This window comes from Vreelandella hamiltonii, from assembly GCF_014651795.1.
Lineage (GTDB): Bacteria > Pseudomonadota > Gammaproteobacteria > Pseudomonadales > Halomonadaceae > Vreelandella > Vreelandella hamiltonii.
In genome coordinates, this window is record NZ_BMXO01000006.1 from 1 (window position 1) to 57671 (window position 57671).

Consider the following 57671-nt stretch of genomic DNA (forward strand, 5'->3'; position numbering starts at 1 on the left):
GCAGTATATTGAGCAACAATCGAGGCCGGACTAGGGGCGCTCTCGCGCCCCTCGCTATCCATCCTCGCACTAGAAGTACGAGGTTTTTCGCGATGTTCGATAAAAATACCGCGCGCTCAAGGCATGCAAAAGAGCCAGCGCGAACGCTTCCGAAGCCAGATGCTGATACAAAGACGCCCCAGCACGTTACCGTGCCGGGGCGTCCCTGGTCGTCAGGCCGTAACCTTTACGGCTTCATCTCTTCGAAGAACTTCTTCACGCTGTCGAAGAAGCCGGTCTTCTTCGGTGAGTGGCTGTGGCTGTTGCTGCCATCGAAGCTCTCTTGCAGCTGGCGAAGCAGGTCTTTCTGCTCGTCGTTGAGATTGACGGGCGTTTCCACCACTACCCTGCACAGCAGGTCGCCGGGGGTGCCGCCACGAACGGGCTTCACGCCTTTGCCGCGCAGGCGGAAGAGCTTGCCGGTTTGGGTTTCCGGTGGGATCTTCAGCTTCACGCGTCCATCCAGCGTCGGCACTTCCAGCTCGCCTCCCAGCGCGGCGTCCACGAAATTGATCGGCACGTCGCACTGCAGATGTTTGCCGTCGCGGCGGAAGATATGGTGAGGCTTGATGGACACCTGTACGTACAGGTCGCCCGCTGGGCCGCCATTCACGCCGCTTTCGCCTTCGCCATTGAGGCGAATGCGATCACCGGTATCGACACCCGGCGGAATTTTCACCGAGAGAGTGCGGGTTTCGCGTACACGCCCTTCGCCATTACATTTGTGGCACGGCACTTTGATGTGCTGGCCGCTACCATGGCACGTGGGGCAGGTCTGCTGAACCGCAAAGAAGCCCTGCTGCATGCGTACCTGGCCATGGCCGTGGCACGTGGGGCAGGTTTCCTTGGAGGAGCCTGGCTCGGCACCGCCACCGTCACAGCGGTCACATTCGATATGGCGCGGAACGCGAATATCCACCGTGGTACCGGCCACGGCGCTTTCGAGGTCCAGCTCCAGGTTGTAGCGCAGGTCGGACCCTCGCGCGGGCGCATTGGGCCCCCGCCGACGACCACCGCCACCCCCGAAGATGTCGCCGAATACATCGCCAAAAATGTCGCCAAAATCACCGGCTCCGCCGCCGAAGCCGCCGCCACCAAAGCCACCGCCCTGGCCATCCACACCGGCATGACCAAACTGGTCATAGGCGGCGCGCTTTTCGCCGTCGCTCAAGACTTCGTAGGCTTCTGACACCTCGCGGAATTTTTCCGCTGCGGTGTTATCGTCCGGGTTTCGATCAGGGTGGAATTTTTGCGCCAGACGGCGATAGGCCTTTTTGATCTCTTTCTGATCGGCCCCTTTTTCGACACCCAGGACTTCGTAATAATCGCGCTTGGACATGGGTCCTACGCCTCCTGGTTAGCTACGCACTATTGGCGTCTCGGCCGCGGAAACAGCAACGCGGGAGTTGCCTCCCGCGTCACCGCTTTCCTTGGCAGAAAGAGGTGGGTTACTGCTTCTTCTGCTCGTCGTTGACTTCTTCGTACTCGGCGTCAACCACGTCGTCGTCCTGCTTGGCGTTGGTGCTTTCCGCGCCTTCTGCGCCTGCCTGCTGGGCAGCGTCTGCCTGCTCGGCGTACATCTTCTGCGCCAGTTGACCAGAGGCTTCGGTCAGCGCATCCAGTTTCTTCTGGATGTTGTCCTGGTCATCGGTCTTGACCGCTTCTTCCAGTTCGGCGATGGCCGTCTCGATGGCTTGTTTCTCGTCATCGGTGGCCTTGTCACCTGCTTCCTGCACGGTCTTGCGGGTGGCGTGAATCATGCCGTCCGCCTGGTTGCGCAGTTGCACCAGCGCTTCGAACTTCTTGTCTTCGTCGGCGTGGGCTTCGGCGTCGCGAACCATCTGCTCGATCTCTTCGTCCGTCAGGCCGCTGGACGCCTTGATCACGATGGACTGCTCTTTGCCCGTCGCCTTGTCCTTGGCCGACACGTTCAGGATACCGTTGGCATCCAGATCGAAAGCCACTTCGATTTGCGGTACGCCACGCGGTGCCGGCGGAATGTCGGAGAGGTCGAAACGACCCAGCGACTTGTTCTGCGACACTTGCTTGCGCTCGCCCTGCACGACGTGAATGGTCACCGCCGTCTGGTTGTCATCCGCCGTCGAGAAGGTTTGAGTCTTCTTGGTGGGGATGGTGGTGTTCTTGTCGATCAGCGGCGTCATGACGCCACCCATGGTTTCGATACCCAGGGTCAACGGCGTGACGTCCAGCAGCAGAACGTCTTTCACGTCGCCGCCCAGTACGCCACCCTGAATCGCGGCACCTACGGCGACGGCTTCATCGGGGTTGACGTCTTTACGGGCTTCTTTACCGAAGAAGTCTGCCGCTTTCTTCTGAACCATCGGCATGCGGGTCTGGCCGCCGACCAGGATCACTTCGTCGATTTCAGACGCGGACAGGCCAGCATCTTTCAGAGCCGTTTTGCATGGCTCGAGAGAGCGCTGCACCAAGTCTTCTACCAGCGACTCCAGCTTGGCACGAGTCACCTTGACGTTCAGGTGTTTCGGGCCTGTGTTGTCTGCCGTGATATACGGCAGGTTGACGTCGGTCTGCTGAGCGCTGGAAAGCTCGATCTTGGCTTTCTCGGCGGCTTCCTTCAGACGCTGCATGGCCAGGTTGTCGCCCGACAGGTTGATGCCGCTGTCGGTTTTGAACTGGTCGACCAGATAGTTGATCAGCGCCAGGTCGAAATCTTCACCGCCCAGGAAGGTGTCACCGTTGGTGGCCAGTACTTCGAACTGGGTTTCACCATCGACATCGGCGACTTCGATGATGGAGATATCGAAGGTACCGCCGCCCAGGTCGTAGACCGCGATGGTCTTGTCACCACGAGACTTGTCCATGCCGTAGGCAAGCGCTGCGGCAGTCGGCTCGTTGATGATGCGCTTGACGTCCAGACCGGCAATACGGCCCGCATCTTTGGTGGCCTGACGCTGGCTGTCGTTGAAGTAGGCCGGAACGGTGATGACCGCTTCGGTCACCGGCTCGCCAAGGTAGTCTTCGGCGGTCTTCTTCATCTTCTTCAGCACTTCGGCGCTGACCTGCGGGGGAGCCATCTTCTTGCCTTTGACTTCTACCCACGCGTCACCGTTGTCGGCTTCGGCAATCTTGTACGGCACCATCTTGATGTCTTTTTGCACGACGTCGTCCTTGAAACGACGACCGATCAGACGCTTGATGGCGTAAAGGGTGTTTTCCGGGTTGGTCACGGCTTGGCGCTTGGCCGCCTGACCGACCAGCGTTTCGCCGTCATCGGTGTAGGCAATGATGGAAGGCGTGGTACGACCGCCTTCGGCGTTTTCAATGACTTTAGCGCTGTCACCATCGAGCACGGCTACACAAGAGTTAGTGGTGCCCAGGTCGATACCAATAATGCGTCCCATAGCAAAAACCTCGAATTCGATTGAAACAAAAAACTAGTGGTTTACGCCGTCAAAACTGTTTAAGGCGTTTGCGATCATTCTCGCGGGTTGCCCTTTATTTGGGGGCCGGCTGGCGCATTTCAAGGGCTTTTTTCTGCAATGCGTCATCGGATTAACCGGCTTTCTGGCTGACCACCACCATCGCGGGACGCACCAGACGGCCATTCAGGGAGTAGCCCTTCTGCATGACGTCCATTACCGTGTTGGGCTCCAGCTCGGGATTGGGCACCATGGCCATGGCTTCATGCATCTGCGGGTCGAAGGGTTCGCCCTGGGGCTCGATACTTTCGACGCCAAACTTGGCCAGCACGCCCAGCTGCATCTTCAGAGTCATGGAGACGCCTTCACGATGCACGTCGGAAGCGTCTTCCTGCATGCTTTCCAGGGCTTTCTCCAGGCTGTCCACGACGGGCAGCAGTTCCTTGACGAACTTCTCCAGCGCAAACTTGCGCGCCTTTTCGGCCTCTTGCTCGGCGCGACGGCGCACGTTCTGTGCTTCAGCGGCGGCACGCAGGGCCTGGTCCTTGGCCTGGGCCAGGCTCTGCTCCAGCTCTTCTACCTGGGCGGCCAGCACGTCGGCTTCAGGGTTGCCTACGCTGCCATCGAGCACTGCTTCGTCTTCGATCAGCCCTTCCAGCTCGCCTTCTACCAGGCACTCTTCTGCCGTTGGCTCCGTGACTTCGGCTTCCTGCTCCTGACGCGCCAGCTCTTCATCCAACGGGGTTTGCGGTTCTTTAGCCATGCCTTGCTCCTGAAATACGTAGCGGTGCCGTTGGCGGCCACCTGAGTTGATTCGCGGGATTTAGACCACGGATGAAAGCTATATGGGGGCCATCAAAGCCATCTCAAGAGGGGCATTGAAGTGAGTTATCGACTACTGTATAAAACAACAATTATTGGATAAGCATCCAGCACTCGGAATGCACCGCCTCAGGAGGCCTCATGCTGACACAGCTAGCGATCCAGGATTACGCGATTGTTGACCGCCTTGAACTCGACCTCAGCCGTGGCATGACCGCCATCACGGGGGAAACCGGGGCGGGTAAATCCATCTTGCTGGGCGCGCTGGGGCTCTGCCTGGGCGAGCGTGCCGACGCAGGCAGCGTGCGCCACGGCTGCGAGCGCACCGACCTTTCCGCCCGCTTCGACATTCAACACCTGCCCGCCGCCATCGAGTGGCTGCAGGCCCGGGAACTGCCTACCGACGAGTGCCTGTTACGCCGCGTCGTTACCGCCAGCGGGCGCTCCAAAGCATGGATCAACGGCCACCCGGCCACCATTGCCGACCTGAAATCCCTGGGCGAGCAGCTGATTCAAATCCATGGCCAGCACGCCCACCAGGCGCTCATGCGTGAAGAAACCCACTTGGCGCTGCTGGATGACTACGCCGGGCTTCGTGAGCGCAGCCAGCAGCTGGCCGAGACTTACCGTGAATGGCGCAATGCCCGTCGTCGGTTGAAAAAGCTCAGTGAAGAGGGCAGCGAGGTAGAGGCCAAGCGCCAGCTGTTGCGCTATCAGGTGGAAGAGCTCGACCAGCTGGGCCTCGCCGAAGGCGAACTGCAAACCCTGGAAGAAGAGCAGCACACGCTGGCCCACGCGGAAGAGACCCTGCGAGAAACCCAGTTTGCCGCCGACTGCTGTGAAAGCGATGAGGGCGGTGCGCTGTCGTTGCTGAACCAGGCCTACGCACACTTGAGCGCCCTGCCCGGCAGCGACAAGGGTACGCTGGCCAACACCCTGGCCATGCTCAGCGATGCACGCATTCAGGTAGAAGAAGCCGCCAGCGAGCTGCAGCGTCTGGCCAGCACCACCGAACTGGACCCCGAGCGCCTGGCCTGGGTCGAGGAGCGCATGGGCGACGTGCACCGCATTGCGCGCAAGCACCATGTCGCCCCGGAGGAAATCTGCGCTCTGCATGCCCAGCTACGCCAGGAAGTGGCGCAACTGGAAGCCAGCGATGATGACCTGGAGGCCCTGAGCAGCCAGGTGGCCGACTACCGCGAGCGCTACCGCAGCGATGCCAAGCTGCTCAGTGACGCTCGCCAAAAGGCGGCGGTGCGGCTGGGCAAGGAAGTTCAGCAGCAGCTGGCCTTCCTGGCCATGGGCAAGGCGCGTTTCGATGTCGACGTTACCCCTCGCGACACGCCCACCCCAGAAGGGCTGGATCACGTACAGTTCCTGATCAGTGCCAACCCTGGCCAGCCTGCGCGCCCGCTGGCGAAAGTGGCATCCGGCGGTGAACTGTCGCGTATCAGTTTGGCCATTCAGGTCGTGGCGGCCTCGCACTCCACCATTCCCAGCCTGGTCTTCGATGAAGTGGACGTGGGTATTTCCGGTGCGACGGCCGAAATCGTCGGCCAGCTGCTGCGCAAGCTGGGCGAAAACGGCCAGGTGATGACCGTGACCCACCTGCCGCAGGTGGCCGCCCAGGCGCATCAGCATCTGCATATCGAAAAACGCGCCAAACGCGATACCACCTTGACCCACATGGCACTGCTGGACGAGCGAGGCCGCATCAGCGAGCTGGCCCGCATGCTGGGCGGGGTTACGCTTTCCGACCAGACCCTGGCCCATGCCCGCGAGATGCTGCACGCCAGCCAGCGCCCTCCTCACTAAGCTCAACCAAACTCAACCAAACCCACGCCAAGCCTTTGCCCTTCGCCGGGCGAAGGCAGCGCTCGGCCATCACGCGACCTACAAAAACGCCCCTGAGGCGCCAGATGAACTGCTCTGGCACCCCAAGGGCGTTTTCATGTGGCAGCGGACTACTTGCGGTTCGTGGGGCCACTGTCCTGGCGCGTGACGTCCGACCCACGGGGGCGTACGTACAGCACCAGAGCGTGGTCCACTAGCTCGTAGCCGTGCTCTTCGGCGATCTCTTGCTGGCGACGCTCGATGATGTCATCGACGAACTCGATGATTTCACCGCTTTCCAGACACACCATGTGGTCATGGTGGTCTTCTTGGGTCATCTCGAAGACCGCATGGCCACCGTCGAAATTGTGACGAATCACAAGGCCTGCCGACTCGAACTGAGTCAGCACGCGGTAGACGGTCGCCAGACCAACATCCTCGCCCGCATCAATCAGTGTTTTATACACTTCTTCTGCGCTAAGGTGGTGTTGGCCCGAAGCATTTTCGAGAATCTGCAGGATCTTGACGCGCGGCAGGGTCACTTTCAGCCCGGCTTTGCGTAGTTCATGGTTCTGATCGGCCATGGTTGCTCTTCGCAGTAACAGGTTAGGTCGGGTATCATCGACCGAAACCACGATAGTGAAGAACAGGCTCAAATGCAAAAATTGACTCGTATCATTACTCTTTCCGTTGCCCTGACCGTCGTTAGCGGCTGCAGTTACGTCGGCGTGTACAAGCGCGACATCCCCCAGGGCAACCTGGTCACCCAGGAGATGGTCAGCCAGCTCCAGCCGGGCATGACCCAGGAACAGGTCACCTATGTGATGGGCAGGCCGCTGCTGGAAGCCCCCTTCGATGCCCGCCAGTGGGACTACGTATACCGCCTCGATAAAGCGTACGGGGGCGTGGAACAGCGTCGCGTCACGCTCACCTTCGATAACGCTGGCCGACTGGTGAACGTCGAGCAGCAAGGCGACCTGTCTAGCGACCTGCCGGTCAGCTCTGACCGCGGCATGGGGCCTGCCGTCGAAGGCACTGACCCAATGGACAGCATGCAGCCAACCCAGCAGGCCCCCACGCCTGAGACCGCCCCCGACCCCCAGCCAGTACCGATTGCCCAGTAACGGCTACTGGCCGCTGGCCTGACGTTTGGCCCGCTCCAGGCGGGCCGCTTTGGGGTCGATCTGCAGCGGCCGGTAGACTTCTACACGGTCGCCTTCGCGCAGCGGCTCCTTATCGGGGTGGCGCAACGCCTTGCCGAAGATGCCCAGCGGCGCCTGCTCGAAGGTCTCGGCGGGCAGCTCCTGAAACAGGCTGGGCAGGTCGGCCAGGGCAACGGCTGCTCTGGCAGTGGTGCCGCTGGGTACCTTCAGCGCGACGATACGCTGCTTGTGAGGCAGCGCGAAGGCTACCTCGACAGCAATGTCATCAACGGCCATACAGTTCGTTGGCGCGCTTGGTGAAGGCATCGACCAGTTGCCCGGCAATCTGCTGGAACAGTTTGCCAAATGCCATGCTCAGCAACCGATTGGCGAATACGAACTCCATTTCCAGGCTGACCTTGCAAGCATCATCCCCCATGGGGATGAACAGCCAGCGGCCTTTGAGCTGCTTGAAGGGCCCTTTGACCAGCGAAAGCTCGATCCGCTCTGGTGCGTGCAGGTCGTTGCGCGTAGTGATGGTTTGCTCGACCCCCGCACGACCCAGAGTCATTTCTCCGACCAGGTGCTGATCGTCCTTTTCCAGCAGACGCGCGCGGCGGCATCCCGGCAGGAACTCGGGATAGCGTTCGAAGTCATTGACCAGATCGAACATTTGCTGGGGGGTATGGCGCACCAAAGCGGTACGATTGACGGTTGGCATTGACCTCTCCGCTGACTTCACAGTGCCCAAAGCGTATCATGGGAAACATAGTTACAGACCTTGAATGGTATCACGCCTCCCCGCATAACGAAGGGGGTGCGAACGACAGATCAACGATGAGGTTCCATGGCCACTAAGAAAGGTAACAGCAAGGGCCCCGGCAGCAGCGTGATAGCCCAGAACAAGAAGGCGCGGTTTGAGTACCATATCGACGAAACCTTCGAAGCGGGCCTGGCACTGGCAGGCTGGGAAGTCAAAAGCATGCGCGCCGGAAAAGCGCAGCTCACCGACACCTATATTTTGATTCGCAACGGCGAAGCATACCTGCTGGGCAGCCATATCACGCCACTGAACACGGCCAGCACCCATGAAATAGCCGACCCCACCCGCACCCGGAAACTGCTGTTGCACCGCAAGGAGATCGCCAAGATCTTTTCGGTCACGCAGGACAAGGGCCACACCTGTGTACCGCTCAAGCTGTACTGGAAGCGCAACAAGGTGAAGTGCGAGCTGGCGCTGGTGACGGGCAAGAAGATCCATGACAAGCGCGCCACCGAGAAGGACCGCGACTGGAATCGCCAGAAAGGCCGAATTATGCGGGAACATAACAAGGCATAACTGGTCAATTGGGCACGAGCACGTTAGAATGCGGCTCTGAACAAGGGGGCGACATGGTTTCGACGCCGGTGACAAACCCTGCGGTGCATGCCGAGAGCGTGATGTATCTCGTAAATACCACATCACGAAAAATAGTCGCAAACGACGAAAACTACGCTCAAGGCGCGCTGGCAGCTTAAACCCTGCTAGCTTCTTGTCTGGCCCCAAAGTGATGTGCCTATTCATCGCAGCGGGGATATGAGCTAAAGCTGATAGGACCGCGGTTGGTGGTGTCTTCTCGCCAACCGTCAAACTTTAGAAGGCTCGCGTAGCTGAATCCTGATCGTCGGAGTCAGACACGTTAAAGCAAATGACGAAATCTAAGCATGTAGAGCCAATGGGCGCGTGCTGGCGGACGCGGGTTCAATTCCCGCCGCCTCCACCAGACACCCCTTCGAATCAAGCACCCTCGGGTGCTTTTTTCGTTTCTGGGCGCGGTGAAAGCGCCCAGAAACCATGGCGTTACGACACCAGCAGCCACTCGATCAGCCGGTGGTAGACCGGGATGCCCAGCATCACGTTGAGCGGGAACGTGATGCCCAGCGAGGCCAGCATGGCAAGGCCGATGTTGGCTTCAGGGATGGCGGCCCGCATGGCGGCCGGGGCCGCGATGTACGAGGCGCTGGCGGCCAGGGCCGCGAGAATCACCACCGAACCAATCGGCAGGCCAACCAGCGCTCCCACGGCAATCCCCATCAGCGACAACACCATGGGCGTGACCAGCGCAAAGGTCACCAATCGCCAGTGATGCCAGGGCATGGGACGCAGCGTTTGGGCGGCAGTCAGGCCCATCTCGAGCAGGAACAGGGCCAACACGCCCTTGAAGGCACCGGTAAACAGATTGGTGACCTCTTCGCCCTGGAAGGGGCCGTAAAGCGCACCGATGACGACACCGCCCGCCAGCAGGATGACCCCACGGTTCGTGAGCGTTTCATGCCACAGTTTGCTGGTACTTTCCTTGACGGCTGCACCATGGTAGCGCCGGTACAGGGCAATGGCGATCATGATGGCGGGTAGCTCCATGGCCACCAGATAGAGGGTGACCTCGCTGCCCACGGCCAACTGGCGCGCCTCCACGTACGCCAGCGCCACGGCGAAGGTACCTGCGCTCACCGAACCGTAGTGGGCGGCAATGCTGGCACTGTCCGCCGGAGATAGGCGTACCAACCGCCTGAGTACGGGCATCAACATCAAGGGAATGACCGCAGACAGCAGCGCTACGCCCATCAGTTCGGGCACCAGCCCCCAGTGCAGGTTGCCATGCAGCGCCATGCCCCCCTTGAGGCCAATGGTCAGCATCAGCAACAGGCTCAGCGTATCGTAGGTGGCCTTGGGAACCTGAAGGTCGGACTTGACCGCGCCAGCCAACAGTCCAAGTAGAAAAAACATGACCACTATATCGGGCATCGCCGCTGCTCCATCGGATGAAAGTGGCCGCATTTTGCGATGTACACGGCAAGACAACTAATCATATATTGAATGCTCGGCATAGATGATTTTCTATACCCTGAATTTGACCTTCGATTTGACCTTCGTATAAAGGCTGTCTTCGTGAATATCCGCCATTTAACCTTTCGTCTGTTGCAAGTGTACGTCGCCGTGGTGCGCCATGGCTCGATCAGCGAGGCCGCCCGGCAGCTGCACCTGACACAACCCACCGTGTCGCAGCAGTTGAAGCGGCTGAGCGAGGCCATTGGCAGCCCGCTGCTGGAACACCACGCTCAAGGGCTGACCATGACCGCCACGGGCCAGGCGCTGTATCAGGCCAGCCGTGACGTATTGGGGCGCTTCGATGATTTCGCGGACCAGCTCAGCGATTTGCAATATGGCAGCAAGGGGCGCTTCAGCATTGCCTTGGTGAACACGGCGCAATACGTGCTGCCGCGCCTGCTGGGCCCGTTCAGCCACGCGTTCCCCGAGGTGGACGTCACCGTCAATATCGGCAATCGGCGGCAGGTCCTGGCTCGCTTCGAGCGGCGCGAAGACGACTTGTATATCTTCAGCCACCCCCCTGCCCTGGCCCACGCCGTGGCGGCCCGCTTCATGCGCAACCCGCTGGTGGCCATTGCTGCCGCCCATCATCCGCTGGCCAGCCAGCCAAACGTGACCATGGAGCAACTGCTCGGCGAGCGCCTGCTGCTCCGCGAGCCCGGCTCGGCATCGCGCATGCTGCTGGAAAGCTGGCTACAGGAGCATGGCCTGACCATGCGCAAGACCCTGCAAATGGCCAGTAACGAAGCCATTCGCGTGGGCGTGGCCGCCGACATGGGGGTAGCGGTATTGTCGGAGCACGTGCTGCCCAACGAGCACTCCGAACTGGCCGTACTTTCCATCACTGGCTTGCCCATCGAAAGCCATTGGCAGTTCATCGTGCGCAACGACCAGCGCTTGCCCCCCACTGCTCAGCGCTTTCTACACTACGTGCATGAGCATTTAAGCCAATGGATCGAGCCACGCTTCGTCTGCAATGAACTAGAACTTTTACTGGAGGCTTACCCCACCTTTCCAGTAAAGGATTGAGGCGCTCGGCCAGGACTTTGCAGCGCGCCTCAATCCCGCTATGTTGACAACATGAGGCCCGATACCAGGTCAGGCCATTGAACAAGGAAGCGACACCATGCTGTATGGGCTGAGCCTGCTGGCAGGGATTGGATTACTGTTTCTGGGCGGTGAAGCGCTCATCCGTGGAGCCGTTGCCAGCGCACAGCGCATGGGCGTCTCTCCGTTATTGACCGGACTGGTAGTGGTGGGGTTTGGTACCTCCGCGCCCGAGCTGGTGGTATCGGTGGACGCAGCGCTTCGTCAACAGCCGGATATTGCCGTGGGCAATATCGTGGGCAGCAACATCGGCAACATCTTGCTGATTCTGGGCTTGTGCGCCGCCATCTGCCCCATGACCGTACAACCATTGGCACTGCGCCGGGATGGCGTCGTCGTCGTGGCGGCCAGCGTGCTGTTCATCGTGCTCTCATGGGGGGGAGCCTTGGGGGTATGGCAGGCCTTGCTGCTGCTGGCCTCATTGGCCGCTTACCTGGTGTGGGCCTATCGTACCGAGCGCAATGTGCCGCAACCTGCCGGTGAAATGCACAGCGCTGAAGCCGAAGAAGTGTCGGCGGTCCCCACGTCTACCGGCATGATCATCACGGCGCTGGTCGTCGGGCTAGGCATGCTGATTGGCGGCTCGCAGCTGCTGCTATACGGCGCCATCGGGCTGGCGCAGGCCGTGGGCATTTCGCAAGCGGTGATTGGCTTGACCATTGTCGCGGTGGGCACCTCACTACCGGAAATGGCGGTATCGGTCATTGCAGCCCTGCGCCGTCATGCCGACGTTGCCGTTGGCAACATCCTGGGCAGCAATATCTTTAACGTGCTGGGCATACTGGGCATTTCCGCCCTGCTGCAACCCCTGCCCATCGCCGCGCGCGTCGGTCAGTTCGACCAGTGGGTCATGCTGGGTTCGGCAAGCCTGCTGCTGCTGTTCCTGTATACCGGCATGCGCCTTTCACGCGGAGAAGGGGCGGCGCTGCTGGCGGGATATGGCGCTTATATTGCCCTGAGCTTCACGGTCTTCTAACGCAACGCTTCCGGTAGTTCGACGTCGGCTTCGTCATAGTAGCGCAGCGCACCGGGGTGCAGGTCCACCGGCAGGTGGGCCAGCAGTTCAGCGGTCACACTGCCCCACCAGGGTGATGTCTCCGTCAACGCGGCCTGCTGCTCCCAGAATGTCTTGGTCAACCGGTAGGCCACGTCTTCGTCCATGTGCACCGTGGCAAGCGCGAAGACTGGCGACGACGTGGTCACTACTCGCTTGTCGATGCCTGGGTAAGTACCGCCGGGAATGATCTGGCGTACGGCCCCTGTGCGCTCGACCTGCTCATCGGTCAAGCTGATCAGCGTGATGGGCACCAGCGACGCTGTCTCCATCACGTTGGGAGTCGGAAACGAGCTGGCCGTGACGTAGGCATCGATACGTCCATCCCGCAGGGCCTCGGACGCATTGGTGATCGAAGCATCGGCCAGGCGCACCTTGCCCGCCAGACCAAACAGTTCGAAGTAGCGCGCTGCTTCGCCCGAGCTGAAGGTGCCGCGCCCCAACAGTACGTGTTTGCCCTCCAGGGCTTCGATGGGTGCCGTGCCTCGGTCACCGGCCATCACGAAGTGCATGGTCAACGGGGGCACCGGAAACAGGCCCCGGATGGCCGCAAAGTGTTCCGGGTCGCGGCCTGCAAAGGGGCCTTGCCCTTCCAGCGCCTCTGCTATCAGGGCAGGCGGTGCGGTAAACACATACAGCCCTTGGCGGTGCATGACCTCCATGATGTTTTGCACCGACCCCTGGCTCTCTTCGGAGCTCAGTAGCAGCGCACCAGCGCTGCCTGCTTGTATGGCCTGCGCCAGCTCTCCGCCCATCTGATGGTAAGCGGTACCCGCTAGGGCAGATTTGTAGGTGACTCGAACAGGGGGCTCGGCCAGCGCAGTGGAAGATAACAGCGCGACAGCCGCGAACGCCAGGCCAGCCAGACGAGAAAGAGGGCAAAGATGAGCGCGCATGAAAGTTCCTTGGCAGGTCTGGGGTGCCTTGTCAGGCCTCGTTTTTATAGGCGCATTGTAGACGTGACTGGCCACCCCCTGCGAGCGCCCTTCAACTTGACATCAACGGTAGGAATGCTCAGGATAAATTTTTATTCTCAATTGAACGTTCAAAAAAAATCCCAGGTAATGGTTTGGATGATTTTCACGGTGCCTGACACGGATAGTGTCATGAAACCCGTGTAACCTATGTGCCATTGCCACCTTCATGAGATGGCTGCACAACAGCCCTGACACTCTATGCCCCAACTCACCTTGCAAGGCACCGCCTACGACATCGATGCCATTTTGTTCGACAAGGATGGCACGCTGCTCAATTTCGGCGACCTCTGGATTGGCTGGTTCGACCAACTGATCACGACCCTTAACCAAGGCCTTCCCGAGGCACAAGCACTATCGCACCGAGCACTCTACCCCAAGGTAGGCATCGATCCTGAGCAGCGCCTGTGGGACCCCACCGGCCCGTTGACCATTGGCTCATTGGACGAGATTGCCACCATCGTCTCGCTTAGCCTGTTCGAGTCGGGGATCGCCTGGAACGACGCTACCCAGCTTTCCCACGATGCCATCGCCCGCCTGGCCGACACGCTGGACTGGCCCAGCTGCGTGACCCCCGTGAAGGGCCTGGTGAATTTCGTGCAGCAGGCACGACAGGCAGGCATTTCTCTGGCCGTGGTCACCTCCGATGACGCCCACAACGCGCATTTGCATTTAAAGCTGCTCTCGCTGGCCGATGCGTTCTCTGTCGTGTTGGGGCATGATCAAGTGGCGCGCGGCAAGCCCTACCCGGAGATGGCGCTACTCGCCTGCGAACAGCTGGGCACGGCACCGCAACGCACGCTGATCATCGGCGACTCCAATGGCGACATGGCCATGGGTCAGGCCGCCGGTCTGCTGGCCGGTATCGGTATCTGCGCCGCTCCTCATCTGGACGGCTCCCATCTCACCCACGCGGATCACGTGATTCGTGACTATGACGAGTTGACTATCGCACGGCCTCATCATTAATCCATCAAGGGAACACACCATGCATCCAACACTCGAGTCTCTCACCCAGCAAGCAAAACGCGGCCAGCTGTCGCGCCGCGACTTCATGCGTCGCGCCATGGCTCTGGGCATTGCCGCGCCCTTTGCTGGCTCGCTGCTCTCCAGCCAGGTATTGGCCAGCACGGGCACTCCTCAACGCGGCGGTATTCTGCGCGCCGGCATGCAAGGAGGGGAGTCGACCGACAGCCTTGACCCAGCCAGCTGGACCAGCCAGGTACAGCACTCCTTCGGGCAGTCCTGGGGGGAAGCCTTGACCAATGTTTCACCAGAAGGCGAGCTGGTACCCCGCCTTGCGGAAAGCATTGACTCTTCTTCGGATGCCAAAACCTGGGTCTTCAAGCTGCGCCGCGGCGTGCTGTTCCACGATGGCCAGGAGATGACCGCCGACGACGTCGTGGCCACGCTGGAACGCCATTCGGACGAGAGTTCGCAGTCCGGTGCGCTGGGCATCATGCGCGGCATCGAGTCGATTCGCGCCACGGACACCTACGAAGTCACCATCGTCACGCTGGAGCCCAATGCCGACCTGCCGTTTTTGCTTTCCGATTACCACCTGATGATTCAGCCGGGCGGTGGCAAGCAGGACCCGGCCGCAGGCATCGGCACCGGCCCCTACAAAGTGGTGGAGTTCCAGCCCGGCGTACGGCAGATCGCCGAGCGTTTCGATGGTTACTGGAACCCGGACGAGTACGGCTTCGCCGACCAGATCGAGATCACCATCATCAACGACCCGACGGCGCGCATCTCGGCGCTGCAGAGCGGTCAGGTGCACATGATCAACCGGGTCGAGCCGCGGGTGGTGGACATGGTGCAGCGCCTGCCCAACATCGTGATCAACAACACTTCCGGGCGTGCTCAGTATGTCTTCCCCATGCACTGCGATACGGCACCGTTCGATAACAACGACCTGCGACTGGCCCTGAAGTACGCCATCAACCGCGAAGACATGGTCGAGCGTATCCTGCGCGGGTATGGCAGCGTGGGTAACGATTTCCCCATCAACGCCGCTTACCCGCTGTTTCCCGACAGCATTCCCCAACGGGAATTCGACCCCGAGCGGGCCAGCTATCACTACAAGAAATCCGGCCACGACAGCCCCATCGTGCTGCGCACCTCCGACGTGGCCTTTCCCGGTGCCGTGGATGCCGCACAGCTGTTTCAGCAGAGCTGCGCCCAGGCGGGCATCAACATGGAAGTCCGCCGCGAGCCCAGCGACGGCTACTGGTCGGAAGTGTGGAACAAGCAGCCCTTCTGCGCCTCCTACTGGAGCGGTCGCCCCACCCAGGACCAGATGTACTCCACGGCGTACATTTCCAGCGCCGACTGGAACGACACCCGCTTTTTCCGCGAGGATTTCGATGCCCTGGCCCGCGAAGCACGCGGCGAGCTGGATACAGACCGCCGCAGCGAGCTGTACCACGACATGGCCATGATCGTCCGCGATGAAGGTGGATTGATTCTGCCCATGTTCAATGATTACATCGAGGCCACCCTGGACAACGTGGGGGGCTGGTCAGCCAACCCGATGGGCGAGATGATGGCAGGCTTTGCACTCTCGAAGTGCTGGCTGACGTCATAATCCGGAAGGCTGCCATGAACTCTTTTGTCTTGAAACTGATTGCCCAGCGCCTGGCGCTGGGTCTCTTGCTTCTGCTGGCCGTGTCGGTGCTGATTTTCGCGGGCACCGAAATGCTGCCCGGCGACGTGGCCCAGTCGATCCTGGGTCAAAGCGCCACGCCCCAGGCCGTCGACAACCTGCGCCGGGAACTGGGCCTCGACCAGCCCGCCTGGTCACGCTACATCGATTGGCTGGGCGGCATTCTGCAAGGCGATCTGGGCACGGCCCTGTCCAACCGTCAGGATATCGCCCAGTCTCTTTGGGGCCGCGCAGGCAACACGCTGTTCCTGGCCTTCTGGACGGCGATCGTTGCAGTGCCGCTGGCCATCCTGCTGGGGCTGGTCGCCGTGCGCTACCAGAGCCGCTGGCCGGACCGGGTGATTTCCGGCTCCACGCTGACCGCCATTTCCCTGCCGGAATTCTTTATCGGCTACCTGCTGATCTACCTGTTCGCCGTCCAGCTCAACTGGTTTCCCAGCGTCTCCACGGTGCATGGCGGCATGAGCCTGGGGGAACGTCTGCACGCCATCGCACTGCCTGCGGCCACGTTAACGCTGGTGATTCTGGCCCACATGATGCGCATGACTCGGGCCGCCATTCTCAACGTCATGCAGTCGCCCTATATCGAAACCGCCGAACTCAAGGGGCTGGGCTCGTTTCGCATCATTGCCCGCCACGCGTTTCCCAACGCCATCGCGCCGGTGGTCAACGTGGTGATGCTGAACCTCGCCTTCCTGATCGTCGGCGTGGTGGTGGTCGAAGTGATTTTTGTCTACCCAGGCATGGGGCAGTACTTGATCGACCACGTCTCGAAGCGCGATGTCCCGGTGGTCCAGGCGGTGGGGCTGATCTTTGCGGCGGTGTACATCGGGCTCAATATGCTGGCCGACATCATTGCCATCTTGACCAACCCACGCCTGCGTCATCCCAAATGACCGGCTGCTTGCCAGGCCACAGTGACCAGACAGGAACGTAATACCATGCCGAAACCCTTAACGCTGCTGAAGCGAATGCCCGTGACCGCGCTGGTCGGGCTGCTGCTGACCTTCAGCTTCTTGATCATGGCAATCTTCGCCCCTTGGCTGGCGCCCTACAGCATGTCCGAGAGCGTCGGCGACATGTGGATGGGCCCGTCTGCCGAGTTTTTGCTGGGCACCGACAATCTGGGCCGCGACTTGCTCTCGCGGCTGATCTACGGTGCCCGTACGACCATTACCATTGCCGCCCTGGCCACGGCGCTGGCCTTTTCGATTGGCTCGGTGCTGGGCATTCTGGCGGCCGTCTATGGCGGCTGGATAGACCAGCTGATTTCCCGAGGGGTCGATATCGTGATGTCGATTCCCACGCTGATCTTCGCGCTGGTGATCCTGTCGGTCATGCCCAGCACCCTTCTCATGTTGATTCTGATCATGGGGGTGCTGGACTCCACGCGCGTGTTTCGTATCTCCCGCGCCGTGGCGGTCAATATCAACGTGATGGATTACGTGGAAGCCGCACGGCTACGCGGTGAAGGCAAACGCTGGATCGTCTTTCGCGAGATTCTCCCCAATGCGCTGACGCCCCTGGTGGCCGAGCTGGGCCTGCGGTTCATTTTTGCCGTGCTGTTCTTGTCGTCGCTGTCGTTTCTGGGCCTGGGGGTACAGCCTCCGGAAGCCGACTGGGGCAGCATGGTGCGCGAAAACCGACAGGGCATCGTGTTCGGCGTTCCCGCCGCCCTGATTCCCGCCGCCGCCATTGCCGTGCTGGCGATTTCGGTCAATCTGGTGGCCGACTGGATCCTGCGCCACACCACTGATCTGAAAGGAGGCCGCAGTGGCTGATACGCTGTTAACGATTCGCAACCTGACCATCGATGCCACGGCCTACCCTCCCGGCGAGCCGCCCCAGGAGATCAACATCGTCAAAGGGGTCGACCTGACGCTGGAGCGCGGCAAGGTGCTGGGGCTGATCGGCGAATCCGGGGCAGGCAAGTCCACCATCGGACTCTCGCCGGCTGGCTATGGCCGGGGCGGCATACGCCTGGGCGGCGAAGTCTGGGTCAACGGCCGCAACATTCTCGACGGCTCGCCCAAGGCGCTGCGCCAGCTGCGCGGCAAAGAGGTGTGCTACGTGGCCCAGTCGGCCGCCGCCGCGTTCAACCCTGCCCATACGCTGATGGAACAGGTCATCGAGACCACCCTGCTCCACGGCCTGGCCAGCCGTAAGGAAGCCGAAGCGCGCGCCGTGGAGCTGTTCCGCCAGCTGGGCCTTCCTGACCCGGAACACTTTGGCAGCCGCTACCCGCATCAGGTCTCCGGCGGCCAGCTGCAGCGGGCCATGACGGCCATGGCGCTGTGCCCCGAGCCCGACCTGATCATTTTCGATGAGCCGACCACTGCACTGGATGTGACGACCCAGATCGACGTTCTGGCCGCCATCAAGCATGCCATCAGCAAGACGGGAGTGGGCGCGCTGTATATCACCCACGACCTGGCCGTGGTGGCCCAAGTGGCGGACGACATCATGGTGCTGCGTCACGGCGCCATGGTGGAGTACGGCCCGACGCGACAGATCATCGAGGCCCCTCAAGAGCCCTACACCCAGGCGCTGGTCTCGGTGCGCTCTATCGATCATGCGGCCAAGACGCCGGAAGACACGCTGGTTCTGGCCATCGAGCAGGTCAGCGCCGCCTACAGCAACAGTGCAGGCAACGTGCTTCACGAAGTCAGCATGGCGGTCAGCCCTGGCCAGACGCTGGCCATCGTCGGGGAGTCCGGGTCGGGCAAATCGACCCTGGCCCGGGTGATCACCGGCCTGCTGCCGCCCAACCAGGGGCAGGTCAGCTTCCAGTCCCGGGCCCTGCCCAACACCCTGGGCGAGCGCGACAAGGAGACGCTGCGTGAACTGCAGATGATCTACCAGATGGCCGATGTGGCCATGAACCCACGCCACACGGTGGAAACCATCATTGGCCGCCCGCTGACGTTCTATTTCGGCCTGAAAGGCAAGGCGCGACGCCAACGGGTCATCGAGCTGCTCGATGAGATCGAACTGGGAGAAAGCTTCATCGACCGCTACCCCGCCGAGCTGTCCGGGGGGCAGAAACAGCGGGTCTGTATTGCCCGCGCCCTGGCGGCCAAGCCCAAGCTGATCATCTGCGACGAAGTGACCAGTGCGCTCGACCCGCTGGTGGCCGACGGCATTCTGAAGCTGCTGCTGCGTCTGCAGAAAAGAGAGAACGTGGCGTATCTGTTCATCACCCACGACCTGGCCACCGTAAAAGCCATCGCCGACAGTATCGCGGTGATGCACCAGGGCAAGGTCGTCCGCTATGGACAGCGTGATGACGTGCTCGCCCCGCCCTTCGACGACTACACCCAGACGCTGCTGGCGTCGGTGCCGCAAATGAAGCTGGGGTGGCTGGAAGAGGCCATGGCGACCCGCTAGCGAGCGTTTTCCCGCTCATTGGCGACTAAAGCAGTGGGCGGGACCCAACAGCCGTTACTCATGACACTGTTATGAGTACTTTACTATTAGCGAAACGGATAATTTCAAAAAAAAGACGTAATCGCTTACGTCATGTCGCTTTTCATTCGGTTTTATTCCGTATTGCAATGCAATATAGGTTGTTAAACTGGCGTGGCTTATTAACCCCTTTCTTCTCATCATTATAAGGATAAACACGCCATGTTGACGTTGCATCATGACCCTGGCCAGCCTCGATGGACTCGTGGCTGGCTTTTTTTGTTAGCGGCTTTACTACTGCTGGCAAGCCCGGCCGCCTTTGCGGTCACGGGCGAGATCGACTTGACCAGTTCTGCCATTGGCTTTTTTGCCGTGGCCATCTTCGTGCTGGCCTATGCGCTGGTCATGGCCGAAGAAAAGATCCACATGCGCAAGTCCAAGCCCGTGCTGGTGGCAGCGGGGGTGATATGGGGACTCATTGGCTGGGTGTACGTCCAGAACGGCATGTCGGAAACGTCGGAATATGCGTTTCGGGTGACGCTGCTGGAGTTCACCGAGCTAATGCTGTTCCTGCTGGTCGCCATGACCTATATCAACGCCATGGAAGAGCGCCGAGTCTTTGATGCACTGCGTTCATGGATGCTGCGTAAAGGCTTCAATTACCGCACGCTATTCTGGTTGACCGGGGGTTTGGCTTTTATGCTTTCCCCGATTGCCGACAACTTGACCACGGCACTTTTGATGTGTGCCGTTATTACTAAAGTGGCAGAAGGCGATAAACGCTTTATCAATCTCGCGTGTATCAATATCGTGGTGGCTGCCAATGCGGGCGGTGCTTTTAGTCCTTTTGGCGATATCACGACACTCATGGTCTGGCAGGCCGGTTTGATCCAGTTTCAGGAATTTTTCATCCTGTTCATTCCGTCGCTGGTCAACTTCCTGATCCCTGCCGTCATCATGAGCATGTTCATCAAGAACCAGAAACCCAACAGTGTCTATGAGGACGTGCAGCTCAAGCGCGGTGCACGCCGCATCATTGCGCTGTTCCTGCTGACCATCACCACCGCCGTCGCCTGCCATACGCTGCTGCACCTGCCCCCGGTACTGGGCATGATGACGGGCTTGGGCTATCTGCAGTTCTTTGGCTACTACCTGCGCCAAAGCCTGCCCCGTTCGCTGGAGCGCAAGCGCGAACGCTACAGCCGCCTGGGCGACAACAAAAAGCTTGAGCAACTGGGCGGCGTGGTGCCCTTCGACGTCTTCAACCGCGTGGCCCGCGCCGAGTGGGACACACTGCTGTTCTTCTACGGGGTGGTCATGTGCGTGGGCGGCTTGGGCTTCATGGGTTACCTGGGGCTACTCTCGGACGCGCTGTACACCAACTGGGACGCTACCTGGGCCAATATTGCGCTGGGTGTCGTGTCAGCCGTGGTGGATAACATTCCGGTGATGTTCGCGGTACTGACCATGCAGCCGGACATGTCCCACGGGCACTGGCTGTTGATCACACTGACCGCCGGGGTCGGGGGTAGCCTGCTGTCGATTGGCTCGGCGGCAGGCGTGGCCGTCATGGGCCAGGCACGCGGCTACTATACCTTCATGGGGCACCTGCGCTGGGCGCCGGTCATCTTGCTGGGCTACATTGCCAGCATCATCGTACACCTGTGGCTCAACGCAGGCAGCTTTTCGGTATACGGCTGAGCACTGACGGCCTGCCCACCGTTCTGGCAACGCCCACCCTTCATGGGGTAGGCGTTTTGCTGTGGTGGGCGTTTCACTGGGGTAAGCGTTTTGAGACGAAGGCTTGCGCGTGCTCGGCTAATAGGACTCGAACAGATACTCGATCGGTGTAGGACGACCAAACAGGTAGCCTTGATAACGGTAGCAGCCGTGCCCTTTCAGCCAGTCCAGCTGCTCCTTTTTCTCCACACCTTCAGCGACCACGGTCAGCCCGAGGCTGACCGCCAGAAGGATCGTGGTATCGACGATGGCGGCATCGGTCTTGTCGGTCAACAGCTCACGAATGAAAGACTGATCGATCTTCAGCTCATCCAGAGGCAAACGTTTCAAGTAGCTCAGGGAGGAGTAGCCGGTGCCGAAATCATCCAGCGCAAAGCGAATCCCCTGGGCCCTCAATTTGAGCATGGTGTTGCGCACTCGCGTGGGCTCTCGCATCAGCAGGCTTTCCGTTACTTCCAGCACCAGCCGCCCCGGCGGCGCCTGGGTTTCGGCCAGCAGGGCTTCCACGTTGCGCACGAACTCCGGCTGCTGGAACTGCACCGAGCTGACGTTCACAGAGACGGTCAGCGACGCGTAGGAAGGCTGATTCGACCACTTGGCCAATTGCTCGCATGCACATCGCAAGACCCAGTAGCCAATGGGCACGATCAAGCCATTTTCTTCGGCCAGCGGAATGAACGTGCCTGGCGACACCCAGCCGCGCTGGGGGTGGTACCAGCGCAACAGCGCTTCCACGCCGGTCGTCACTCCCTGATGATCCACCTGTACCTGATAATGCAGCGCCAGTTCCTGACGCTGCAACGCCTGGTGCAGATCACCTTCCAGGCTCGCCCGCTCCAATACGCTGGTCTGCATGTCCACATTGAAGAAACGCAGCGTATTGCCCCCGGATGATTTGGCCTGCTGCAGCGCCATGTCGGCCTGTTGCAACACCCCGTTCATGGGGTTGCCAGCGCCATCGAAAAGGGCGATCCCCACGCTGGCCGTGATCGGTAGCGCTCGGTCATTGCGCAACTGCGAAATGGTGTCCAGCAACTGCCGAGCCACGCGCTCGACGTAGGAAGCAGCCTCATGCTGCTGCTCGCCAAGCCGATTGATCAGAATCACGAACTCATCGCTGCTGAAGCGTGCCAAGATCGCATCCTGAGTCAACCGCTGCTGCAGGTTTTCCGCCACGTTGACGAGCAGCTGGTCGCCGCTGTCGTGGCCCTGTATGTCGTTGACCAGACGGAAATTGTCGAGGTCCACGATCAGCAGGGCGCTGTAGCCCCCAGAGGTACTGTGGGTGGCTTCGGCCAGTGATTCGAGCAGCAGGCGACGGTTGGGCAAACCGGTCAAGGCGTCATAAAACGCCAGATGGTGGGTACGCGACTGCATCTCCAGGTAATCGGTCAGCTCGGTGGAAATACCGCACAGGCTGGGCGCTTCTCCCGGAGACATGACCAGCGGCATTTTGACCGACAGGAAGGTACGCACACGCTCTTCCCCCTGGAGCACGTTATGCTCTTCGACCGTCGTTTTCTTGCCTGTCGCCAGCACCTGACGGTCTACCTCGGCCATTTCTGCTGCGCTGGCCGCATCGAAAAAGGCATCGTCCCCCTGGCCGACGATCTGATCGACCGGCCGAGCAAACAGGTCACAGATCTGATGGTTCACATAGCGGTATTTGAGGTCAGGGGTCTTGATGTAGATATAGGCATCCACGCTATCCAGAATACTGGTCAGCATATGCTCGTGAGTAGAGAGCTGCTGCCGGTTGAGGCTCTCCCGACGCCGCAGCAGGACATTGCCCGCCAGCGCTATCACCAATACCACGATCAACACGCCACCCAGCCACCATAGCCAACGTGGCGCCAAGGGTGCAGGCAGGCTGTGGGCGCGCCAAGCGCTCAGTGTCTCGTAGTACGTCGACGCAGCGTCGTTTTTCCACTCCACCAGGGTGGCGTCGATGCGCTCGAGAATGTGGCTGTCCAGGCTAGGCGAAGCGGCATAAAAGAGCCGTGAAGGCTGGAAAATGATCGGCGTTTCACGCAAACCATAGTCATTGGCGCGCCAGTCGCCAAACAGATGATTGGAGGCCACCAGATCGGCATCCCCCAGCGCCACTGCCTGAAAACCCGCCGCGAAACTATCCACCGGCAGCCACATCACGTCGATGTCGAAGCGCTGCGTCACGGTCAACAGATAGCTCTGCTGGATGGAGCCCTCCACCACCGCAACACGCTGTTGTTCGAGGTCCAGAATGGCCTCGACGCGGCTGTCGCTGGGCTGATAGAGCTGTGACCAACTGTGCATGACGGGCTCGGCATGAAAGGCGAAGCGCTGGGCACGCTCTTCGCTCCACGCCAAGTCCGGCAACAGGTCGATGGCATCCTGCTCCAGCAGCGTCAGGCACTGTTGAAAATCACACGGGACGCTTTCCAGCTGCCACTGCTCTTTCAAGGCCATTGCCGAGAGCAGCTCACCCAGCACACCACGCAATTGCCCCTGGTCGTCCGTAAACAGTTTAGGCGGGTTGTGATAAACCCCGACACGCAGCATTTCTGCGGCCACCGCTGGAGATGCCATACCGAACAGCACCACCATCAGAAAACCTTGGTAAACGGCCTGTCTAGCACGCCCATCGACGTTGCGCAGCATGGCAGCGGTCACTCACCGGGCATGGTCAGTGGCCCTGCGCGTTCCACGACCCGTTGCCAGGCCGGGTCCTGCTGAATACGTGCCACGAAGGCGGTAATCGCCGGAAAGGCATCCAGTGACTGGGTGGCGGCCACGGCCTGCATGGGAAAGCTCATTTGAACGTCCGCACCGCTCGGGAACTCACCGGCAAAATTGCCGTGGGCCTTCAAGTGCGACTCGATCATGCCAAGATGTTGTTTCAACTGTGGTTGCAGGAAGCGTTTTTGAACAGTGCCGCTAATACCCTGGGCAATGGGCCTGACGAACCAGGGCGATTGTTTAGGAATTTGACTAAATACCAATCCCATCACCAACAGCGGCATTAAAGAGCCTTCGGCATAATGCATCCAGTAACGATAATTAACCCACTCGTTACTGTTCTCCGCCGAGGGCTGGAAACGTTCTTTTCCGTATCGGTTGACCAGATAATCGATGATTGCCCCCGACTCGGCGACGGTCAGTTCGCCATCGGTAATCACGGGTGACTTGCCCAACGGGTGCACTTTTTTAAGGGCGTCAGGGGCTTGCTGTGTTTTCGGATCGCGCTGATAGACCTCGATGTCATACTCCAGCTCGAGAGCCTCCAACAGCCACAAAATTCGGTGAGAACGTGATTTTTCCAGGTGATGTACGCGGATCATGACTACTCCATAAGGCGATTTGGTACTCAGCGTTTAGGCTGATACCAGCATCCATTGACTGCACGCGTTAGCTTGATGATTCCAGCTTAGCACTATTGCAGCGTTGAACCCCATAGAGACATCCGCGCACTGAGAATATTTAGCACGTCTTTGCGAAAAACGTCTTCCAGAACATTTTAGACAAATCTTAAGCAACTGTTTTTAATTATAATAATCACTAAAAATAGTGACCATAAGAATCGTCACGAGTCATGTCCTGTACTGTTGCCACATACGGTGAATCATATCCATCGGTGACCATTTACCCTGCAGCCAAGGCGCCAGCAACCGCGTTGAAAGCGGAATAAATACAAACACCATCACAGGCGTCAGCACCAGCGTACTGAGCAACACGCGTGGAATCAGCGCCCACTCGGCCAGCAGGCCACCAAACAGCCAGTGAAACAGCAATGAGACAGGAAAAAATGCCAGCCAGACGGCGACGGCTTGTTTCCAACGCGGGGGCGCAGCGCCATTGGGGGCCACGTTGAACCAGCTATCCAGACCGGTAGCGCGGTGCTCGTGAGGTGCATCGTAGAGCCCTTTGCCGCGCTGCAGCCAGGCATAGCGCGAAGCGGAGTGCTCCCAGGAAGCGAGTCGCTCTGCGCTTTCGAAACGGAAAATGATCTGATATTCGTCATCGTCCTGGGGCGGTGCCAGCACCCCTGAGCCCAGATAGCCCGGAAAGTCGGCAGCCAGCTCACGGCCTTCGTTGAGCCAACGGATGAAGTTCTGATAGCGGCCATTGGCCACGCGACGCGCCACCATCAAGGTGACAGGTGAGGTAGACATGGGTGATCTCCTGATAAGTAGGCAACCACTGCCGGGTAGGCGGGTTGCAGGCATTCAGGTGGGTACGCCTGAAGCACACGGCTACATTATAGAGAGAAAACCCCACGGGCACAGCTAGGCATGCGGTGCCAGAGGCACAATATCGTGGAATTTACCCTGATCGGTAAAGAACAGTCGAAACACGCCATTCACGCCGTCACGTCCCACTACGCGGCGCAATGCAGTGGCCGGGAAGATCACCCAGCGGCCATCCACGCTGCGCGCGCGCACGTTGTCGTACTGCCCTTCGTAATGGGCTAGGCATTCGGCTGCCGTCAAATGGATCATCACGTCAATGGAAGGCATGGCGTTGCGTAATCGAGTAGTGTCGCTGATACTGCATCATACTGGATACGATCATCATATCGGTAACTGCTCATGGATCTTTCATCACTCGGCGCTTCCTACAGCGCAACGCTCTGGCCTTCGCCGACCCTGCCCAACGCACGGGTCACTGCCGAACCCCAAGCCCAGCGCACAGGCGATGCCGACGAGGAAGCTGCCAGCGATGAAACGGCCTCGGCAACGGCGGGCCCCACCCGCCCCGACGGCACCCCGCTGGAACCCGAAGAGATCCAGCAGCTGGAGCAGCTCAAACAGACCGATCGCGCGGTGCGCCAGCATGAAATGGCACACCAAACCGTTGGCGGGCCTTATACGGGAGGCGCCACCTACGAGTACGAAATCGGCCCTGATGGGCAGCGCTACGCGGTCGCGGGTGAAGTGTCCATCGACTATGGTCCGGTGCCTGGGGATCCCCAGGCCACCATCGAAAAAATGCAGACCGTGATTGCCGCAGCCCTTGCCCCCGCCGACCCCTCTCCCAAGGACCTGCAGGTGGCCGCCCAAGCGCGTCAGTACCTGCTGGAAGCCCGCCTGGAAGCTGCCCGAGAGCAAAGCGAGATGAATCAGGCCCGAGGGAGCGAGCCCAGTGACCCGACCGAGCCCATGTCCCCATCCTCCGAACAAGCCGCCTGAGCCACCCGCCTCACTGCAGGCGGCTCAAACCATGCCAGTCATCGCGTAGCGGCCACTGCTCAAGCCAGCCCGGCAGCGCTTCGGGCGGCATCGGCCGAGCGATACCATAGCCCTGGGCCAGCTCACAGCCCAATACCATCAGCGCCCTGGCATGTTCGAGGGTTTCGACCCCTTCGGCCAGCATCGGCCGCTGGAAGCGATTGGCCATGTAGATGACGCTTTCGACGATCGCCATGTCATCGTGATCCACCAGCATGTCACGCACGAAACTCTGATCGATCTTGATCAAGTTGACCGGCAGTTGACGCAGATGGGTCAGCGATGAGAATCCGGTGCCAAAATCATCGATCGCAAAGCTGACGCCCAGTGCTTGGCAGTGCGCCATGGTTTTCAGCGCGGCGGTCACATCATGCATGGCCGCGCTTTCCAGCACTTCGAGTTTCAGCAACGCAGGCGAGACGGCAGGATAGCGTGCCAATAGCGCTGCCAGACGCTGGCTGAACTGGCTGGTCAGCAGGTGTGCGGGGCTGATGTTGACGTTGATGGGCAGGACGATGTTGGCCACTTGCCAGCTCGCCAACTGGCGCAGTGCCTGCTCGATCACCCATTCACCCAAGTCGATTTCCAGCGGTGTAGCATCGATGGCGGGCAGGAACTGCCCCGGCGACAGCAGCCCGCGTTCGGGATGTTGCCAGCGGATCAATGCCTCCACGCCGACGACCTGACCACTGCGCATGTCCACCTGGGGCTGATAGTGCAGTCGCAGCTCATCGTGGGTCAGGGCATCCATAAAACGCTGGCGCTGCTCATGGCGGACTTGCAGCAAACGGTCGTGATGAGGGTCGAAAAAGTGATAGGTATCGCGCCCGCGCTGCTTGGCGCGATACATGGCCTGGTTGGCGTGGCGCAACAGCACATCCCCCTGCACATGATCATGGGGGTAACGGGTGATGCCCAGGCTCGCGGTCAAGTAAACGGTTTGCCCTTCGATCATCAGCGGCTGACGAATGGAGGCCAGCAGCTTCTCGAAAAACACGTCATCGACCCCATGATGCAGCAGCAAGACGAACTCGTCGCCCCCAATGCGGGCCAGCACGTCATCACCGAACAGCAAGTGGCTGAGGCGCTGCGCAAATGCCGACAACAGCTCGTCCCCCACCGGAAGACCAAGACGCTCGTTGATGAGTTGAAAGTGGTCGATATCCAGTGAGCATACCGCCAGCGTCTGCTGCTGGTTTTCCGCGTGCTGAATCGACTCCTGAATCAGTTGCGTCAACAGCTGCAGGTTGGGCAAACCGGTCAAGGCATCGAAATAGACTTCGCGGTTGAGGTGCCGCGCATGGGCAGGAATGGCCGACAGGTCTGCCAGCACCATGACATGGTGGTCCACCCGACCCTGGGTGTCGCGGACGCGATTGATCGACATCATGCCAGGATAGAACTGACCATCATGGCTGCGGTAGCTGACCTGGCTTTTACTGCGATCACGTAGCTGCAGCTCTTCACGCATCAAGCTTACGCTGCGGTGGTCGTCCAGCGGCAGGATACTGAACGCTTCCGGAGTCTTGCCGCGCACGTCCTCAAGCGCCAGACCCGTTAGCTCACTGAACGCCGGGTTCACCTCCATCACGCGGTTATCGGCATTGGTGATGATGATGGCTTCATTGGCATAGCGAAAGGCCGACTGGCTGGGCGAGGCAACATCTTGAGTATCCAGGGTCGACATTGCCACACGCCACGCCGACGCCTGAGCGCCGGAAGCCATGGCGGGGTGAGGCAAAGACTGCTCCTTTGGGTCGTTCAAGGGCGGGCACATGCGTCTCTGCTCTCCTCGTCTAAACAGCGTGAATGTCGTGACTTTTAGACATATTAACACCCTATTGACCGGTATGGTGCTGGCAGCAACAGCGCTCTATCAACGCGCGTTAGAGCACAAAAAAGGGAGCCGGCGGCTCCCTGTGAAGGCATGCGTGCGATATTGTGACTCAGGCGTAGCGCAACGAGGGCAACTGCGACGCATCGCTATCGCTCACCAAAAAGCGGCTGACCAGCACCGACATCTCTTCGGCCTGATCGTCCAGTGAGCGGCTGGCCGTGGCCACCTGCTCGACCAGCGAGGCATTCTGCTGGGTGACGTCTTCCAACTGGGCCATGGCGTGGCTGATCTGCTCGACGCCAGCCGATTGCTCATGGCTGGCCGTAGCGATCTCATCCACTAGGACTGCCACCTGCTGAACCCGGGCGGCGATCTGCTCAAGCGTCTCGCTGGTGTCCACCACCAAGCGCTCGCCTTCGCCGATACGCTCCACGTTATTGCCAACCAAGCGACGAATCCGGCTGGCCTCTTCAGAACTACGACTGGCCAGCTTGCGTACTTCGTCGGCCACCACGGCAAAGCCACGCCCATGCTCACCCGCCCGTGCCGCCTCGACCGAGGCATTGAGCGCCAACAGGTTGGTCTGGAAGGCAATATTGTCGATGGCTGCCACCATGGAGGTCACCTGCTCATTCGCCTGGTGAATCTGCTGCATGGCCTCCCGCGCCTGCAGTGCCACCTGAGTGGCCTCCTGGGCCTGATTCGCCACCTCACCGGTCATGCGCTGGGCCTGATGAGCGTTATCGGCGTTCTGACGCACGGTCGCGGTCATTTGCTCCATGCTCGACGCGGTTTCTACCAGCGAGGCAGACTGCTCTTCGGTGCGCTGAGCCAAATCCTGGTTGCCCTGAGCGATTTCGTTACTGGCCACCGAGACCGACTGCGCCGAGCGCTTCATTTCCCCGACCAGCCGTTCGGTTTGTGCAGAGGCTTCATTGATGGCGGTATACAGCTGAGAGAGCTCATCGCTACCGGGCACGGGCAGTCGTTGAGTCAAGTCATCGCCACGCCCGGCAATACTGATCAGCGCCTGCTGTAACGGTAGCGTCATGGTCCGCACTACCCACAGCGCGAGTCCGATGGCGGTGAGCGATGCCAGCAGTGCCACCGCCATATACTGCCACAGCGCCTGCTGTGCCGAGCCTTTTCGCCCAGCCGTTTCCTCGACGATGGCCGCCGCTACTTGATCCTCGAGCGCCTTGAGACGAGCGATCTTGGTGGTTTGCCAGTCGAACCACTCTTCCGGGTCAACGTTGTAATCGCTGTTTTGCTGCAGCGCCAGTTCGCGACGGGCCAGCACCCGCTCGATCTCAGGACCGCTGAGTGCAACACTCAGTGCCTGGCGCTGGGCGTCATCCGACAGCACGTAAACACTCTCCATAAACGCCCTTTCTTCACCGATCAACGACAGCAAACGATGCTGCGTCGCAGGGGGCATGGCGTCTGCAGCAAAGACATTGGACAGCAGCGCACGCTCGATTCCCGCCAAGTCCTTGGCTTCCAAAAGGTTGTAATAGACGGCCAGTTGGCGGGCGATACCCCCTTCTTCGGTGAGCTGGGCCAATTCGCCGACGAGCGCCATCAATGCGTTATTGAGCCCGGTATAGTGGGCCAGCGCATCGGCAGTCGCGATATCCAGTTGATCGATCTGTTGACGCACCCGCGCCTGCTGCTGCCAGCGTTGCTCGATATCTTCCAACTGGCGAGTGAGCCCGGAGCCCAGCAGCGTTTGATCCAGCGTCTGGCGCTGCTCAAGGAAGGTCTCGGCGGCGGTATCGGTGGTCGGCCGCTGCTGGGCCAGCCGGTTCCCAAAGCTGGCCCCTTGGCTACCTAAAAAACCGGCGCTCATGCCGCGTTCCGACTGCATCTGGTGTACCCATTGGCCCGCCTGCTGGGCCAATGCCGTGAGGGTCTGGAGGCGTTCGAGCTCATGAACGATACTTTTTCGCTCTAGCGCTCCGCTGGCACCCAGCCAGCCCAGTGCCAACAAGGGAAGCAACAGCACCAGAGCAAACTTGTAGCGCATGGGCAGTCGGTGGAGTAGATCTTTCATGGCAGTGCTTAGCCTCGATATAGCATTCAGGGAGGTAAGCGGCGTGCTCGGTGTTGTTCGTGTGCCAACGCACTTTATGGATAAAGCTCACCGCATTTTGCCGCAACGCTCACGCTGTGTTAAGCGTCGCCTAGCAAAACCCAGCGAGTGTATAGCGCCCCCAACAAAAAACCTTGACGTGGATCAGGCTCGCTCTTCAGGGGGCCAGTGAAGCCGCGCCCAGAAAACGCTGCTGCCAGTAGTCGATATCCAGTGGAACGCTGACCACGGCACGGCCACTGCCCGGGGCATGGATCATCTGGCGATTACCGCCATAAATGCCCACGTGGGTGGCCTTGCTGCCCTCGCCAAAGAACAGCAGATCGCCTGGGCGGGGGGCATCGACACGAGGCAGAGCGCGGTACTGGCCGTCCGCCGTGCGGGGCACACGCAGCCCGGCAGCGCGGTAGGTCATTTCGACCAGGCCAGAGCAGTCCAGACCATCCGGTGAGTTGCCGCCAAAGCGGTAAGGAATACCGATGGATTGCTGGGCGTAAGAGAGAATCAGCGCACGCTCCAGTGACATGCCCCCTTGCACGGGCGGCTTTGCAGGGGGAGCCACGTCCTTGCTGGCACAACCGGCCAGCACTAACAGCAGGGCCAGAGACAGGAGGGAATAAACACGGGCAAACGGCATGGGGCACTCCTGAGAAGCCTCGATAGGGTGTCTCTATCATGGCCCAGGTCACGCGTGCCCGCTAGCCGCCTATACGGGAGAGCATCCGAAAGGACTTATAAGGCAACGCATCTCAGCGCCCGATCCACTCCACGAAGGTCGTTTCGCCCAGCGCATGGCGCTCGTGGCGTAGTCGACTCATGGCGGCGTAAGGCAGGTCCATCACCAGCCCGTGGGTCAGCGGCTGGGCAATCACCTGACGCAGCAGCGCATTGCAGACGAACAGATGCGCCACCACCAGCACGTGCTTGCCCGGCGGGCGGCTCAGCAGACGCTGCCACGCTTCACTCACCCGGGCATCCAGCGCCGCCAGGCTTTCCCCTTCCGGCGGCGCTGCCGTGGTGGGATCGTGCCAGAAGGCGTTCATCAGCGCGTGCCCCTCCTCAGCAAACACCTGGTCATGGGTCTTGCCTTCCCAGCGTCCCAGATAGAGCTCGGCCAGGTCATCGTCCACCTGCACGGGCAGGTCGAACTCCTCCCCCAACCACAAGGCAAACTCATGGCAGCGCGCCAGGGGGGAACTGACGATGGCATCGAACGGCGGCCTGCCATCGACCGTGTGACGCATCACGGCCGCCGTGGCCTGCTGCCAACCGGTTTCGCTGAGGGGGTGGTCGGTGCTGCCGCGCAGCATGCGGCCACCCAGTGGCTCACCGTGGCGCATCAGGTCGATGGTCATGATGTCGGCATCAGGAAAGCGCATGGTATCTCCCGGTCAGATGATGGCGTGGCGCACGCGGGCAGAGACCCACTCGGACACCAGCACGGTGGCAAAGATCAGCACGAAGATGACGCTGACCTGATTCCAGGCCAGGCTGTTGATCGAGGCGTTGAGCTGCAGCCCGATGCCGCCTGCGCCCACCAGCCCCAGCACCGTGGACTCACGAATGTTGATATCCCAGCGGTACACGCTGATACCGGCGAACGCGGGCATCACTTGGGGCAACACGCCGTAGTTCATGACCTGCAGGCGGCTGGCCCCGGTGGCGCTGATGGCCTCGACGGGCGTGGGGTGGATCTCTTCGATGGCTTCATAGAGCAGCTTGCCCACGAACCCAATGGAGCGTAGCGCAATGGCAATGATGCCCGCCAGCACGCCGGGGCCGAGAATGGTCACCAGCAGCATCGCCCAGATCAGCGAGTTGATGGAGCGTGACGAAACGATGATGGTCAACGCCAGGCTGCGTACCAGCGGGTGGGGCGTCGTGTTGCGAGCCGCCAGAAAAGCCACCGGAAACGCCATGACGATGCCCAGCGCGGTGCCTAGCGTGGCGATGTTGAGGGTGTCCCACATGGGCTTCCAGAGGACACTGGCATACTCCCACCGGGGCGGCATCATGCGGTTGATCAGGTCACTGCCCTGGCGGCCAGCATCTTCCACGAACACCCACATGGTGTTGTCGGAGATCACTTTCCAGCAGAGCAGGAAAAGGCAGATACCTGCCAGCCAGGCCACATACTGGAGCCACTGGGCGCGGGTGGTGCGCCGCTGCCACTGCGGCACGCCTTGGGGGGAACTCGAAACGGGCATGGAAATTTCCTTTACGGGTTAAGGCATCGCAGCGCTACTGGGTCCAGCGGCGCACATGGCTGGAGGCGTATTCACTCATCAGCACGATGGCAATGATGATCAGCAGGATCGCCGCCGAGGTGCCGTATTCGTAACGGCTCAGCGAGGTGTTCAGCGTGGCGCCAATGCCCCCCGCACCGACGATGCCGATCACCGACGATTCACGGAAATTGATGTCCAGACGGTACATGGAGAGCCCGATCAAGCGCGGCATCACCTGCGGCTGCACCGCATGGTTCATGGTTTGCCACCAGCTTGCCCCCGTGGCACGCACGGCTTCGACCTGTTTCCAGTCCAGGTCCTCGATATCTTCTGCCAACAGCTTGGCCATGAAACCGATGGTGGCGAAGGCCAGCGTCAGCATGCCCGCAAACGGCCCGAAGCCGAACATCACCACGAACAGAATGGCGATGATGATCTCCTGAAACGTCCGCGAGATGGCAATGATGGCGCGGCACAGGGTATAGATGGGCAGCGGAGCAATGTTGCGTGCCGCGCCCAACCCTACCGGAATCGCCAGCAAGACGCCGATCACGGTGGAGGTCAGCGTCATGGTCAGGCTTTCCATCAGCCCGGCGATGATGTCGTTCTGGCGGCTGAGGAAATCGGGCTGCAAAAAGGCCCCTAGAAAGTTGAGCGCTCGACCGGAGCCTTCCGCCACCCGCGCCCAGTTGACCTGCACCGACGACAGCGCCAGCACCAGATACACCACCACACCGATGGCCAGGCCCCAGCGCAGCCGTGGGTTTTCGATCAGCGGCAAACGCCGCCACTGACCCTGGCGCGCAGCTTGCTGGCGCGCCGTGGCGTCTGCCGTGCTCATAGCGCGCCTCCACTGGCAACCTGGGTGAGCGGCCGCGCGTCATGGTGTGCTTTGGCTGCCGACGTGGGCGCTGCCGATGTGGGCGCAAGGGCTACCTGCGATGGCTCATCTTCTTCGTCGGCGGGCTCGGGCGTGGTGTCCCAGTCCTCTTCCCCATAGATGGTGGTGAGGATCTCGCTGGTGAGTTCGCTGGGCTTGCCGTCGAAGACGATTTGTCCGGCACTCAGGCCCACGATGCGGTCGGCAAACTGCTGCGCCAGAGCCACGTCATGAATGTTGATGATGGCCGCCAGCTCGCGCTCGGCGCACAGCTCGCGAATCAGACGCATGATCTGGCGCGAGGTTATGGGGTCCAGACTGGCGGTGGGTTCATCCACCAGCAATAACTTGGGGCTTTGCAGCAGTGCGCGGGCGATGCCGACACGCTGGCGCTGGCCACCCGACAGCGCATCGGCGCGCTTGTCGATGGCATGGGGCAAGCCCACCCGCTCCAACAGACGAAACGCTTCCGCAACGGCTTCCTGGGGGTAGCGGCGCAAGAAGCTGCGCCAGAAGCCGACATAGCCCAGTTGGCCCGACAGCACGTTTTCCATGACGGTCAGCCGGTCCACCAAGGCGTATTCCTGAAAAATCATGCCCATGGAGCGACGTGCGTGACGCAGGCGGCTGCCCGACAGTTTGGTCAGTTCGGTCTCTTCCAGGCGGATACTGCCCTGGCTGGGTTCCACCAGACGATTGACGCAGCGGATCAGGGTACTTTTGCCTGCACCCGATGGCCCAATCAGCGCCATCACCTGGCCTTTGGGCAGCGATAGGTGAATATCGGTCAGCGCGCGGTCGCCCGTCGGGTAACGCTTGCCAACGCCAGTGAGTGTCAACATGGGGAATGCCTCGTTTGCTTGTCGCTCAAAACGTTCAACTGACTCGACCCCATAACGCGTCGGCCAGAAGGTTGCCCTCCTGGCCGACAGGGTCACGCAGCGCTGGAATCAATCGCAGTCGTAAGTGACGCCATTGGCATCGGCAATGGTACGGATGACCGACCAGTGCTCTTCATAGCTGATGGGAATGAACTGCGCTTCGCCAGAGTTCTCGAACTCCGCCTGCAGGGCGGTGCCTTCCCAGTCGTAGCTGAAGAACGCATCCTGAATCTGCTGCTGCAGTTCGGGCGTCAGGTTGTGGGCGGTGCCGTACGCCGTGGTGGGGAAGGTTTCGGAGGTGTAGATCACCTCGTAATCACCCTCGTTGATGACACCTCGTGACAGCATGCGATGGGCAACGGAGTTGGCAATGGCCGCCGCATCGTAATCCTTGTTGATGACGCCCAGGATGGAGTTGTCGTGGGAGCCGGAGAAAGCCGTCTCGAAGTCATCACCGGCTTCCAGACCGTACTCGGAGCGCAGCAGCGCGGACGGTGCGCGGAAGCCCGAGTTGGACGTTTCGGAAGTGAAGGCCAACTGACGACCCTGCAGGTCTTCCATGCCGTCGATACCGCTACCGGGGTAGGTGATGATCTCCATTTCGTAACCGTAGCTGCCATCTTCGGCCGCCATGATGGCGAAGGGACGGAAGCCACCACAGTTGACCGCCACCGGTACGCCACCGGTGTTGAAGCCAGCCACGTGCAGACGGCCAGCGCGCAGCGCTTCCTGCTGGGCAGCATTCGACTGCACCGGGAAGAACTGAACACGTTTACCCGTCGCTTCGCTCAGGTGATCCAGGAAACCCGCCCATACGTCGGCGTAGACCGCCGGGTCTTCAACCGGCGTGTAAGCAAAGACCAGCGTGTCCGGATCGACCAACCGAGACTCATCGCTGGGGATATCGGCCACCATGTCGCCATCGTTGTCCACGTAGCGTGAGGAGAGGTCGGCAGCCGCATTCATCGCACTGAAAGCGAAGGCACTGGCAACGGCAGCACTGATCAGGGTGCGCGAGAGTGACACGGTAGAGAGACGAGAGGATTGCATGGATCACCTAACGGGGTAGTAAGAGGTGGATGTATCCTGACGCCCCAAGATGACAGCGGCGGGTCTGGCGGGTGACAACTTCGTGACGTCTACATGACACCCGCGTGAACGACCTGCCGCTCTGGCGGCTCACTGCTCCACGCAACAGCCACGCCGTTCCACGAACAGGCTGTTCCCGGCAATCTTCTTCGCCTGGTGCTTGAGTTCGGAGAGTTGGCTGGCAATGTCCAGGGCCTTGCAGTGGCCCGGGTCACTGATGGGCTTGACGGCTACCGACACGCTGACGAAAGGGAAAAAGCTGACGCCTCCCTGACGGCTTTCGATGGAAAGCCCGCCTCTCTGGCGGTCCTCTTCTTCGTAGAAACTCGGGGCCATGACCTCGAAGGAGGCCAGAATCTGCTGGCACACGCTCTCCCAGTGCTCCAGCGGTAACAGCATCATGAAGTCGTCGCCACCGATATGCCCGATGAAGCCCCCCGCGCTTTCCACCTGAGCCTGCAACAGCCGCGACAGCGAGATGATCACATGGTCTCCGCGGGCATAACCGTAGGCATCGTTGAACGCCTTGAAGTTATCCAGATCCACGTAGGCAGCGGCAAAGCCATTGCCCTGGCTCAGATAGGCCGTGAGGGTTTCATTGATCAGGATGTTACCGGGCAGCCCGGTGAGCGGATTGGCATGGCGCGCCTGACGCACCTGGATGGCGGTGATCTCGCGCAGCAAATCGACGATATTGCCCATACCCAGATACTGCCCTTCGCCATCGACGATGACGAAGTCCTCCTGTTCGATGTCGCGGCTGTCGGTCAGCTGCTGGCTCAGCGTTTCCAGGGGCATGTCGGCGGCAGCCACCAGCATCTTGCGATCGGCGATGTCCAGCACGCAGCGCTTGGCGTACAGCGAATGGCTATAAGGGTTGGTGAACAGCGTCAGGAACCCGTTGCGCCGCACCACGGCAATGGGCACGCCCTGTTCGATCACGGCCACGCAGCGCAGATGCGGCGTTTCACGAAACCGTTCCGCCAACGTGGGCACTGACACACTGGGCGCCACGGCCTCCACGCTGCGCAGGATGGTATGCGCCGTACGCCCGGCGGGAGTTTTCAATTGCGTGGTGGCGGGCAGCAGCGTATTGAGCTGAACAGGCGGCTGAACGCTGGGACGTGCGAAGTAGAACCCCTGCAACAGCGCCAATCCACGGTCCAGTTCCCACAGGCACAGGTGCTCTGCCGCGGTTTCGACCCCTTCTGCGATGAGCTGGCAGTCGAGGCTTTTGGCCACGTCCAGTATCGAGCGCAGAAACTCCCGCTTGGCGGGCTCCTGATCGATGCCGGAAATGAAGTGGCGGTCCAGCTTGACGAAATCCGGGCGCAGCTCCGCCCAGTGGCGCAGGCTGGAGTGACCGGCCCCCAGGTCATCCAGGGCTACCTGAAACCCCATGTCGCGGTAGTGGGCCACCGCCTGGCGCATCAGGTCGTAATCGTGGATGGGCACGTGCTCGGTCAGCTCGATCACCACCCGCTCCGGCGGCAGGCCACTCTCCTGAATGAAGCCCAGCGTCAGCCCCTCGCGGAAATCACGCTCGACGATGGTCAGCGGCATGACGTTGAGGAACAGCAGCCCAGGGAGTGCGAGTTCGGCAAAGCGGCGAATGGCGAGCCGTCGGCAAAGCAGGTCCAGCTCCACCAGCAGACCTGCCTGGGTCGCCACGTCGAACAGCCTTAGCGGTGAATGCAACGGAGAGGTGCTGGGGCCACGGATCAGCGCTTCGTAGCCATAAATGGCCTGCTGATTGGCATCGACAATGGGCTGAAAAAGTACGTGCAGCTCTTCTGCCGCGATAATCTGGTGAAGCCACTGGGTTTCTTGTGCGGTCATGTGCCTGCTGCCCTGTCAAACGTCTACGATCCCTATGACTTGTCAACTCCATCAGGAAGGTGCCAGGGCAGCAAGCGTGCGTCATTTACATGACATTTTCATGACGAACCATCGGTTGGCCCCTTCATGCCGGGGATGTTCGGCGGCGGAAACACCGCGTCGCCACCGCGGGCATCCAACTGACGAATATCGGTGGGACGACCGTTCTCGTCGAGACTGACCAGGCCTATCCCGCTGGCATTCCATAGCCGCTCGCCAGCGCTAGCCTGCTCAGGGTCCCGAGGGTAGATGCTGAGCTTGCGCCGCTGGGTAAACCAGTTGAGCGGCGACAGCGGCGCGTATAGCCAACGATTGAGCCGGTCGAAGGTATCCAGCAGCCGCCGTGGGAAGGTGTTTTTCACGCCGCTGGAAGTGATCTGCCACAGATGCGGGGCCTGCTCCTGCCCGCGTACGACGATGTCGTAGGCAAAGGAGTAGTGCACGTCCCCCGACAGGATCACGTAGTTGCCGGGTGTCTTGGAGTGCCGCCAGATGTGCAGCAGCACGCTGGCGGCACCGCGATGGGCCATCCAGTTTTCGGCATCCACCATCAACGGTTTGCCGGCCAGGGTAAACAGCTTTTGAATGCCCTCGATCAGCTTGACCCCGAACATCGGGGCAGGCGAGACGATCACCGCGCTGGGGGTGCCCAACAGCGCCTGCTGCATCTCCATGAGCGCCTCCCAGTCCATCAGCCCGGAGGGCCGTTTGGGGTTGCGCTCACTGCGCCAGCGGCGCGTACGGGTATCGAGCACGATCAGCGCGGGGGCGCCTGGCACCTGAAACTCCCACCCTTGAAAGCGCAGAAGCCGCTCGATCACGCTGTCCTGGGCCTGGGGGTTCAAGGTGCCCGACCCATCGAACAACGTGCCGACCTGATGCAGCAGCGGGTTGAGTTTGTCCGGGGCATTGCCCCACCCTTGGCAAAGCAGGTAGGCCACCAGCGCATTGCCAATGATGCGCTTGGAGAACGGATGCCCATAAGCACAGCGCTCCCAATCGGCGGTCAGGTTCCAGTCATCGGTAACGTCGTGATCGTCGAAGATCATCAGGCTGGGCACGTGGGCCATCAGCCGCGCGCACTGGGGCAGCCCTGCCACGAAGGCATCGATGACCGCCTGTTCGGTACGGTACGCTTCGGCCTCCTGCTCGGCCAGCTCGGGCGGCGTGGGCGCAATGATCTGCCAGGGAGTCGGCGACCAGACCAGGCAATACATGGCCAGCATTTCGGCAAGGGTCATCAGGTGGTTCTGGGCGTGCGCCGAGGTGAACACCGGCTTTTTCACCCCGCCGAAGAAACGCTCGCGCAGGGCCGCGTTGCTGGTGACATCCGGCAGCAGCGACTCGCGATGATAATAGGTTTCGGGAGCCGCATAGAGCGCCTGACTATCGTTCACCGTGGCGCCTTCCAACTGTTCATCGGCCAGCCCCAGCCGGGCGATGAGTGCATGCACGGCGCGCAGGGTGGGGCCTGCCACGTCATCCACGTAGACCTGGTCACCGGTCATCAATAGCCAGGCTGGCCACTCGCCAGGGGCTTCCTGGCGCTCGGCCAGCCAGGCATCGGCACGCACCAGACCATCGGGGCTGTCGTGGTGGGGCTTGCGGCAGGAGCCGTGCATCAGGCGGTGGTGACGCGATGCCAGCACAAAGGCCGGGTAGGCCTGCCCGGCGTGACATAACCACGGTGCCCACTCGGGAAGGCGCTGCCATGCGCTCTGGCGGCTCTGTACCTGCAAGTCGTAGGCGATGCGTGTATCGGTGGGCAGTGCCCTGGGCAAGCTCAGGTCGATGCAGTACAGGTAGGCCCGCTCGCCGATGGCCACGCATTGGTGATCCTGGCGAGACAGTGGGTAGGTTTGCTGGTCGGGGGTGTCCGGAAACAGAACCAGCTGGAGAGCCAGCGGTCGCGTGGCCACCAGCCACATCACCAGGCGTGACGGCGACAAGCGACGCAGCAGCGGCCCCACCAGTACGTCAGGCAGTGTTTCGGTGACGTCGATCATCGTTGCTCCTTCAGGCCCGCGCGGCCAGCACGGGTAGTTCGATCACCACCTCCAGCCCGCCCTGTTCGGCGCGCTGCAGGCGCATCTGCCCACCATACAGGGCCACCAGATCGGCCACGATGGCCAGCCCCAGCCCACTCCCGGAACGCTGCTCATCCAAGCGTTTGCCGCGCTGCACGGCCTCCTGGCACTCCTCGGCGGTCATGCCGGGGCCGTCATCGCTCACCGTCAGCCTCAATACGCCTTGCTGCGCCTGAAAGCTCACATGCACCGTCTGGCTGGCCCAGCGCAGGGCATTATCGAGCAAATTGCCCACCATCTCCTGCAGGTCCTGGTCGTCCAGGTGTACCCGCATCTGGCTATCCACGGTCTGCGTCAGGGTGATGTGCCGCCGCTGGGCAAGACGCGCCAATCCGCTCATCAGCGGCGCCAGGGTGGCCTGCAGGTCAATGGCGGCGAAGCGCCCGCTGTCCCCGGCCGCCGAGGCCCGGGCCAGGTGGTGACGCACCGCATTGTCGATTCGCGAAAGCTCTACGTCCCAGGTGGCTCGGCTGTCGCTGGGCAGCTGCTTCACCAGCAGACGCATGACGCTGAGCGGCGTCTTGAGGGCGTGGGCCAGATTACCCGCCGTATAGCGTCCGCGCTCGATCAGCCGCTGGTCGCGCGCCAATACGGCGTTCATGGAGCTGGCCAGGGTGGCCAGCTCTTGCGGCAGTCGGGTATCCAATTGCTCGGCACGGCCCTGCTCCACGTCGCGCAGGTTGGCATTCATGCGCCGTAACGGCGCCAACCCCCAACGCACCTGGAGCGCCAGCACCCCCAGCAACACCGCGCCAAGCCCCAGCAGGCCTAGCCACAGCATGCGCTGGAAGGCCTGGATTTCAGCCACCAGGGCATCGTCACGGGCGGCCACGCTGACGTGCAGCGGCGATTCCAAAGGCGCCAGATAGATATCCCGCTCCACCACTCGCAACTGCTGCCCTCTAGGCCCTGGCAAGGTCCGTGCAGACACCTGTTCGCTGTGGGTCACGGACAGCCGCTGATCCCATAGCGAGCGCGACGCCACCGTGTGCTGCTCGCTGTCGGTGATCTGCCAATACCAGCCTGAAAACACGTATTCGAAGCGGGGGTCGCCCAAGGCACGTTCATAGCGCAGCTGTTGGCTCAGTGGGTCGTAGGCAACACCGGCAATGATCACGTTGAGCGTCGCTTCGAGACGCTCGTCGAACGCGTTCACGGCGGCGCTACGATAATGATGGGCCAGCAGCCCACCCGCCACCGGCAGGGCCAATAGCACGATCAGCAGCGCTGCCAGCAGCAAGCGCAGGTGGATGGAGCGGCTGGCCCAGCGTTGACGCCAATGCAGCCCGGCAGCGCTCATGGCGTGTCGGGCTCATCGGCCAGCAGGCGATACCCCTGGCCGCGCAGGGTGGCGATACGCCAGGCACCCAGCTTGCGCCGCAGGCGGCTGACCTGCACGTCGATGACGTTGGAGTCGGGCTCGTGGTCACGGTCATAGACGTGCTCCGAGAGCTCACTGCGGCTTACTACCCGCGGCGCGGCATGCATGAGATAACTCAGCAGACGGGTTTCCTGGGCGGTCAGGCTGACGGGCCTGCCTGCCAGGGTAACGTGCTGGGTGTGGGTATCCAGGCTCAGCTCGCCTACCCGTAGCACCGGGTGGGCGTGGCCATGGGTGCGTCGCGCCAGGGCGCGCAGCCGAAACAGCACTTCGGCGGGCTCGAAGGGTTTGGTCACGTAGTCGTCGGCCCCGGCAGTAAACCCCGCGGCCTTGTCGGCCCAACGCTCGCGAGCGGTCAAGATCAGCACCGGCAGGTCGATGCCATCCTCCCGCCAGGAGGAGAGCCAGCGGGTGCCATCGCCATCCGGCAGGCCGATGTCCAGGATCACCGTATCGTAGGCTTCCGTACGCACCAGAAAGTCGGCTTCCTGACCATTTTCGGCTCGCTCGACGATCCAATCGCCTTCACGCAGGGCCTGGCTCAGCTCACGGGCAAGCGCCTGGTCATCCTCTACCAGCAAACACTTCATCACGCTATCCTTTCATGGGTTACGCTGCATCTCGCGAATGCGGACACCTTCGATCTTCATCAACTGGCCGCTGTGACCATCGAATTCGAACTCGACCACCTGCCCCTGGGGCCCCAGCATCTTGATCTCATACTCCACCAGCCCGTCGTCCCGGTCGATCTCGATTTCCAGAATATCGCCAATGTAACGCTCTTCGAGCCAGTCGAGTATCGTTTCCAGCGGCACCACATCGCCGCGCCCCACTTCACCGTGCAGCGCTTGCCAGGGCTGGTCGCCAATGGCGTTACCCATCCAGGCAAGCGCCAACGCGCAAGCCATCACCCGAAGGCGGGGCCAGGTGCGTAAGGAGCGTAGGAAAGCGGTCATGGTTTTCATGATGCCAGCATGCCAAAGTCAACATGAACGGTAGATGAACGACTTTGTCAGCTTCCGGTAAGACCCCGGCTGCTATAACTGTCTCGTCGCTTCAACTGACATATCGTGAAAAAAGGAGCTTGTGATGAACGCCATGAAAAAAATGCTGATGATTCCTGCCTCTGCCCTGCTGCTGAGCGCAGCTGCCAGCACCGTGTATGCCGATACCCAGCCGGTGGATCGCATCGACGACATTCTGACCTACGCCAGCGATTATGGTTTTACGCACTATGAAGAGATCAGCGTCAAGAGCCGTGGGCGCGCCGAAGTCGAAGGCTGGCTGGACGATGAGTGGTATGCCGATATCGAGTTCTCGCTGGATAACGGCGATACCCTGAAAGAAGAGCGCAAGCGTCTGATCACCGGCGCCTGGGGCATGACCGAAGACGATGTACGTCAGGCGCTCAATATCGCCAGCCAAGAAGGCATGACGGAGTTCGAGGAGATCGAGATCAACAAGAGCGGCAGCATCGACATCGAAGGGCGCGACCAGAATGGCCGCGAACTGGACATCAAGATGCGTCAAGGTTCGTTCCAGATCACCGAGATCGACCGCGACTGATACGCGCGAGCAACCTTGCATGGCGGGCCTTGGTGGCCCGCCTTTTTCATGCCATCGTCATGGCGTCATGATGCCATCGACACCGTGGACTAGCGGCAGTCCTGGCAGTTGCCGCGGGCCATGATGGCCTCGGCAATCCGCTCGATGCCCTGACAGTACGCCGCGTGACGAAACGACACCTGCTCTTGCTCGGCCCGCTTCAGTACCTGGCTTGCCTCGCGCTCCAGCAGGGTATCCAGCCGCTCGTTGACCCGCTCTTCACTCCACTTTTCACCGGCACGATTCTGCAACCACTCGAAGTAGCTGACCACGACTCCGCCGGTATTGACCAGTACGTCGGGCAGCACGTCCACGTCGCGTTTTTCGAGTGCCCGGTCGGCGTCGCTGGTCAGCGGGCCGTTGGCGATCTCCAGGATGGCGCCTGCCTGCACTTCGGCCACGTTGTCGCCATGCACCTGATTCTCCAGCGCGGCCAGGGCCAGCACATCCACCTCCAGCGCCAGCAGCTGCTCGCCACTCAGGGCTTTCCCCTGCTGACTCTTCGACAGCTTGCCGTGGGACTGCTTGTCTTTTTTCAGCGCTTCGATGTCCAGACCGTCCGCCGCATAGCGGCCTCCGCTGGAGTCGGAAACCGCGACCACGCGGTACCCTTCGGCACTGGCCAAACGGGCAAAGTGGTACGCGGCGTTGCCGAAGCCCTGCACCGCCACGGTGGTCTCTTCCGGCGCCCGCTCGCGCTGCGCCGCCCACAGGTCGAGCACCTTGAGCGCGCCACGGCCAGTGGCTTCCACCCGGCCTGGCGAGCCTCCTAGCGGCAGCGGTTTGCCAGTGATGGCGGCTGGCGCCTGGGCGCGCAGGATGTGCTCGTACTCATCGATCATCCAGCCCATCACCGTGGCATCGGTATTCACGTCCGGTGCGGGTATGTCGCGGTCGGGCCCCATGATGTCGGCGATGGCGCGGATATAGCCTCGCGCCAGCCGCTCTCGCTCCAGCGACGACAGCGACTTGGCATCCACCTGAACGCCGCCCTTGCCGCCGCCGTAAGGCAGGTTGACCACCGCGCACTTCACCGCCATCCAGAAGCTCAGCGTGGTGACTTCATGCTGGTTCACGTCCGGGTGGAAGCGAACCCCGCCCTTGGCAGGCCCCAGGCTGGTGTCGTACTGCACGCGCCAGGCAGGAAACGCCTTCAGGCTGCCATCATCCATGCGCACCGGCACGCTGACCTGCAAGGAGAGGCTGGGTTGCATCAATCGCGCCTGGGCATCCGGGTGAATCTTCAGCGCCTCGAACACGGCCACCAGCCGCGAACGGGCATCTTCAAACAGGGCAGCCCCGGTATCGGGGGTCAGCTGCTGTGGCGTTTTCGCGGCTGCGGGGGAAGATGACGTGGCGGACTTGTTCGGCTGGCGTTTCTTCGACTTTCCTTTGCCCATCATGCTGCTCCTGTCGGGTGAATGCTGTCGCTATCGGCCATACTGACTCTCGATGGCCACTTCAGTCAGCGTAGCAGTTCCTGCCGCGTTGGCGGCCAGACTTGCGAAATGCCCGGTTTTTCCCACACTTGGACAAGCTACCCACAGGAAGACGGGGCAATACTCGCCATTCGCAAGGACGCACAAGGAGAAGCATTCGTGAACCACGTCATCCGCCAAGCGCTGCTTTGGGTCACTCTCTACATGGTGCTGGCGTTACTGCCGGTGAGCTGGCTGCTGGTGTCGCCGCCAGCTCCACGCAGCGCCTTGGCCGAGGCAGGCGTATTGCTGGGTGCGCTGGCGCTGAGTATCATGGCGCTGCAAGCGCTGATTTCAGGCCGTCACGGCTTTGGCAATCGCGCAGGGTTCGACAACGTGCTGCAGTTTCATCGCCAGCTGGGGATCGGTGCCCTGCTGCTGGTACTGGCGCACCCCACGCTGACATTCATCGCCGAACCCAGCCTGCTGCACTATCTCGACCCCCGCGAGGACACCCTCCGCGCCCTGGCCCTGATGGCTCTGCTGCTGGCCAGCCTGACCCTGGTGGTCACCTCGCTATGGCGCAAGCGGCTGGGGTTGAGTTACGAGACATGGCGACTGCTGCATGGCGGCCTGACCGCTTTCGTGGTCATGGGCGGGCTGGGGCATGCGCTGATGGCTCAGCGCTACACCCAAGGCGTCGTCACCTCGGGCGTCTTTGCCCTGCTGCTCCTGCTGCCGCTAGGGCTGCTGGTGGAAACTCGCCTGCTGCGGCCGTGGCGACTGCGCCGCCATGCCTGGCGCGTGGTGGATAACCAGCTGGAGCGAGGCAACACCACGACGCTGACGCTGGAGGCAGATGGCCAGCACCAGCTGGACTTCCAGCCCGGGCAGTTTTTCTGGATCACCCTGGGGGATACTCCTTTTGCCTTGCAGCAGCACCCTTTTTCCATCGTTTCCAGCGCATCACAGCCGGGCAGGGTGGCTTTCAGTGCCAAGCGGCTGGGGGACTTCACCCGTACGCTGCCCAAGGTCAAGGCCAACACACGAGCGTTCATCGAAGGGCCATACGGCGCCTTCATTCCCAATCCCGATAACCCCCATGGCATCGTGATGCTGGCGGGCGGTATCGGTATCACCCCGTTCATCAGCATGCTGCGCAGCTTTCGTGATACAGGCAAGGCGCCCCCGATCTGGCTGATCTATGCCAACCCGACCTGGCAGGAAGCCACCTTCCGTGAGCACCTGGAAACGCTCAGCAAAGCGCTGCCCCTGACAGTGGTTCACGTGCTGTCCGACCCGCACGAAGGGTGGCAGGGCGAAACCGGCTATGTGGATGAGGCGCTGATCAAACGTGTCTTGCCGGACCTGGACCCGCGGACCGACTGTTACATTTGCGGCCCAGACCCGATGATGGATAGCGCCGAACGCGGGCTGATTGCCCACGGCATCCCGCCGACGCACATTTTTTCCGATCGCTTCGACATCGTCTGAGAGAGGTTCGCATGCTGCACCACTACGCCCGCCACCTGGGCACTGCCACGCTGGTCGTGTTGATTGCCCTGACGCTGCTGGCCTTCTGGCTACGTTGATGGCATGAGCGACGGCTGCCTGGAAGGCGTCTGGCCCCACTCGCCGCAGCGGCTGCTGCGCGACATGCTGTGGCTGCTGGCAACCCCGGACCTGGTGACGCTGGCCGAGCATCTGGCTGGCCGCCCCACCCCCGCCGAGATGGGCCTGGCCAGCGCCGCACAGCGTCACGCCTGGCTGGCCCGCCATGCGGACCATTTTCGGCAGGATGAGTCTTCAGCCGTGCCTCGACAGACGGCTGCTCGACCGACACGTCGTGTACCGCCTCAGCGCATGGGGCATTACCATGAACGGCTGTGGCATCTGCTGCTGGACAGCGCGCCCAACACTCGCCTGCTGGGCCACAACGTGCGCATTACCCAGCGCCGCCTGACGCTGGGCGAGCTGGATATTCTTTACCGTACTCGGCAGAACCCGGCGCCCATGCACCTGGAGGTGGCCATCAAGTTTTATCTGGGGTTGCCCGAAGGGCCTGGAGAGCAGACGAGCCAGAGCCGTTGGGTCGGCCCCGGAGGGTTGGATAGTCTGGCGCTGAAGTGCCAGCACCTGCGCCAGCATCAGCTGCCGCTGTCGTGTACGCCACCTGCGCGACACTTGCTGCGCCACTGGCTCGCCCCCCGTGACAGCGGCGAAACCCTGCCCGCCTTGCAGCCCCGAGTGGCCATGCCCGGCGTCTTGTTCTACCCGTGGCACGCAACGCTGCCACCGCCGGACGGGGCAACGCCTGACCACCGGCGCGGGCTGTGGTGCTACAGGAAGGATTGGCCAGCATTGGCAGAGAGCTACGCCGACGCACCCAGCATGGCCTGGCTGGAAAAGCCTCACTGGCTGGCGCCGCCGCTGCCGGAAGCCTTCGATGCGCTGGCGCTACAAACGGCCAGCGTGATGCCGCTGATCGACCGCTACGGGCCTCAGCAGGTGATGCTCAGCCACCCGGCTCACCCCCCGTTGCGGGTGATGATCGTGCCGGACGGCTGGCCACAGCAAATACCGCTGCCGCCTTACACCACCACCAGATTATCGCGATGAATCAGCTCGTGGGACTCCACATAGCCAAGGATGGCCTCGATCTGGTGGCTGGGCTGGCCCGCCAGCTGGCGTGCCTCATCGGCACCGTAGTTGACCAGCCCCTTGGCGACCCGTGCGCCCTGTTCGTCCACACACAGCACCATGTCGCCGCGTCTGAAGCTGCCCTGTACGTCCCGCACGCCCACGGCCAGCAGGCTGGAGCCTTTGCCGCGCAGCACGTTGACCGCACCGGCATCCAGCACCAGCGTACCGCGTACCTGTAGCTGCCCTGCCAGCCAGCGCTTGCGGGCCGCCATGGGCGCCTGGTCCGGGCGCAGCAGCGTGCCCAGCGGTTCGCCCTGCACGATACGGGTGATCACCTCAGGCTGACGGCCGCTGGCGATCACCGTTACCGCGCCGGAACGCGCCGCCAGCTGCGCGGCACGCACCTTGGTGCTCATGCCCCCTCGGCCCAGCGCACCGCCGCTGCCTGCTACGGCGGCCAGCCGTGGGTCATCGGCACGGCCTTCGGCAATCAATCGAGCGTCAGGATGATGGCGCGGGTCGGCATCGAACAGGCCCTCCTGATCGGTGAGCAGCAGCAGCGCATCGGCTTCGAGCAGGTTGGCCACCAGCGCGCCCAAGGTGTCGTTATCGCCAAAGCGGATCTCGTCGGTGACGACGGTATCGTTTTCGTTGATCACCGGCACTACGCGCATCTCGACCAGGGTGCGCAGCGCCGACAGTGCGTTCAGGTAGCGCTTGCGGTTGGAGAGGTCGTCGTGGGTGAGCAGAATTTGCGCGGTGAGCATGCCGTGGCGAGCAAAGTGCTGCTCGTAACACTGGGTGAGCCCGTTCTGCCCCACGGCCGCCGCCGCCTGCAGTTCATGCACGGCGCTGGGGCGTGCCTGCCACCCCAGGCGTACCATGCCTGCCGCCACGGCTCCCGAAGAGACCAGCACCACTTCGATACCCTGCTGGTGCAGGGCAGCAATTTGATCCACCCAGCCGCCAATGGCCGCTTCATCCAGCCCGCGACCATCGTTGGTGAGCAGCGCGCTGCCAATCTTGACCACTATCCGGCGGGCGCTACTCAGCGCCTCACGGCCCGGCAACTGCTCGTTGTGTTCCACGTCGCGACTCTCCCACGCCATTGCGCTCACGCGATTCATCCTGGTCGGCACGCCTGCCGTTTACGGGGCGTACTCTACTTCGACATCGTAATCATCGTCGTCGAAATCGTCATCGTCTTCTTCGTCATCGCGCTTGCGGCGACGGCCAAGGCGCGCTTCGGTACGGGCCACCGACTCCTCTTCCATGCGGCGCCGCATCTCCTGCTCGCGGGCATGGGCCTCTTCGTCTTCGTTTTCCAGACGCTGCTGCTCGGTGAGCCAGCGGTACGCCGCCTGCACCAGCTTGTCGGTGCCTTCGCTGCTGATCGCCGAAATACGGAACACCGGGCCTTCCCAGTTCAACGCATCGATGATCGCCTGGGCCCGCGCTTCGCGCTCCTCTTCCGGCAGCAGGTCGAACTTGTTCAGCACCAGCCAGCGCGGCCGCTCGGAGAGCGCCGGTGAGAACTGGCCCAGCTCGTGCACGATGGCCTGGGCAGCGTCGACCGGATCGGACTCGTCGAACGGCGCCACATCGACCACGTGGAACAGCAGCCGCGTACGGGTCAGGTGCTTCAGAAAACGCAGCCCCAGGCCTGCGCCGTCGGAGGCGCCTTCGATCAGCCCCGGTACATCGGCCATCACGAAGTGCTCGTGCATGCCCAGCTTCACCACGCCCAGGTTCGGCACCAGGGTGGTGAAGGGGTAGTTGGCCACCTTCGGCTTGGCCGCCGACACCGAACGAATCAGCGTCGACTTGCCGGCATTGGGCATGCCCAGCAGGCCCACATCCGCCATCACCTTCATTTCCAGGCGCAAATTGCGGCGGTCGCCTTCGGTACCCGGCGTGGTGCGGCGCGGTGCGCGGTTGGTGGAGGATTTGAAGTGGATGTTACCCAGGCCACGACGACCACCGGCCGCCACCAGCACGACCTGCCCGATCTCGGTCACATCGGCGATCACTTCGAGGGTGTCCTCGTCGATCACGGTGGTGCCCACCGGCACCTTGACGTGCAGGTCTTCACCGGCCTTGCCGCTCATCTGGCGACCCATGCCGCCCTGGCCGTTCTCGGCCTTGTAGAAGCGCTGAAACTTGAAATCGATCAAGGTATTCAGCGAATCGTCACCAATCAGATAAACGCTGCCCCCGTAGCCACCATCACCACCGTCCGGGCCACCCTTGGGCACATATTTCTCGCGGCGAAAGCTCAGACAGCCATTGCCGCCTTTACCTGCCTCAACAATGATCGAGGCTTCATCGACGAACTGCATTGGATTCTCCCGGCCGCTTCCGCCGCCCTGACTGCATCACCCTGTTCCCGGTACGGGCAAAAGGGCTTGAAAAGACAAAAAAGCCCCGCCATGGCGGGGCTTTTCTTTCGTCATCTTCGCACTGCGCAACCTAAGTTGCTTAGGCAGAAACGATGCTGACGAATTTACGGTTTTTCGGACCTTTGGTCTCGAACTTGACGACACCGTCGTTCAGAGCGAACAGCGTGTGGTCACGGCCCAGGCCAACGCCAGTACCGGCGTGGAAGCGCGTGCCGCGCTGACGCACGATGATGTTACCGGCGGTTGCCGCTTGGCCACCGTACAGTTTCACACCCAGGCGTTTGGATTCGGAATCGCGACCGTTACGCGTGGAGCCGGCTGCCTTTTTATGTGCCATTGCAAAATCCTCCTAAAGGGAAGTGACTGCTTACGCAGAAATTCCGGTAATTTTGACTTCAGTGAACCACTGGCGGTGGCCCTGACGCTTCATGTGGTGCTTCCGGCGGCGGAACTTGATGATGGTGACTTTGTCGCCACGGCCGTGGGAAACGATTTCGGCGGAAACTTTGGCACCGCTGATGAAAGGTGCGCCAATGTTCACGTCGTCGCCGTCTGCAACCAGCAGCACTTCATCGAATTCAATCGTTTCGCCGGTCGCGACTTCGATTTTTTCGAGCTTGAGGGTCTGACCTTCTTGAACGCGGTACTGTTTGCCACCGCTTTTGATAACTGCGTACATGTCGCTCTCCGGACTTGTCGTTAATGCCAGTTACGCCCCGCGTAACCAACGCTCATCGCCTTCCGCTCTTATCGACCTGCTGCGAGTGGCGCCTCTTTTGGCAGCCATCTGACAGGGAGCATGATGAGTGGGTCGCGGATTATAACGACTATCGCGCTTTACCACAAGGCCACCGGGGCTTGTCAATCACCCCGCCGCCCGCCCGGCGCCGCTATGCCTTGACGCCTCACAGGCAGCCCCATAGCATGACCCCCACTCTCTTACCTGCCGCGATGAACGGAACCCATGACAGCCAACGTCTCCTCAACCCCGCCTGCCAGCCCTTCGCCTTCACCGCTGCACGCCGTGGTGGCCGACGATTTTGAGGCCGTCAACCGCACCATTGTGACGCAGTTGAATTCTCGCGTGCCGCTGGTGGAAACCATCGGCCAGTACATCATCGAAAGCGGCGGCAAACGCCTGCGCCCGCTGCTGGTACTGCTGGCAGCGCGCTCGCTGGGCTACGAGGGCGACAAGCACATCACCCTCGCCACGCTGATCGAGTTCATGCACACCTCGACCCTGCTGCATGACGACGTGGTGGACGAGTCGCACATGCGCCGTGGCAAGAAAACCGCCAACGACGCCTGGGGCAATGCGCCCTCGGTGCTGGTAGGCGATTTCCTCTACTCCCGCTCGTTCCAGATGATGGTCGATGTCGGCTCCATGCGCATCATGGCGATCCTCTCCGGCGCGACCTGTGTCATCGCAGAAGGCGAAGTCCTCCAGTTGACCAACATCGGCAACCCGAGCATCTCGGAAGCCGACTACTTCGAGACCATTCAGGGCAAAACCGCCATGCTGTTCGAAGCCGCTTCCCACAGCGGCGCGGTGCTGGCCGATGCCACCCCGGAGCAGGAGCGCGCGCTGCAGTACTACGGCCGCTATCTCGGCCTGGCCTTCCAGCTCATCGACGACCTGCTGGACTACCAGGGCGACGCCGACGCCATGGGCAAGAACGTCGGCGACGATCTGGCCGAGGGCAAACCGACCCTGCCGCTGATCCACGCCATGGAGCGCGGCACCCCCGAACAAGCCAAGCTGATCCGCCAGGTGATTCGCAAAGGCGGCCTGGAACAACTGGACGAAGTGCTGGAGATCATTCACGCCACCGGCGCTCTCACCTACACCCGCGACCGCGCCGTCGAGATGGCCGACAAGGCCCTGGCCGAGCTGAACGCGCTGCCCGAGAGCCCCTTCCGCGACAGCATGGCCCAGCTGGCCCGCCTCGCCGTGGAGCGTCAGGCCTGATCGGCACCCGACAAGCGCAAAAGGGGCTTGAAAAAAGCCCCTGAACTACGTATGATGCGTCCCGTTGTTAAGCACGCCTTGGCAACCTTCGGAATATAGCTCAGCTTGGTAGAGCGCTGCCTTCGGGAGGCAGAGGTCGTAGGTTCGAATCCTGCTATTCCGACCAAGAATTCAACGAAAACGGCCACTTAGCTCTTAGAGCAAGTGGCCGTTTTTGTATGCGTTGGTTCTAGGTTCCATATAGGTTCCAAGGATCACGAACTACGGCTACGACATATTTGCTGAGCTGTTTCATGATAAGTCAGCCTGCCACTCGAATCACTAGGCGATAGGCATACCTAGAGTGAACAGCCTTCTGACTGTAAAACGATTGAGGTAGCAGCTTGGAATAGATCAGGGATCCAACAGATTCCTCTCATTGAAGGCATCCCGATGGCACAACCTTCTTGAAGCCGTAGGCCGCGCTCAATATCTCTAACTCTCCGGTTGTACCCGATAGCGCAGTAAATAATCCAGTGAACAGGCACAGGCCTATTTCGAACCAGGAGCAGAATGTAGCCAACGACAAGGTCCTTTGCACTAGCGAGATGTGCAGAAACACAAAATTTCCATCTAGAGTTTTATTTTATAGACGGACAGTCTATATTTCTTTGCATGAACCAATCATCCTCCATCAAGCGGCGTGGTCGCCCTCCTAAGCATCCACATCATCACGTGGATACGCGTGCTGCGTTGATTAGAAGCGGGACCGAAGTGCTGACGGAGCAAGGGTTTGCCAATGCGGGCATCGATGGCATCCTCAAGCGCGTCGGCGTTCCCAAGGGGTCTTTCTATTACTACTTCTCCAGTAAAGAGGCATTTGGTTACGCCGTTTTAGAGCATTACGGCGCCTACTTTGCCAAAAAATTGGATCGTCATTTGCTCAACGACACGCTACCGCCGTTGTTTCGTATCAAAGCTTTCGTAGCAGATGCTAAGGAAGGCATGCAACGTCACAATTTTCAGCGCGGCTGTTTGGTCGGCAACTTAGGGCAGGAAGTGAATGGTCTTCCCGAAGGCTATCGTGCATGCCTGCAAGCGATACTGACCGACTGGCAACAACGAATTGCGGTGTGTTTACGTGAAGCCCAACGACTGGGCGACATCATTTCTTCAGCAGATTGCGATCGACTCGCTGAGGCCTTTTGGATTGGCTGGGAAGGGGCTGTCATGCGTGCGCGACTTGACGCGCAAATACGCCCAATGGATACCTTTCTTGATACGTTCTTAGACGGAATATCTCCGTAATTTTTTTATCATTTAATAGACGACCGTCTACAAAAGAGGTGCAACATGTTCAAAGCAGTGCTGATCGATAAGGCAGAGGGTAAGCAGCAGGCAACCATTACCTCGCTAGACGAAGCATCGTTACCTGAAGGCGATGTGACCGTCAGCGTGCAGTGCAGCACGCTTAACTACAAAGACGCCTTGGCCATTACCGGCAAAGGGCCTGTGGTGAAGCAATTTCCTATGGTGCCCGGCATTGATCTATCAGGGGTCGTCGAGCATTCCGCCTCGCCTGACTTCAAACCAGGGGATACGGTGCTGCTGAACGGCTGGGGCGTAGGCGAAAAGCATTGGGGAGGATTGGCCGAGAAGGCGCGCTTAGACAGCCGCTGGCTTATTCCACAGCCGTCAGCGTTTACGCCTTATCAGTCGATGGCTATTGGCACGGCGGGCTATACCGCCATGCTAGCGGTCATGGCACTAGAAGAGCGCGGTGTTAGGCCTGACCAAGGAGAAATTTTGGTTACCGGTGCGAGCGGCGGCGTGGGCAGCTACGCGATTACGCTGCTGGCTCGCTTAGGCTATCGCGTCGTTGCCTCTACGGGGCGTCACGAGGAAGCGCCCTACCTTGTCGAGCTGGGGGCTGAGAATGTGATAGACCGTCGTGAGCTCTCCGAACCCGGACGCCCATTGACCAAAGAGCGGTGGGCAGGAGCCATTGACTCTGTGGGCAGCCATACCCTCGCCAATGTGTTGGCCTCCACCAAGTATGGTGGCACCGTGGCATGCTGTGGGCTTGCACAGGGGATGGACTTACCCACCAGCGTTGCCCCCTTTATTTTACGCGGTATCACGCTCGCGGGTATCGATAGCGTCATGAGGCCGCTGGCCCACCGTGTCGAGGCTTGGCGTCGCTTAGGAGAGCTACTGAGCCCTCTTCAATTGGAAGCAATTACTCGACCCATCGACCTAACGCAATCCATTAGCGTCGCGGAAGACTTGCTTGCAGGTAAGATCAGGGGAAGAGTGGTCGTCAACGTGGCGTGACCTCATAACGTGGGTGGGGGCCGCAAGGCGCTTCAATGAGCGACCTGCGGCTCCGCCGATCCTGAGAGATACAGCGTTATTATTTGTTAGTCTATCTGCCCTCTCAGCTTCGACACAGCACCAGTGATACTGCTAGATATCGACATCTCCCTCGACTCTGTTACGTCCGCATTGCTTTGCGCGATAACTCGCCGCGTCAGCGCGATTAAGTACATCGTCGATCGACGTATCCTCTGGGCGGAAATGGCTCACCCCGATACTGGCGGTGACTTGCCATTGACGATCCTCCGCTTCGATAAAGCTAGCGGCAATACTGGCACGTAGAGATTCGGCGATAGTGAGGGCACGTGCAGGCGTACAGCCCGGCAGTAACACGGCAAATTCATCTCCCCCTTGGCGAGCGGCATAGTCACTGCTGCGAATCTCACTCTGTACGATATTCGCGATGTATTGAAGCATTTGATCGCCTAGCGCATGACCGCCTTGATCGTTCACAGGCTTAAAACGATCTAAATCAAACAGCATGACGGCGGTCGGTTTGTCATGTGACTGCCACTGCATCAGCAATTCTTCGAGATGCCTCGTCAAACCGCGACGATTCAGTAGACGAGTGAGAGGATCGTGCTCTGCTTCCCAACGCTTTTGTGCATAGTCGTGGTGGTGCTGAGTGATATCGCGTACCGTACCTACTGTCCCGATAAATTGATCATCCACACGGACAGCCGCTGTTTGCACATCTAACCAGTACACCTCATGACCGGCGCCCAAGAAACGAAACTGGCGCGCAAAATCTGTTTGTTTAACGAGGCTACGTAACCAAGCGGTTCTTACCTCTGGGCGGTCGTCATGATGAATACGGTCGCTCCAATCTTGTAAGCTGTGGGGCGTTTGCTCACCCAAAATCTCGTGCAGCGCGTCATTGATAAAGGTCAGTTGACCGCGGGGGTTCGTCACGAACGTGCCTTGAGGCGACGCAGATAACGTTCCCCTGAGCAAGGCTTCCCGTTCCGCCAAATCGTGCAAGCTTGCTTGGCGTGCCGCTTCGGTCCGGTTAATCACATCAATAACACGGCGCAGCTCTTTCATCGTGGTGGGGATAGTCAGCACAGAGCGGTGCCCGTCTTGTAGCTCTTGAATCTGACGGGCGAGATGCGCCAGGGGGCGTAATGCTAACCAAATCACTCCCCACACCAAGGGTAAAATCAGTACGAGCACGCCCCAAACGTAGGTAGTAATTTGCTTCATGCCCGCAACAAGCGGGGCTTCAGCTTGGGCTTGCGGCAAATGCACGCCCACGATCCAGTTCGCTGGCCATATTTGTCGATAGGCGACCAGTTGGGATTCGCCAGCCAAAGACCGCCCCACACTCTCGCCTTCCCAACCATCTAACGCCTGCTCTAAGTCAGGTGAAATGGTGTCAGGTAGGGTGACTATGGCTTCTTGTTGATTAGGGGCGTAAATACGCTGACCCGTTGCCGTCGTTATCGTGACATAGCCATCGTCACCCAAGCGGAGCTGATCAAAGCCGTTGAACAGACGACTTTCCTTTAGATCGACCAAGCCACCTAAAAAGCCTGTGTAACGACCCGTGTCATCATGAAGGGGGACCAGCATCAGTACCAACGGAGTATTAGTAATCCGTCCAACCAAAGGAGCGCTGACATAAGGCGTTTTGAATGCATGCATAAATCGAGCATATTCACGATCCGCAAAGTTGTTACCGCTCCCCCCTCTATCGGCAGGCCATTCATCAACGACATCGCTGCTTAGATTAAACACCAGCAGCGCTTCAAAGAGAGGCTCCATCGTGTACGCGTGCTGATCAATCAAGGTTCCCTGCCTGGGAAGCGACATCCTCTCGGCCAACCGTTCCAGTTCGCTGAAGCGCTCATTCACCTGGCGCGTGATGGAGTGGCTAATGAGCTCTGCCTCGTAACGCAGGTGCTGGTGGTTGGTTTCATTTACCAGGAGCTTGCCCGCCTGCCAGCCAAACGTGAGTACGATCAGGCAAAGCAAACTCCACAGCACCACGGCCCCCACAACCAAGCGTCCACGTAATGTCGCAAAGGGGAACGTGATCATGCGCAGGAGCGAGCGCTGCACTCGACGACTTGGGGCGATGGTGTTACTCGATATCGATGTCATAAACGGTACCTAGCAGGCGAAGGTTCAACGCAATCGCGTATCGCCTATCTCTTATGAAGAAGTCTAGCCATCATAACAGTTGAAAAAGTGCTGAATTAGCTGACGTTTCAAAATGAGGCAGGCTTGCTCCGGCATTATCCGATGGGGATGGCGCCACATTTACGATTGAGCACTAAAATATGATGACAACAGGGCTGGGTAAGGTGCGTAGTAGACCAAACGAATTTACAGATGAAGAAACGACAGCACGCGCTAAACCATAGATGTCTAATTTGATGCGGCGCAAAATTTCGACTAAGTTAATCCATGTTATGGCATGGAGCCTCTAGACAAGGATGTCACCCCCCATGGAAGGCCTAATTCCCTCTAATTTGTTCCTTTTCATTGGCTCCGGCAGGGGCCTTTTTTCTGGTTCTTCGTCGTTTCATGTGGATTTAGCCTGATCGAACAGGCGGCCCACCGGGCTGCCAATCAGGTAGATCATGGCGATGAAGTTGGCCTCGTTCCGGTAACCCCGTGCGCGTGAGCGAGCCGCCTGGAACAGGCCGTTCATGCCTTCCAGTCGTGCGTTCGTCAGTCCCGAGATCCAGCGCCTCACCACCTGCTCGGCATGCCGCTCCAGGGTCGCCAGGGCCTTTCCCATCGGCTTCAGCAGCGGCTTCTCCGAGACCGCCGCCTTCATGGCCTTGAGATAATGCGTGATGCGCCACCGGGCCGCTCGCGGCGTCGGCGCCTTCTGGATCCAGCGCAGCTTCTCCTTGATCACCCAGGCATCGGACGTGGCGCTCTGGTCAGCTACCAGCTCTTGGAGCGCCGCTAGGGTTCTCGTTGTCCAGGCTCTTCAGCAGGGCCCAGCGCAGTGACTTGGGGTGTCCCTGCTCCCGGCGCTCCTTCTTGCGCACCTCGTCCAACCGGTTGGTGAAGGTCTGCACGATATGAAACCAGTCGACCGTGACCTCAGCCCTGGGAAGGTGCTCGGCCACGCCGCTGAGGAAGGCTTGTGACATGTCGCACACGACCTCGACCACGTTGTCCGGGTCGCCGCCATGGGCCGCCAGGAAGGCGCTGAAGGCCTCGATGGCCTCCTTGCCGTGGCCGGGAACGGCAAAGATCACCGGTTCCTGTTTGCGCTGCATGTCGAGAAATACCGTGACGTAACGCTGGCCGCGCCGGGAGGCGGTTTCGTCGACGCCGACGGTGGCTACGTTGCACAGATTCAGCTCCCCCAGCATGCGGCCGACGTAGTGCTGCACGATGCGCCACAGCCGCTTATCGGAGATCTCCAGCTGTCGGGAGACGGCCAACACCGGCATCTCCTTGACCAGTGACATGGCCGCCTGCTCGAACAGCAGGGTGAAGTCACTGCCCGGCCGCGCCCAGGGCACCTCGATGCGCTTGACGCCATGCTCGGGACACTTGGTGCGAGGCACGCGGGCGTGCAGGTAGCAGTGATGCTGGAAGAAATTCAGGTGCCGCCAGGTCTTGTCGGCGAAATCGTGAGCCGGACAGGCCTGGCCGCACTCAGGACAGGGGTAGAGGCTGCCTCGCTCGGCCTCGACGTAGAGGTCCAGACGGTGGGGCGATACGGAGGTATCCAGGTGCTGGTCCTTGAGAATCCAGGGCGCTTCCAGGCCCAGGCCGAGGGTCAGAATCTGGGTGCCGTCCATGTCGTACCTCCTATCGTCGTGGAGGTCATATCCTGGCCCAGCTCAGGGGGGAAATCCACACCCAACGACGAAGAGCCTTTTTTCTTGTATACAGTAGTACCGCAAATGCTAACGGAACAAGTTAGGCTTAGCTCATAAACATGAGATAGGGCTTCAGATAAGCAATGTACTGGGCATAGAGAGACCACGACGCTAAGCCTCGCCCCACCCAGCCAAGAAGTGTGTAGATATTGTGTTGGTTCATTGGTGGATTCACTGAGTGGGCTGGTGTCTGGAAGCTGATACAGCTTGGTTCATACCGTTACTGTCATGCACTGTCACACCCATTGAACCAGCCATGGAACGCAGCATATAGCGAGCTAGCGTTGCCGATAGCATCTTCTGATTCCGCTCGAACACTTCTCTGCACATTTCTGACCGCAGGCCTGCACACCACTGAGAATGCAAACGCTGCAGCAGTTCAGCGGCTTCCTGACAAGTTAAGGGAGCACTGGCTTCAAACGTGCTCGTAAACAGCTGAAGATAACTGGCTCGAAGTATCCCCTTAGTATCCAGGTAATGACCAAGATGACCGTACTGCTGCTCTAAGCACTTCCAGCCTGCATTACGATAGACAGCGATCTGGTACAACACATCGCCATAAGCAGCCTCAGCCACATTGCCGTGCTCGTACTGTTCAATTAACCGATCCAGAGACGCCAGCAGCGGAGGTAAGTGAGCCAAAAAGCCCAGAGTGGTCTGCCATTGCTGTCGTAACTCATACAGCTGCTCGACAGGTATAGCATGTGATCGTAAACGGATTGCAGCCGCGTCCAAACGTTGATGCTCACGCTGCATGAGAACCAAGCTGATCACAAGGTAAGACGGGGTGGAAGTCATACTGTCTTCCGGCAGAGACAAA

General features: G+C 60.6%; 50 protein-coding genes, 1 tRNA gene, 1 other RNA gene and 1 pseudogene (1 of these 53 running past the window's edge). 20 read left to right on the forward strand and 33 right to left on the reverse strand.

Features of this window, described 5'->3' with window-relative positions:
• Nucleotides 1–226: 226 nt before the first annotated feature.
• The 3 genes from dnaJ to grpE all read right to left on the reverse strand — a co-directional run bounded on the left by dnaJ (nt 227) and on the right by grpE (nt 4203).
• Nucleotides 227–1378, reverse strand: a complete 1152-nt coding sequence (dnaJ, locus tag IE061_RS07810) for a molecular chaperone DnaJ (protein ID WP_193461355.1) — start codon at nt 1376–1378, stop codon at nt 227–229.
• Nucleotides 1379–1487: 109 nt separating this feature from the next.
• Entirely contained in the window at nt 1488–3422 is a 1935-nt protein-coding gene (gene dnaK, locus IE061_RS07815) for a molecular chaperone DnaK (RefSeq protein ID WP_096921580.1), read from the reverse strand.
• Between the two features lie 151 nt (nt 3423–3573).
• Entirely contained in the window at nt 3574–4203 is a 630-nt protein-coding gene (grpE, locus tag IE061_RS07820; protein WP_193461356.1) for a nucleotide exchange factor GrpE, read from the reverse strand.
• Between the two features lie 200 nt (nt 4204–4403).
• On the opposite strand from grpE, the gene recN reads away from it, so the two are divergent.
• Nucleotides 4404–6077, forward strand: coding sequence for a DNA repair protein RecN (recN, locus tag IE061_RS07825; RefSeq protein ID WP_039181427.1), 1674 nt, complete (start codon nt 4404–4406; stop codon nt 6075–6077).
• A gap of 149 nt (nt 6078–6226) precedes the next feature.
• Here the strand turns inward: recN and fur are convergent, their stop codons facing one another.
• Nucleotides 6227–6679, reverse strand: coding sequence for a ferric iron uptake transcriptional regulator (fur, locus tag IE061_RS07830; protein ID WP_016915905.1), 453 nt, complete (start codon nt 6677–6679; stop codon nt 6227–6229).
• Between the two features lie 72 nt (nt 6680–6751).
• On the opposite strand from fur, the gene IE061_RS07835 reads away from it, so the two are divergent.
• The gene (locus IE061_RS07835) at nt 6752–7219 is read left to right on the forward strand and encodes an outer membrane protein assembly factor BamE (protein WP_193461357.1); all 468 of its coding nucleotides are present in this window, start codon (nt 6752–6754) and stop codon (nt 7217–7219) included.
• 3 nt (nt 7220–7222) lie between these two features.
• On the opposite strand, the gene IE061_RS07840 is transcribed toward IE061_RS07835, so the two are convergent.
• Both IE061_RS07840 and IE061_RS07845 read right to left on the reverse strand, forming a co-directional pair.
• Nucleotides 7223–7534, reverse strand: a complete 312-nt coding sequence (locus IE061_RS07840) for an RnfH family protein (RefSeq protein WP_193461358.1) — start codon at nt 7532–7534, stop codon at nt 7223–7225.
• The gene (locus tag IE061_RS07845; RefSeq protein WP_039181434.1) at nt 7524–7958 is read right to left on the reverse strand and encodes a type II toxin-antitoxin system RatA family toxin; all 435 of its coding nucleotides are present in this window, start codon (nt 7956–7958) and stop codon (nt 7524–7526) included. The genes IE061_RS07840 and IE061_RS07845 overlap by 11 nt, the downstream gene beginning before the upstream one ends.
• A 126-nt stretch (nt 7959–8084) precedes the next feature.
• On the opposite strand from IE061_RS07845, the gene smpB reads away from it, so the two are divergent.
• Together smpB and ssrA are read left to right on the forward strand one after the other, a co-directional pair.
• Nucleotides 8085–8576: an SsrA-binding protein SmpB gene (smpB, locus tag IE061_RS07850; RefSeq protein WP_039181437.1), complete on the forward strand. Its 492-nt coding sequence runs from the start codon at nt 8085–8087 to the stop codon at nt 8574–8576.
• A 44-nt stretch (nt 8577–8620) separates the two neighbouring features.
• Nucleotides 8621–9000: a transfer-messenger RNA gene (ssrA, locus tag IE061_RS07855) on the forward strand.
• A gap of 77 nt (nt 9001–9077) precedes the next feature.
• Here the strand turns inward: ssrA and IE061_RS07860 are convergent.
• Nucleotides 9078–10022 carry a sodium-dependent bicarbonate transport family permease gene (locus tag IE061_RS07860; RefSeq protein ID WP_193461359.1) on the reverse strand — a complete coding sequence of 315 codons (945 nt, stop codon included), beginning with the start codon at nt 10020–10022 and terminating at the stop codon, nt 9078–9080.
• A 144-nt stretch (nt 10023–10166) separates the two neighbouring features.
• Here IE061_RS07860 and IE061_RS07865 point away from each other — a divergent pair, with 144 nt between their 5' ends.
• A complete protein-coding gene (locus tag IE061_RS07865) occupies nt 10167–11135 on the forward strand; it encodes a LysR family transcriptional regulator (RefSeq protein WP_039181440.1) in 969 nt (322 codons plus the stop codon).
• Nucleotides 11136–11232: 97 nt separating this feature from the next.
• Nucleotides 11233–12189: a calcium/sodium antiporter gene (locus IE061_RS07870; protein ID WP_039181443.1), complete on the forward strand. Its 957-nt coding sequence runs from the start codon at nt 11233–11235 to the stop codon at nt 12187–12189.
• Here IE061_RS07870 and IE061_RS07875 read toward each other — a convergent pair.
• Nucleotides 12186–13163 (reverse strand): TAXI family TRAP transporter solute-binding subunit, encoded by a 978-nt coding sequence (locus IE061_RS07875; protein WP_193461360.1) that lies wholly within the window; start codon nt 13161–13163, stop codon nt 12186–12188. The genes IE061_RS07870 and IE061_RS07875 overlap by 4 nt on opposite strands.
• Before the next feature lie 279 nt (nt 13164–13442).
• On the opposite strand from IE061_RS07875, the gene IE061_RS07880 reads away from it, so the two are divergent.
• The 6 genes from IE061_RS07880 to nhaD all read left to right on the forward strand — a co-directional run bounded on the left by IE061_RS07880 (nt 13443) and on the right by nhaD (nt 21012).
• Nucleotides 13443–14210, forward strand: coding sequence for an HAD family hydrolase (locus IE061_RS07880; RefSeq protein ID WP_193461361.1), 768 nt, complete (start codon nt 13443–13445; stop codon nt 14208–14210).
• A 19-nt stretch (nt 14211–14229) separates the two neighbouring features.
• On the forward strand, nt 14230–15828 hold the full coding sequence (locus IE061_RS07885; RefSeq protein ID WP_016915893.1) for an ABC transporter substrate-binding protein: 1599 nt from the start codon (nt 14230–14232) through the stop codon (nt 15826–15828).
• Nucleotides 15829–15842: 14 nt separating this feature from the next.
• Nucleotides 15843–16802 (forward strand): ABC transporter permease, encoded by a 960-nt coding sequence (locus tag IE061_RS07890; protein WP_016915892.1) that lies wholly within the window; start codon nt 15843–15845, stop codon nt 16800–16802.
• 45 nt (nt 16803–16847) lie between these two features.
• Entirely contained in the window at nt 16848–17687 is an 840-nt protein-coding gene (locus IE061_RS07895) for an ABC transporter permease (RefSeq protein ID WP_096921587.1), read from the forward strand.
• Nucleotides 17680–19293, forward strand: a complete 1614-nt coding sequence (locus tag IE061_RS07900) for an ABC transporter ATP-binding protein (RefSeq protein WP_193461362.1) — start codon at nt 17680–17682, stop codon at nt 19291–19293. Before IE061_RS07895 ends, IE061_RS07900 begins: the two co-directional genes overlap by 8 nt.
• Before the next feature lie 240 nt (nt 19294–19533).
• Nucleotides 19534–21012: a sodium:proton antiporter NhaD gene (nhaD, locus tag IE061_RS07905; RefSeq protein WP_096921589.1), complete on the forward strand. Its 1479-nt coding sequence runs from the start codon at nt 19534–19536 to the stop codon at nt 21010–21012.
• Nucleotides 21013–21129: 117 nt separating this feature from the next.
• Here nhaD and IE061_RS07910 read toward each other — a convergent pair whose 3' ends face one another.
• The 4 genes from IE061_RS07910 to IE061_RS07925 all read right to left on the reverse strand — a co-directional run bounded on the left by IE061_RS07910 (nt 21130) and on the right by IE061_RS07925 (nt 25547).
• Nucleotides 21130–23637 (reverse strand): EAL domain-containing protein, encoded by a 2508-nt coding sequence (locus tag IE061_RS07910; protein WP_096923346.1) that lies wholly within the window; start codon nt 23635–23637, stop codon nt 21130–21132.
• A gap of 62 nt (nt 23638–23699) precedes the next feature.
• Entirely contained in the window at nt 23700–24371 is a 672-nt protein-coding gene (locus tag IE061_RS07915; protein ID WP_189463003.1) for a glutathione S-transferase, read from the reverse strand.
• Nucleotides 24372–24620: 249 nt separating this feature from the next.
• Nucleotides 24621–25202, reverse strand: a complete 582-nt coding sequence (locus IE061_RS07920; protein ID WP_193461363.1) for an antibiotic biosynthesis monooxygenase — start codon at nt 25200–25202, stop codon at nt 24621–24623.
• Between the two features lie 114 nt (nt 25203–25316).
• Nucleotides 25317–25547: a DUF2835 family protein gene (locus tag IE061_RS07925; RefSeq protein ID WP_039181469.1), complete on the reverse strand. Its 231-nt coding sequence runs from the start codon at nt 25545–25547 to the stop codon at nt 25317–25319.
• Nucleotides 25548–25619: 72 nt separating this feature from the next.
• On the opposite strand from IE061_RS07925, the gene IE061_RS07930 reads away from it, so the two are divergent.
• Nucleotides 25620–26219, forward strand: coding sequence for a putative metalloprotease CJM1_0395 family protein (locus IE061_RS07930; RefSeq protein ID WP_193461364.1), 600 nt, complete (start codon nt 25620–25622; stop codon nt 26217–26219).
• Between the two features lie 10 nt (nt 26220–26229).
• Here IE061_RS07930 and IE061_RS07935 read toward each other — a convergent pair whose 3' ends face one another.
• From IE061_RS07935 to IE061_RS07995, 13 genes are all read right to left on the reverse strand, one after another.
• Nucleotides 26230–27945: a putative bifunctional diguanylate cyclase/phosphodiesterase gene (locus tag IE061_RS07935; protein WP_230478413.1), complete on the reverse strand. Its 1716-nt coding sequence runs from the start codon at nt 27943–27945 to the stop codon at nt 26230–26232.
• Nucleotides 27946–28204: 259 nt separating this feature from the next.
• Complete coding sequence (locus IE061_RS07940) at nt 28205–30148, reverse strand: methyl-accepting chemotaxis protein (protein WP_230478407.1); 1944 nt, start codon at nt 30146–30148, stop codon at nt 28205–28207.
• Nucleotides 30149–30344: 196 nt separating this feature from the next.
• Nucleotides 30345–30824 (reverse strand): C40 family peptidase, encoded by a 480-nt coding sequence (locus IE061_RS07945; protein WP_144984320.1) that lies wholly within the window; start codon nt 30822–30824, stop codon nt 30345–30347.
• 112 nt (nt 30825–30936) lie between these two features.
• Nucleotides 30937–31566 (reverse strand): histidine phosphatase family protein, encoded by a 630-nt coding sequence (locus IE061_RS07950; RefSeq protein WP_039181483.1) that lies wholly within the window; start codon nt 31564–31566, stop codon nt 30937–30939.
• A gap of 12 nt (nt 31567–31578) precedes the next feature.
• Nucleotides 31579–32394: a phosphonate ABC transporter, permease protein PhnE gene (phnE, locus tag IE061_RS07955; protein ID WP_016915879.1), complete on the reverse strand. Its 816-nt coding sequence runs from the start codon at nt 32392–32394 to the stop codon at nt 31579–31581.
• 34 nt (nt 32395–32428) lie between these two features.
• Nucleotides 32429–33256, reverse strand: a complete 828-nt coding sequence (gene phnE / locus IE061_RS07960) for a phosphonate ABC transporter, permease protein PhnE (protein WP_016915878.1) — start codon at nt 33254–33256, stop codon at nt 32429–32431.
• Nucleotides 33253–34137 (reverse strand): phosphonate ABC transporter ATP-binding protein, encoded by an 885-nt coding sequence (gene phnC / locus IE061_RS07965; protein WP_193461365.1) that lies wholly within the window; start codon nt 34135–34137, stop codon nt 33253–33255. The genes phnE (IE061_RS07960) and phnC overlap by 4 nt, the downstream gene beginning before the upstream one ends.
• A gap of 108 nt (nt 34138–34245) precedes the next feature.
• Nucleotides 34246–35226, reverse strand: coding sequence for a phosphate/phosphite/phosphonate ABC transporter substrate-binding protein (gene phnD, locus IE061_RS07970; protein WP_039183168.1), 981 nt, complete (start codon nt 35224–35226; stop codon nt 34246–34248).
• Nucleotides 35227–35355: 129 nt separating this feature from the next.
• A complete protein-coding gene (locus IE061_RS07975) occupies nt 35356–37104 on the reverse strand; it encodes a bifunctional diguanylate cyclase/phosphodiesterase (protein ID WP_039183171.1) in 1749 nt (582 codons plus the stop codon).
• Nucleotides 37105–37202: 98 nt separating this feature from the next.
• A complete protein-coding gene (locus IE061_RS07980) occupies nt 37203–39149 on the reverse strand; it encodes a metallophosphoesterase family protein (RefSeq protein WP_193461366.1) in 1947 nt (648 codons plus the stop codon).
• 10 nt (nt 39150–39159) lie between these two features.
• Entirely contained in the window at nt 39160–40530 is a 1371-nt protein-coding gene (locus tag IE061_RS07985) for a sensor histidine kinase (RefSeq protein ID WP_193461367.1), read from the reverse strand.
• Complete coding sequence (locus tag IE061_RS07990; RefSeq protein ID WP_144984332.1) at nt 40527–41201, reverse strand: winged helix-turn-helix domain-containing protein; 675 nt, start codon at nt 41199–41201, stop codon at nt 40527–40529. Before IE061_RS07990 ends, IE061_RS07985 begins: the two co-directional genes overlap by 4 nt.
• A 12-nt stretch (nt 41202–41213) precedes the next feature.
• Complete coding sequence (locus tag IE061_RS07995) at nt 41214–41576, reverse strand: PepSY domain-containing protein (protein ID WP_016915871.1); 363 nt, start codon at nt 41574–41576, stop codon at nt 41214–41216.
• A gap of 124 nt (nt 41577–41700) precedes the next feature.
• Here IE061_RS07995 and IE061_RS08000 point away from each other — a divergent pair, with 124 nt between their 5' ends.
• A complete protein-coding gene (locus IE061_RS08000; RefSeq protein WP_039183184.1) occupies nt 41701–42177 on the forward strand; it encodes a PepSY domain-containing protein in 477 nt (158 codons plus the stop codon).
• A gap of 89 nt (nt 42178–42266) precedes the next feature.
• On the opposite strand, the gene IE061_RS08005 is transcribed toward IE061_RS08000, so the two are convergent.
• Nucleotides 42267–43616: a Glu/Leu/Phe/Val family dehydrogenase gene (locus tag IE061_RS08005; RefSeq protein ID WP_230478414.1), complete on the reverse strand. Its 1350-nt coding sequence runs from the start codon at nt 43614–43616 to the stop codon at nt 42267–42269.
• Between the two features lie 198 nt (nt 43617–43814).
• Here IE061_RS08005 and IE061_RS08010 point away from each other — a divergent pair, with 198 nt between their 5' ends.
• Together IE061_RS08010 and IE061_RS08015 are read left to right on the forward strand one after the other, a co-directional pair.
• Complete coding sequence (locus IE061_RS08010; RefSeq protein WP_193461368.1) at nt 43815–45128, forward strand: ferredoxin reductase family protein; 1314 nt, start codon at nt 43815–43817, stop codon at nt 45126–45128.
• 102 nt (nt 45129–45230) lie between these two features.
• On the forward strand, nt 45231–46253 hold the full coding sequence (locus IE061_RS08015; RefSeq protein WP_193461369.1) for a DUF1853 family protein: 1023 nt from the start codon (nt 45231–45233) through the stop codon (nt 46251–46253).
• Here the strand turns inward: IE061_RS08015 and proB are convergent.
• From proB to rplU, 4 genes are all read right to left on the reverse strand, one after another.
• Nucleotides 46226–47386 carry a glutamate 5-kinase gene (gene proB / locus IE061_RS08020; RefSeq protein WP_227408083.1) on the reverse strand — a complete coding sequence of 387 codons (1161 nt, stop codon included), beginning with the start codon at nt 47384–47386 and terminating at the stop codon, nt 46226–46228. The genes IE061_RS08015 and proB overlap by 28 nt on opposite strands.
• A gap of 39 nt (nt 47387–47425) precedes the next feature.
• Nucleotides 47426–48616, reverse strand: coding sequence for an Obg family GTPase CgtA (cgtA, locus tag IE061_RS08025; RefSeq protein ID WP_193461370.1), 1191 nt, complete (start codon nt 48614–48616; stop codon nt 47426–47428).
• Between the two features lie 139 nt (nt 48617–48755).
• A complete protein-coding gene (gene rpmA, locus IE061_RS08030; RefSeq protein WP_016915864.1) occupies nt 48756–49013 on the reverse strand; it encodes a 50S ribosomal protein L27 in 258 nt (85 codons plus the stop codon).
• Between the two features lie 30 nt (nt 49014–49043).
• Nucleotides 49044–49355: a 50S ribosomal protein L21 gene (gene rplU / locus IE061_RS08035; RefSeq protein WP_016915863.1), complete on the reverse strand. Its 312-nt coding sequence runs from the start codon at nt 49353–49355 to the stop codon at nt 49044–49046.
• A 285-nt stretch (nt 49356–49640) separates the two neighbouring features.
• Between rplU and ispB the strand changes: the two genes are divergently transcribed.
• The 4 genes from ispB (at nt 49641) to acuI (ending at nt 52958) form a co-directional block, all read left to right on the forward strand.
• Nucleotides 49641–50645: an octaprenyl diphosphate synthase gene (ispB, locus tag IE061_RS08040; RefSeq protein ID WP_039183196.1), complete on the forward strand. Its 1005-nt coding sequence runs from the start codon at nt 49641–49643 to the stop codon at nt 50643–50645.
• An 89-nt stretch (nt 50646–50734) separates the two neighbouring features.
• A tRNA-Pro gene (locus IE061_RS08045) sits at nt 50735–50811 on the forward strand.
• 488 nt (nt 50812–51299) lie between these two features.
• On the forward strand, nt 51300–51932 hold the full coding sequence (gene acuR / locus IE061_RS08050) for an acrylate utilization transcriptional regulator AcuR (RefSeq protein WP_193461371.1): 633 nt from the start codon (nt 51300–51302) through the stop codon (nt 51930–51932).
• A gap of 45 nt (nt 51933–51977) precedes the next feature.
• Nucleotides 51978–52958 carry an acrylyl-CoA reductase (NADPH) gene (gene acuI / locus IE061_RS08055; protein ID WP_193461372.1) on the forward strand — a complete coding sequence of 327 codons (981 nt, stop codon included), beginning with the start codon at nt 51978–51980 and terminating at the stop codon, nt 52956–52958.
• Nucleotides 52959–53090: 132 nt separating this feature from the next.
• Here the strand turns inward: acuI and IE061_RS08060 are convergent, their stop codons facing one another.
• The 3 genes and pseudogenes from IE061_RS08060 to IE061_RS08070 all read right to left on the reverse strand — a co-directional run.
• Entirely contained in the window at nt 53091–55103 is a 2013-nt protein-coding gene (locus IE061_RS08060; protein ID WP_193461373.1) for a sensor domain-containing diguanylate cyclase, read from the reverse strand.
• Between the two features lie 424 nt (nt 55104–55527).
• A pseudogene (locus IE061_RS08065) lies at nt 55528–56770 on the reverse strand (ISL3 family transposase).
• Between the two features lie 252 nt (nt 56771–57022).
• Nucleotides 57023–57671, reverse strand: the 3' portion of a protein-coding gene (locus IE061_RS08070) for a hypothetical protein (RefSeq protein WP_193461374.1). 11 nt of this gene lie beyond the right edge of the window; 649 of the gene's 660 nt are visible here — the last part of the coding sequence; its start codon lies beyond the right edge, outside the window — the gene reads right to left on this strand; its stop codon occupies nt 57023–57025.

Bases quoted from the DNA above. Each gene is read 5' to 3' on its own strand.
- IE061_RS07975 (WP_039183171.1), bottom strand. From the start codon at position 37,104: ATGACCGCACAAGAAACCCAGTGGCTTCACCAGATTATCGCGGCAGAA.
- cgtA (WP_193461370.1), bottom strand. From the start codon at position 48,616: ATGCAGTTCGTCGATGAAGCCTCGATCATTGTTGAGGCAGGTAAAGGC.
- grpE (WP_193461356.1), bottom strand. From the start codon at position 4,203: ATGGCTAAAGAACCGCAAACCCCGTTGGATGAAGAGCTGGCGCGTCAG.
- recN (WP_039181427.1), top strand. From the start codon at position 4,404: ATGCTGACACAGCTAGCGATCCAGGATTACGCGATTGTTGACCGCCTT.
- IE061_RS07885 (WP_016915893.1), top strand. From the start codon at position 14,230: ATGCATCCAACACTCGAGTCTCTCACCCAGCAAGCAAAACGCGGCCAG.
- IE061_RS07880 (WP_193461361.1), top strand. From the start codon at position 13,443: ATGCCCCAACTCACCTTGCAAGGCACCGCCTACGACATCGATGCCATT.
- fur (WP_016915905.1), bottom strand. From the start codon at position 6,679: ATGGCCGATCAGAACCATGAACTACGCAAAGCCGGGCTGAAAGTGACC.
- IE061_RS07845 (WP_039181434.1), bottom strand. From the start codon at position 7,958: ATGCCAACCGTCAATCGTACCGCTTTGGTGCGCCATACCCCCCAGCAA.
- IE061_RS07870 (WP_039181443.1), top strand. From the start codon at position 11,233: ATGCTGTATGGGCTGAGCCTGCTGGCAGGGATTGGATTACTGTTTCTG.
- acuI (WP_193461372.1), top strand. From the start codon at position 51,978: ATGTTCAAAGCAGTGCTGATCGATAAGGCAGAGGGTAAGCAGCAGGCA.
- IE061_RS07945 (WP_144984320.1), bottom strand. From the start codon at position 30,824: ATGCCGTTTGCCCGTGTTTATTCCCTCCTGTCTCTGGCCCTGCTGTTA.
- IE061_RS07925 (WP_039181469.1), bottom strand. From the start codon at position 25,547: ATGCCTTCCATTGACGTGATGATCCATTTGACGGCAGCCGAATGCCTA.
- smpB (WP_039181437.1), top strand. From the start codon at position 8,085: ATGGCCACTAAGAAAGGTAACAGCAAGGGCCCCGGCAGCAGCGTGATA.
- acuR (WP_193461371.1), top strand. From the start codon at position 51,300: ATGAACCAATCATCCTCCATCAAGCGGCGTGGTCGCCCTCCTAAGCAT.
- ispB (WP_039183196.1), top strand. From the start codon at position 49,641: ATGACAGCCAACGTCTCCTCAACCCCGCCTGCCAGCCCTTCGCCTTCA.
- phnE (WP_016915879.1), bottom strand. From the start codon at position 32,394: ATGCCCGTTTCGAGTTCCCCCCAAGGCGTGCCGCAGTGGCAGCGGCGC.
- IE061_RS08015 (WP_193461369.1), top strand. From the start codon at position 45,231: ATGAGCGACGGCTGCCTGGAAGGCGTCTGGCCCCACTCGCCGCAGCGG.
- IE061_RS07875 (WP_193461360.1), bottom strand. From the start codon at position 13,163: ATGCGCGCTCATCTTTGCCCTCTTTCTCGTCTGGCTGGCCTGGCGTTC.
- IE061_RS07930 (WP_193461364.1), top strand. From the start codon at position 25,620: ATGGATCTTTCATCACTCGGCGCTTCCTACAGCGCAACGCTCTGGCCT.
- phnE (WP_016915878.1), bottom strand. From the start codon at position 33,256: ATGAGCACGGCAGACGCCACGGCGCGCCAGCAAGCTGCGCGCCAGGGT.
- phnC (WP_193461365.1), bottom strand. From the start codon at position 34,137: ATGTTGACACTCACTGGCGTTGGCAAGCGTTACCCGACGGGCGACCGC.
- nhaD (WP_096921589.1), top strand. From the start codon at position 19,534: ATGTTGACGTTGCATCATGACCCTGGCCAGCCTCGATGGACTCGTGGC.
- rplU (WP_016915863.1), bottom strand. From the start codon at position 49,355: ATGTACGCAGTTATCAAAAGCGGTGGCAAACAGTACCGCGTTCAAGAA.
- dnaJ (WP_193461355.1), bottom strand. From the start codon at position 1,378: ATGTCCAAGCGCGATTATTACGAAGTCCTGGGTGTCGAAAAAGGGGCC.
- IE061_RS07890 (WP_016915892.1), top strand. From the start codon at position 15,843: ATGAACTCTTTTGTCTTGAAACTGATTGCCCAGCGCCTGGCGCTGGGT.
- IE061_RS07950 (WP_039181483.1), bottom strand. From the start codon at position 31,566: ATGCGCTTTCCTGATGCCGACATCATGACCATCGACCTGATGCGCCAC.
- IE061_RS08005 (WP_230478414.1), bottom strand. From the start codon at position 43,616: ATGGGCAAAGGAAAGTCGAAGAAACGCCAGCCGAACAAGTCCGCCACG.
- dnaK (WP_096921580.1), bottom strand. From the start codon at position 3,422: ATGGGACGCATTATTGGTATCGACCTGGGCACCACTAACTCTTGTGTA.
- IE061_RS07995 (WP_016915871.1), bottom strand. From the start codon at position 41,576: ATGAAAACCATGACCGCTTTCCTACGCTCCTTACGCACCTGGCCCCGC.
- IE061_RS08060 (WP_193461373.1), bottom strand. From the start codon at position 55,103: ATGACATCGATATCGAGTAACACCATCGCCCCAAGTCGTCGAGTGCAG.
- IE061_RS08000 (WP_039183184.1), top strand. From the start codon at position 41,701: ATGAACGCCATGAAAAAAATGCTGATGATTCCTGCCTCTGCCCTGCTG.
- rpmA (WP_016915864.1), bottom strand. From the start codon at position 49,013: ATGGCACATAAAAAGGCAGCCGGCTCCACGCGTAACGGTCGCGATTCC.
- IE061_RS07985 (WP_193461367.1), bottom strand. From the start codon at position 40,530: ATGAGCGCTGCCGGGCTGCATTGGCGTCAACGCTGGGCCAGCCGCTCC.
- IE061_RS07980 (WP_193461366.1), bottom strand. From the start codon at position 39,149: ATGATCGACGTCACCGAAACACTGCCTGACGTACTGGTGGGGCCGCTG.
- IE061_RS07935 (WP_230478413.1), bottom strand. From the start codon at position 27,945: ATGTCGACCCTGGATACTCAAGATGTTGCCTCGCCCAGCCAGTCGGCC.
- proB (WP_227408083.1), bottom strand. From the start codon at position 47,386: ATGGCGTGGGAGAGTCGCGACGTGGAACACAACGAGCAGTTGCCGGGC.
- IE061_RS07920 (WP_193461363.1), bottom strand. From the start codon at position 25,202: ATGTCTACCTCACCTGTCACCTTGATGGTGGCGCGTCGCGTGGCCAAT.
- IE061_RS07860 (WP_193461359.1), bottom strand. From the start codon at position 10,022: ATGCCCGATATAGTGGTCATGTTTTTTCTACTTGGACTGTTGGCTGGC.
- IE061_RS07940 (WP_230478407.1), bottom strand. From the start codon at position 30,148: ATGAAAGATCTACTCCACCGACTGCCCATGCGCTACAAGTTTGCTCTG.
- IE061_RS07895 (WP_096921587.1), top strand. From the start codon at position 16,848: ATGCCGAAACCCTTAACGCTGCTGAAGCGAATGCCCGTGACCGCGCTG.
- IE061_RS07915 (WP_189463003.1), bottom strand. From the start codon at position 24,371: ATGATCCGCGTACATCACCTGGAAAAATCACGTTCTCACCGAATTTTG.
- IE061_RS07910 (WP_096923346.1), bottom strand. From the start codon at position 23,637: ATGGTGGTGCTGTTCGGTATGGCATCTCCAGCGGTGGCCGCAGAAATG.
- IE061_RS07990 (WP_144984332.1), bottom strand. From the start codon at position 41,201: ATGAAGTGTTTGCTGGTAGAGGATGACCAGGCGCTTGCCCGTGAGCTG.
- phnD (WP_039183168.1), bottom strand. From the start codon at position 35,226: ATGCAATCCTCTCGTCTCTCTACCGTGTCACTCTCGCGCACCCTGATC.
- IE061_RS07835 (WP_193461357.1), top strand. From the start codon at position 6,752: ATGCAAAAATTGACTCGTATCATTACTCTTTCCGTTGCCCTGACCGTC.
- IE061_RS07840 (WP_193461358.1), bottom strand. From the start codon at position 7,534: ATGGCCGTTGATGACATTGCTGTCGAGGTAGCCTTCGCGCTGCCTCAC.